The organism is Acinetobacter sp. V89_4, assembly GCF_029967875.1.
In the GTDB taxonomy this organism is placed as follows: Bacteria; Pseudomonadota; Gammaproteobacteria; order Pseudomonadales; family Moraxellaceae; genus Acinetobacter; species Acinetobacter oleivorans.
Window position 1 is genome coordinate 173,014 of sequence record NZ_JASCAI010000030.1, and the last position, 57,671, is coordinate 230,684.

59 protein-coding genes (2 of these 59 only partly in view) are annotated in these 57,671 nt (G+C 36.7%); 25 read left to right on the top strand and 34 right to left on the bottom strand.

Annotation, left to right across the window (positions count from 1 at the left end; all coding sequences use genetic code 11):
- The 12 genes from QLG01_RS18200 to QLG01_RS18255 form a co-directional block, all read right to left on the bottom strand.
- On the bottom strand, positions 1 to 252 hold the 5' end (the start) of the coding sequence (locus tag QLG01_RS18200) for an SDR family oxidoreductase (RefSeq protein WP_151987569.1). 546 nt of this gene lie to the left of the window's left edge; only the first 252 of its 798 coding nucleotides appear in the window; the start codon lies at positions 250 to 252; the stop codon falls past the left edge of the window.
- Between the two features lie 92 nt (positions 253 to 344).
- Complete coding sequence (locus tag QLG01_RS18205; RefSeq protein ID WP_282497110.1) at positions 345 to 1,289, bottom strand: DUF4424 family protein; 945 nt, start codon at positions 1,287 to 1,289, stop codon at positions 345 to 347.
- Between the two features lie 124 nt (positions 1,290 to 1,413).
- A complete protein-coding gene (locus QLG01_RS18210; RefSeq protein WP_282497111.1) occupies positions 1,414 to 1,758 on the bottom strand; it encodes a hypothetical protein in 345 nt (114 codons plus the stop codon).
- A gap of 313 nt (positions 1,759 to 2,071) precedes the next feature.
- On the bottom strand, positions 2,072 to 2,530 hold the full coding sequence (locus tag QLG01_RS18215; protein WP_013198339.1) for a hypothetical protein: 459 nt from the start codon (positions 2,528 to 2,530) through the stop codon (positions 2,072 to 2,074).
- A gap of 250 nt (positions 2,531 to 2,780) precedes the next feature.
- A complete protein-coding gene (locus tag QLG01_RS18220) occupies positions 2,781 to 2,975 on the bottom strand; it encodes a hypothetical protein (protein ID WP_013198340.1) in 195 nt (64 codons plus the stop codon).
- Between the two features lie 169 nt (positions 2,976 to 3,144).
- Complete coding sequence (locus QLG01_RS18225) at positions 3,145 to 3,462, bottom strand: hypothetical protein (RefSeq protein WP_005303895.1); 318 nt, start codon at positions 3,460 to 3,462, stop codon at positions 3,145 to 3,147.
- 160 nt (positions 3,463 to 3,622) lie between these two features.
- Entirely contained in the window at positions 3,623 to 4,315 is a 693-nt protein-coding gene (locus QLG01_RS18230) for a hypothetical protein (RefSeq protein ID WP_282497112.1), read from the bottom strand.
- Between the two features lie 2 nt (positions 4,316 to 4,317).
- Positions 4,318 to 4,875: a hypothetical protein gene (locus QLG01_RS18235; RefSeq protein WP_005303892.1), complete on the bottom strand. Its 558-nt coding sequence runs from the start codon at positions 4,873 to 4,875 to the stop codon at positions 4,318 to 4,320.
- A 176-nt stretch (positions 4,876 to 5,051) separates the two neighbouring features.
- Entirely contained in the window at positions 5,052 to 5,756 is a 705-nt protein-coding gene (locus QLG01_RS18240; RefSeq protein ID WP_034591021.1) for a hypothetical protein, read from the bottom strand.
- Between the two features lie 284 nt (positions 5,757 to 6,040).
- The gene (locus tag QLG01_RS18245) at positions 6,041 to 7,336 is read right to left on the bottom strand and encodes a serine hydrolase (protein ID WP_282497113.1); all 1,296 of its coding nucleotides are present in this window, start codon (positions 7,334 to 7,336) and stop codon (positions 6,041 to 6,043) included.
- Between the two features lie 11 nt (positions 7,337 to 7,347).
- Complete coding sequence (locus QLG01_RS18250; protein WP_282497114.1) at positions 7,348 to 8,514, bottom strand: carbohydrate porin; 1,167 nt, start codon at positions 8,512 to 8,514, stop codon at positions 7,348 to 7,350.
- Positions 8,515 to 8,831: 317 nt separating this feature from the next.
- A complete protein-coding gene (locus QLG01_RS18255) occupies positions 8,832 to 9,386 on the bottom strand; it encodes a TetR/AcrR family transcriptional regulator (protein WP_282497115.1) in 555 nt (184 codons plus the stop codon).
- 716 nt (positions 9,387 to 10,102) lie between these two features.
- Between QLG01_RS18255 and QLG01_RS18260 the strand changes: the two genes are divergently transcribed.
- Complete coding sequence (locus tag QLG01_RS18260) at positions 10,103 to 10,861, top strand: HD domain-containing protein (protein ID WP_282497116.1); 759 nt, start codon at positions 10,103 to 10,105, stop codon at positions 10,859 to 10,861.
- Between the two features lie 60 nt (positions 10,862 to 10,921).
- Here the strand turns inward: QLG01_RS18260 and QLG01_RS18265 are convergent, their stop codons facing one another.
- Positions 10,922 to 11,521 carry a TetR/AcrR family transcriptional regulator gene (locus QLG01_RS18265; RefSeq protein WP_282497117.1) on the bottom strand — a complete coding sequence of 200 codons (600 nt, stop codon included), beginning with the start codon at positions 11,519 to 11,521 and terminating at the stop codon, positions 10,922 to 10,924.
- A 180-nt stretch (positions 11,522 to 11,701) separates the two neighbouring features.
- Between QLG01_RS18265 and QLG01_RS18270 the strand changes: the two genes are divergently transcribed.
- Genes QLG01_RS18270 through QLG01_RS18280 form a run of 3 tightly spaced genes read left to right on the top strand, consistent with a single transcriptional unit; the run spans position 11,702 to position 14,571 of the window.
- Positions 11,702 to 12,754, top strand: a complete 1,053-nt coding sequence (locus QLG01_RS18270) for a sugar phosphate isomerase/epimerase family protein (protein WP_282497118.1) — start codon at positions 11,702 to 11,704, stop codon at positions 12,752 to 12,754.
- 19 nt (positions 12,755 to 12,773) lie between these two features.
- Entirely contained in the window at positions 12,774 to 13,673 is a 900-nt protein-coding gene (locus tag QLG01_RS18275) for an alpha/beta hydrolase (protein WP_282497119.1), read from the top strand.
- Positions 13,657 to 14,571, top strand: coding sequence for an alpha/beta hydrolase (locus QLG01_RS18280; RefSeq protein ID WP_282497120.1), 915 nt, complete (start codon positions 13,657 to 13,659; stop codon positions 14,569 to 14,571). Before QLG01_RS18275 ends, QLG01_RS18280 begins: the two co-directional genes overlap by 17 nt.
- 122 nt (positions 14,572 to 14,693) lie before the next feature.
- Here QLG01_RS18280 and QLG01_RS18285 read toward each other — a convergent pair whose 3' ends face one another.
- Entirely contained in the window at positions 14,694 to 16,640 is a 1,947-nt protein-coding gene (locus QLG01_RS18285) for a phosphatase PAP2 family protein (protein WP_282497121.1), read from the bottom strand.
- 363 nt (positions 16,641 to 17,003) lie between these two features.
- Between QLG01_RS18285 and QLG01_RS18290 the strand changes: the two genes are divergently transcribed.
- A complete protein-coding gene (locus QLG01_RS18290) occupies positions 17,004 to 17,426 on the top strand; it encodes a DoxX family protein (protein WP_209733215.1) in 423 nt (140 codons plus the stop codon).
- A gap of 147 nt (positions 17,427 to 17,573) precedes the next feature.
- Here QLG01_RS18290 and QLG01_RS18295 read toward each other — a convergent pair whose 3' ends face one another.
- Complete coding sequence (locus QLG01_RS18295) at positions 17,574 to 18,953, bottom strand: EAL domain-containing protein (protein ID WP_282497122.1); 1,380 nt, start codon at positions 18,951 to 18,953, stop codon at positions 17,574 to 17,576.
- Between the two features lie 366 nt (positions 18,954 to 19,319).
- On the opposite strand from QLG01_RS18295, the gene QLG01_RS18300 reads away from it, so the two are divergent.
- From QLG01_RS18300 to QLG01_RS18315, 4 genes are all read left to right on the top strand, one after another.
- A complete protein-coding gene (locus QLG01_RS18300) occupies positions 19,320 to 19,826 on the top strand; it encodes a sigma-70 family RNA polymerase sigma factor (protein WP_282497123.1) in 507 nt (168 codons plus the stop codon).
- 30 nt (positions 19,827 to 19,856) lie between these two features.
- Positions 19,857 to 20,813, top strand: coding sequence for a FecR family protein (locus tag QLG01_RS18305; protein WP_282497124.1), 957 nt, complete (start codon positions 19,857 to 19,859; stop codon positions 20,811 to 20,813).
- A 68-nt stretch (positions 20,814 to 20,881) separates the two neighbouring features.
- Entirely contained in the window at positions 20,882 to 23,413 is a 2,532-nt protein-coding gene (locus QLG01_RS18310; protein ID WP_282497125.1) for a TonB-dependent receptor, read from the top strand.
- Positions 23,414 to 23,566: 153 nt separating this feature from the next.
- A complete protein-coding gene (locus QLG01_RS18315) occupies positions 23,567 to 24,265 on the top strand; it encodes a DUF1826 domain-containing protein (RefSeq protein ID WP_199942349.1) in 699 nt (232 codons plus the stop codon).
- Between the two features lie 132 nt (positions 24,266 to 24,397).
- Here QLG01_RS18315 and QLG01_RS18320 read toward each other — a convergent pair whose 3' ends face one another.
- A complete protein-coding gene (locus tag QLG01_RS18320) occupies positions 24,398 to 25,102 on the bottom strand; it encodes an SDR family oxidoreductase (protein WP_282497126.1) in 705 nt (234 codons plus the stop codon).
- Between the two features lie 313 nt (positions 25,103 to 25,415).
- On the opposite strand from QLG01_RS18320, the gene QLG01_RS18325 reads away from it, so the two are divergent.
- The gene (locus QLG01_RS18325) at positions 25,416 to 26,234 is read left to right on the top strand and encodes an isocitrate lyase/phosphoenolpyruvate mutase family protein (RefSeq protein ID WP_282497127.1); all 819 of its coding nucleotides are present in this window, start codon (positions 25,416 to 25,418) and stop codon (positions 26,232 to 26,234) included.
- Between the two features lie 48 nt (positions 26,235 to 26,282).
- Complete coding sequence (locus tag QLG01_RS18330; protein WP_282497128.1) at positions 26,283 to 26,864, top strand: GNAT family protein; 582 nt, start codon at positions 26,283 to 26,285, stop codon at positions 26,862 to 26,864.
- A 145-nt stretch (positions 26,865 to 27,009) separates the two neighbouring features.
- On the opposite strand, the gene QLG01_RS18335 is transcribed toward QLG01_RS18330, so the two are convergent.
- The gene (locus QLG01_RS18335) at positions 27,010 to 27,480 is read right to left on the bottom strand and encodes a spore coat U domain-containing protein (RefSeq protein WP_151823205.1); all 471 of its coding nucleotides are present in this window, start codon (positions 27,478 to 27,480) and stop codon (positions 27,010 to 27,012) included.
- 508 nt (positions 27,481 to 27,988) lie between these two features.
- On the opposite strand from QLG01_RS18335, the gene QLG01_RS18340 reads away from it, so the two are divergent.
- From QLG01_RS18340 to QLG01_RS18365, 6 genes are all read left to right on the top strand, one after another.
- A complete protein-coding gene (locus QLG01_RS18340) occupies positions 27,989 to 28,426 on the top strand; it encodes a DUF2147 domain-containing protein (protein ID WP_049837319.1) in 438 nt (145 codons plus the stop codon).
- A gap of 332 nt (positions 28,427 to 28,758) precedes the next feature.
- Positions 28,759 to 29,838 carry an ABC transporter substrate-binding protein gene (locus tag QLG01_RS18345; RefSeq protein ID WP_144731108.1) on the top strand — a complete coding sequence of 360 codons (1,080 nt, stop codon included), beginning with the start codon at positions 28,759 to 28,761 and terminating at the stop codon, positions 29,836 to 29,838.
- Positions 29,839 to 29,847: 9 nt separating this feature from the next.
- On the top strand, positions 29,848 to 30,627 hold the full coding sequence (locus QLG01_RS18350) for an ABC transporter permease (protein WP_282497129.1): 780 nt from the start codon (positions 29,848 to 29,850) through the stop codon (positions 30,625 to 30,627).
- Positions 30,627 to 31,418 (top strand): ABC transporter ATP-binding protein, encoded by a 792-nt coding sequence (locus QLG01_RS18355; RefSeq protein ID WP_262770723.1) that lies wholly within the window; start codon positions 30,627 to 30,629, stop codon positions 31,416 to 31,418. The genes QLG01_RS18350 and QLG01_RS18355 overlap by 1 nt, the downstream gene beginning before the upstream one ends.
- Before the next feature lie 16 nt (positions 31,419 to 31,434).
- Positions 31,435 to 32,457, top strand: a complete 1,023-nt coding sequence (locus QLG01_RS18360; RefSeq protein ID WP_192454859.1) for a D-cysteine desulfhydrase — start codon at positions 31,435 to 31,437, stop codon at positions 32,455 to 32,457.
- A 1-nt stretch (position 32,458) separates the two neighbouring features.
- Positions 32,459 to 33,184, top strand: a complete 726-nt coding sequence (locus QLG01_RS18365; RefSeq protein ID WP_199944805.1) for an amino acid racemase — start codon at positions 32,459 to 32,461, stop codon at positions 33,182 to 33,184.
- 141 nt (positions 33,185 to 33,325) lie between these two features.
- Here QLG01_RS18365 and QLG01_RS18370 read toward each other — a convergent pair whose 3' ends face one another.
- The 12 genes from QLG01_RS18370 to QLG01_RS18425 all read right to left on the bottom strand — a co-directional run bounded on the left by QLG01_RS18370 (position 33,326) and on the right by QLG01_RS18425 (position 43,418).
- Positions 33,326 to 34,642: an MFS transporter gene (locus QLG01_RS18370; RefSeq protein ID WP_140947400.1), complete on the bottom strand. Its 1,317-nt coding sequence runs from the start codon at positions 34,640 to 34,642 to the stop codon at positions 33,326 to 33,328.
- 113 nt (positions 34,643 to 34,755) lie between these two features.
- Positions 34,756 to 35,694 (bottom strand): hydroxymethylglutaryl-CoA lyase, encoded by a 939-nt coding sequence (locus QLG01_RS18375; protein WP_151987517.1) that lies wholly within the window; start codon positions 35,692 to 35,694, stop codon positions 34,756 to 34,758.
- Positions 35,691 to 36,884, bottom strand: coding sequence for a CaiB/BaiF CoA-transferase family protein (locus QLG01_RS18380; protein ID WP_151987515.1), 1,194 nt, complete (start codon positions 36,882 to 36,884; stop codon positions 35,691 to 35,693). The genes QLG01_RS18375 and QLG01_RS18380 overlap by 4 nt, the downstream gene beginning before the upstream one ends.
- Positions 36,885 to 36,996: 112 nt before the next feature.
- Positions 36,997 to 37,923 carry a LysR family transcriptional regulator gene (locus QLG01_RS18385; RefSeq protein WP_262770720.1) on the bottom strand — a complete coding sequence of 309 codons (927 nt, stop codon included), beginning with the start codon at positions 37,921 to 37,923 and terminating at the stop codon, positions 36,997 to 36,999.
- A 276-nt stretch (positions 37,924 to 38,199) separates the two neighbouring features.
- The gene (locus QLG01_RS18390; protein WP_262770718.1) at positions 38,200 to 38,790 is read right to left on the bottom strand and encodes a cytochrome b; all 591 of its coding nucleotides are present in this window, start codon (positions 38,788 to 38,790) and stop codon (positions 38,200 to 38,202) included.
- A 12-nt stretch (positions 38,791 to 38,802) separates the two neighbouring features.
- Positions 38,803 to 39,867 carry a catalase family peroxidase gene (locus QLG01_RS18395; RefSeq protein WP_262770717.1) on the bottom strand — a complete coding sequence of 355 codons (1,065 nt, stop codon included), beginning with the start codon at positions 39,865 to 39,867 and terminating at the stop codon, positions 38,803 to 38,805.
- A gap of 317 nt (positions 39,868 to 40,184) precedes the next feature.
- Complete coding sequence (locus QLG01_RS18400; RefSeq protein WP_282497130.1) at positions 40,185 to 40,748, bottom strand: TetR/AcrR family transcriptional regulator; 564 nt, start codon at positions 40,746 to 40,748, stop codon at positions 40,185 to 40,187.
- Between the two features lie 630 nt (positions 40,749 to 41,378).
- Positions 41,379 to 41,567, bottom strand: a complete 189-nt coding sequence (locus QLG01_RS18405; protein WP_081309099.1) for a hypothetical protein — start codon at positions 41,565 to 41,567, stop codon at positions 41,379 to 41,381.
- Between the two features lie 147 nt (positions 41,568 to 41,714).
- A complete protein-coding gene (locus QLG01_RS18410; protein WP_140947396.1) occupies positions 41,715 to 42,185 on the bottom strand; it encodes a hypothetical protein in 471 nt (156 codons plus the stop codon).
- A gap of 96 nt (positions 42,186 to 42,281) precedes the next feature.
- Positions 42,282 to 42,431 carry a hypothetical protein gene (locus QLG01_RS18415; RefSeq protein WP_013198381.1) on the bottom strand — a complete coding sequence of 50 codons (150 nt, stop codon included), beginning with the start codon at positions 42,429 to 42,431 and terminating at the stop codon, positions 42,282 to 42,284.
- Positions 42,432 to 42,652: 221 nt separating this feature from the next.
- Positions 42,653 to 42,862 (bottom strand): cold-shock protein, encoded by a 210-nt coding sequence (locus QLG01_RS18420; RefSeq protein ID WP_013198382.1) that lies wholly within the window; start codon positions 42,860 to 42,862, stop codon positions 42,653 to 42,655.
- 235 nt (positions 42,863 to 43,097) lie between these two features.
- A complete protein-coding gene (locus QLG01_RS18425; RefSeq protein WP_013198383.1) occupies positions 43,098 to 43,418 on the bottom strand; it encodes a hypothetical protein in 321 nt (106 codons plus the stop codon).
- Positions 43,419 to 43,801: 383 nt separating this feature from the next.
- On the opposite strand from QLG01_RS18425, the gene QLG01_RS18430 reads away from it, so the two are divergent.
- The 3 genes from QLG01_RS18430 (at position 43,802) to QLG01_RS18440 (ending at position 44,815) form a co-directional block, all read left to right on the top strand.
- Complete coding sequence (locus QLG01_RS18430) at positions 43,802 to 43,954, top strand: hypothetical protein (protein ID WP_151987509.1); 153 nt, start codon at positions 43,802 to 43,804, stop codon at positions 43,952 to 43,954.
- A gap of 154 nt (positions 43,955 to 44,108) precedes the next feature.
- Complete coding sequence (locus QLG01_RS18435; RefSeq protein WP_227502001.1) at positions 44,109 to 44,240, top strand: hypothetical protein; 132 nt, start codon at positions 44,109 to 44,111, stop codon at positions 44,238 to 44,240.
- 341 nt (positions 44,241 to 44,581) lie between these two features.
- Positions 44,582 to 44,815: a hypothetical protein gene (locus QLG01_RS18440; RefSeq protein ID WP_140947354.1), complete on the top strand. Its 234-nt coding sequence runs from the start codon at positions 44,582 to 44,584 to the stop codon at positions 44,813 to 44,815.
- Positions 44,816 to 45,064: 249 nt separating this feature from the next.
- Here QLG01_RS18440 and QLG01_RS18445 read toward each other — a convergent pair whose 3' ends face one another.
- Both QLG01_RS18445 and QLG01_RS18450 read right to left on the bottom strand, forming a co-directional pair.
- Positions 45,065 to 45,691, bottom strand: coding sequence for a hypothetical protein (locus tag QLG01_RS18445; protein ID WP_282497131.1), 627 nt, complete (start codon positions 45,689 to 45,691; stop codon positions 45,065 to 45,067).
- Between the two features lie 194 nt (positions 45,692 to 45,885).
- Positions 45,886 to 46,746 (bottom strand): EamA family transporter, encoded by an 861-nt coding sequence (locus tag QLG01_RS18450; RefSeq protein WP_023274282.1) that lies wholly within the window; start codon positions 46,744 to 46,746, stop codon positions 45,886 to 45,888.
- A 118-nt stretch (positions 46,747 to 46,864) separates the two neighbouring features.
- Between QLG01_RS18450 and QLG01_RS18455 the strand changes: the two genes are divergently transcribed.
- Positions 46,865 to 47,332 carry an Lrp/AsnC family transcriptional regulator gene (locus tag QLG01_RS18455; protein ID WP_004642213.1) on the top strand — a complete coding sequence of 156 codons (468 nt, stop codon included), beginning with the start codon at positions 46,865 to 46,867 and terminating at the stop codon, positions 47,330 to 47,332.
- Between the two features lie 88 nt (positions 47,333 to 47,420).
- On the opposite strand, the gene eat is transcribed toward QLG01_RS18455, so the two are convergent.
- Complete coding sequence (gene eat, locus QLG01_RS18460; RefSeq protein WP_282497132.1) at positions 47,421 to 48,836, bottom strand: ethanolamine permease; 1,416 nt, start codon at positions 48,834 to 48,836, stop codon at positions 47,421 to 47,423.
- 180 nt (positions 48,837 to 49,016) lie between these two features.
- On the opposite strand from eat, the gene QLG01_RS18465 reads away from it, so the two are divergent.
- The 3 genes from QLG01_RS18465 (at position 49,017) to QLG01_RS18475 (ending at position 52,803) form a co-directional block, all read left to right on the top strand.
- Positions 49,017 to 50,018, top strand: a complete 1,002-nt coding sequence (locus QLG01_RS18465) for a phosphotransferase (RefSeq protein WP_282497133.1) — start codon at positions 49,017 to 49,019, stop codon at positions 50,016 to 50,018.
- A gap of 116 nt (positions 50,019 to 50,134) precedes the next feature.
- The gene (locus QLG01_RS18470; protein ID WP_282497134.1) at positions 50,135 to 51,460 is read left to right on the top strand and encodes a haloacid dehalogenase-like hydrolase; all 1,326 of its coding nucleotides are present in this window, start codon (positions 50,135 to 50,137) and stop codon (positions 51,458 to 51,460) included.
- Positions 51,461 to 51,768: 308 nt separating this feature from the next.
- Positions 51,769 to 52,803, top strand: coding sequence for an AraC family transcriptional regulator (locus tag QLG01_RS18475; protein ID WP_282497181.1), 1,035 nt, complete (start codon positions 51,769 to 51,771; stop codon positions 52,801 to 52,803).
- Between the two features lie 155 nt (positions 52,804 to 52,958).
- On the opposite strand, the gene QLG01_RS18480 is transcribed toward QLG01_RS18475, so the two are convergent.
- Positions 52,959 to 54,299 carry an aspartate aminotransferase family protein gene (locus tag QLG01_RS18480; RefSeq protein WP_002157177.1) on the bottom strand — a complete coding sequence of 447 codons (1,341 nt, stop codon included), beginning with the start codon at positions 54,297 to 54,299 and terminating at the stop codon, positions 52,959 to 52,961.
- A 245-nt stretch (positions 54,300 to 54,544) separates the two neighbouring features.
- Positions 54,545 to 55,099 (bottom strand): TetR/AcrR family transcriptional regulator, encoded by a 555-nt coding sequence (locus tag QLG01_RS18485; protein ID WP_282497135.1) that lies wholly within the window; start codon positions 55,097 to 55,099, stop codon positions 54,545 to 54,547.
- A gap of 822 nt (positions 55,100 to 55,921) precedes the next feature.
- Here QLG01_RS18485 and QLG01_RS18490 point away from each other — a divergent pair.
- A protein-coding gene (locus QLG01_RS18490) for an ATP-dependent endonuclease (RefSeq protein ID WP_282497136.1) crosses the window boundary here: on the top strand, positions 55,922 to 57,671 show its 5' portion. Its footprint extends 359 nt past the window's final position; only the first 1,750 of its 2,109 coding nucleotides appear in the window; it begins with the start codon at positions 55,922 to 55,924; its stop codon lies beyond the right edge, outside the window.

Genomic DNA, 57,671 nt, shown 5'->3' on the forward strand with positions numbered 1-57,671 from the left:
ATCTAGCCCACCTGTATCTTGAGCAATTTGAGCAACGGTATTATTTATTGACTGACTGTCTAACACATCAACGCTGGCCGTATGAACCGCACTTCCAAGTTCATGTAGTTGTGTCGCAATGTTTTGCAGTTTATTTAAATCTCTTGCACACAAATAGACATGTGCACCTTCACGAATAAAAACCTTCGCAATTGCAGTGCCAATTGCTCCACTGCCTCCAAAAATGACAGCCACTTTTCCCTTAAGCAACATTGCGGCATCCTCTTGTTATTATGTGCCATCATTAAGTTATGTCACACAATCAAGAGTGATGCAATTTTATACAGTTTAGAGTTTGTATGAGCTTATCTAACTTTGACAAAAATAATATCTAAATCTCGCTTTGGTACAAACTTGGTTTTAGTCATTTGAAATTGAGTTGGGCTAATCTTTTTAACTGGCCCATCCCAACAAAATGAAACCAGTTCGTCTTTATCCCGCTCAATGGTTAACTTAAAGTTTTCAATCGGCTTTGCCCAATTTGCACCCGTCGTCAAAATATAGCCCAAAGCACTAAACGGCGAATTTTCTGAACTGGCTTTTTTTAAGCCCTGCTTAAATTGTTTATCCATACAAAATTGCTGGTTATATTCATCTGGATAGAGAGCAACTGAACCACCCACCAAAGGTTTATATTCATGCTGAATTTTAGTCAGACTATTGGCTTTGAAGGTCTGCTTCCAACTATAGATCACTTGAGATGACCACGGAATCACATCATCTTTTTTAAAATTGGCTAAAATTTTCTGTATTTGTGGCTTATTACACTTCTTTAACTTATCTACATAATACTCATAATCATCGTTATTACGTAGCCACGGATTAAGCATGTCTTTTTCACTAAAATCGCACTGCTTAAACTCATCCGTTGCATCAATCAGAGGGGATTTCTCATCTTTTTGAATAAACGTTCGCACGTGCATTTCTGGATTAATATTTTTACCATCCACCACAATCTTAAAACTTTTTAAAAGCTCTTCAGTGTGAGCAAAGTCAGACTCAAAGAAATTATCAATGCGTGGTAGCGGAAATAAAATCGTTTCAGTGACGTCTTTATTGCCTAGGTTTTTATAGAGGTAGTCGACTTTAATTCGTTTTTTACTAATAAATAGATCTTCGCTTTGCATGGCAATCTGCGAATTTTTAAGATATTGAATTCCACCTGTACCGACGTAGCCCGTAGAATCATTGGCTACGCTATAGGTCGATAATTGAATTAATACAGCAAAAGTCATTACAAGCTTTTTCATTTTAAAGCGCTCTATGTCATTTTCTAATTATGGAGTGTCAATCTGTGGTAAATCATATTATATATTTCACCCACAAAAAACCGTCTAAAGACGGTTCGTTCATGCATTTAAAATCTAATTCATTTTAATGATAATTTAGTTTCTGCCTTATCATCCTTTTTTGCACACTAATTTTTCCTATAAAGTTCGTTAACCATAAAATGCATTCATCACGGTGTTCAAAGTGAGGAATCAAACTAAGGTCAATTTTAATATCTCGATCTGCCAAAGGTAAGCTCAAGCAATATTCAAAATCGATCGATTTATATTTCAACTTTAGGTCTTTTTCTTCGGCCTGCTTTTTGATTTCCGCCATAATGCGGTTAAGGTTAACAATCAAATTATTAGAAACTTGGTTATTTTCATAGACCCGTTCATAGACGTTTTCAGCAACGTCTATATATTTTATAAGCTCTGCATTTTCATTCATATCATTCATCTCTCTTTTTTTAAAGATTATGAACAGCTAAATGTTTAATTGCGTTACTTGGCACGTTGGTTGTGTGAAAAGTGTATATTTCTCTTTATTAAAGAATACAGCCAATATATTGTTATTTATAAAAATTAGTTAATCTTGAGTATATTTATATACATTTAATATTCTCGAAAATATGCCTTTACTCAAAAATAAAAGTTAACTCAGTCTTTATTTTTGAGTAAAAAAAACCGCCCCAGAAGGCGGTCGCTGAACTTAAAAACCAGCAGTATATAGAAGCAAGGTGGACGTTCACTTCTATATTCTTTTATGAAGGAGTTTTATTAGTTTTAATAAAATCCTCAGATTTAAAATAATTGATGATCATATCAGCATGCTCTTCTTTTGCAGGAGCAACAGTCATTGGAAACGCATCTTTCGACATCTTAAAACCTGGTGGCAAAAAATGCGAAATTGGTGGTAATTTAGGTTTTCCCCCTTCTGTGATTCGCTCGATAAAACCAGCTAACCAAAGAAGATACTCACCTTCATTTGCGAACTTCGGCATAACACTCAAATCAATCTGGACCTTGCACTCACTTAACGGTTTCGTTAAGTTTTCTTCAAAGTCTATATAGTTGAACTTGAGCTTAAACTCCGTTCCTTTAATGGCTTTTCGAATCTGACTAATTAAACAGTTAAGGTTCTGAGTAATGTCATCAGTGAATAAGCTATCTTTTTTAATATTTTTATAAACCTTTTCGGCTACAGCTAGATACTTTGGCATTAACCTCTCTCCGTACTATTGTTATAAAGTGCTGATCTATGAATGTTTTCTGTCTTTGATTATGCTTAAAGTAGTGTAATTAAAGGTATCCTTATTGGAGTGCTTTGTAAGTAATTAGAACTTTATGTAAAGTGCACCATAAAAATACCTAAAAAAATTATGGTTTTGATAACTCATCCGCAAAAATGAATGGTTGAATAGAGATAATTAGAAACATTTATTTTCATATTATTTTGACCGTTTGGTAAAATTAATATGTTTTCATCTGTTTATCTCGTCTCACTAAACCTAAAACGGCTCTACGTACTCGTATTTCTTCTTCAGAAAAAGGTAACTGTTCAATGAGTTCCTGAATTGAAAGAAAGTTATTTTCGATCAAGAAGCAGTCTTGCTCTGTTGTCCAATTAGTCGTAGCCGATTCAGTTTGTTTTAAATAGCGTTTCATATTTCCTAGCAGACTTATTTACACATATAAAAAGCCTGCCTTTAGAGCAAGCTTAGATTTTACTTTGATCATTATTATAGCAGTTTATAGATCATATGTTCAGTTGATCTTGTAGACACCCCAAATAGGCTTACATAAAAAAGCCCACAGTTTGTGGGCTTACTCTAGGTTATTTTGCGGCATTTACCCCAACAATAAACTGGCTACAATTAGAACCTTCAGATGCGTTACCTAATTGCTTTTCAGAGAATTTAAATTTGGATGCAACTGACTCATAATCTTTTTTAAGGCTTTGACCTGTTAGCTCACCTAGCTCTTTCACTTGTTCTGGTTTCAAGATGCTATGTTCAACCGCTTGATTTACCATGACACAGGCTGTAGTCATTGCGTCATAACGTGCAGCAGTTTTAGAGTAACCAAGAGCGCCTATTACACCACCAACAATTAAACCAATAATGACCGCTAAAGTTACGTGCATTTTATTCATTTTTTAAATACCTAAAAACCTAACGAAAAAACGAACACTTCAAAAGGATGTGCTCAAGTTCAATTAGGATAGTCGTATTTACATGATATAAAAAGTTAGATTCTGTCACATTTATTGATAGGTTGAGTGAAATGTGTTTAATCAGTTCAAAAGGAAAATATCACACCTTCCTAGTTCTCTTTCTTTTTTTGCTTGGCACTTCTAAAGGAATAGCTACCTTACCTGTACCTAACCCGCGAAAAAAATAATTAATGATATATAGAAATAAAAGACCAAAATAAAAAATAGGAAAAATACTAAAGGCTGTGCTTACTATTTCCCAAAACATAATCCCGACTCTATAGTTATAACTAAATGATATGAGTCCCCCCCTACGTCTAGGCCTTTGGTGAGTAATATCATCCTCAATAAAATGAATAATTCCCATGACAAAACACCCAGCAAATGTACTTGAGACTAAAATCTTTTTGATTAAAGGTTTCTCTAACCAAGGGTATTTTTTTGAAGACTCAAATTCGGCTTTGAAAAAGAATTTATAAATTTCTTCTTGATAATATTTATTAACCCCATATTTTTTAATAAAAAAATAGCAGATAACACAACCAACAAAGAACATGACTATGGTTATATAAAGGCTATAAAGAATCGTAAAAAACGGTAATGGGCCTTTCGTACCAACAGTCACATGCATAGTTTGTGTGATGTATTGATATAGCTCATACTGCCATTCATTTTTAGGATAAGCAGGAAATACAAATAAAGGAATAATAAAAAGAATAGAACATATAGCTATATTTCCTTTGTTCTCCTTACTTTTCAGTGCAATAGTAGACAGAAAGTTTTTAGAGGCCATATCTATATCTTACAATTTGGAATCATGTGTTTAGCTTTATAAAACTCATCAAAAGCCTTCATATCATTTAACCATGGAGAGATAGTTTCCAGATTACGTTTATTAATATTTTTTGATGCTAATAGCCTTGGTGAAGAATAATTTTTCTGCTGAATTTTTTGATTATATTGTTGTACAAACATAAGCTTTAAGCATAATCCTCGAATGCCCTTATTACCAAAATATGAATACTCAGAATATTTATTTAAGACATCTTTCATTTCTTTATGTTCACCATTCCAAACATAAAATGAGCTTAAACCATTCAAATCGTTAATATATATCTCATCATTAATTTGGTTTAACGCTAGGCCCTCTTTTAAAATAATACTGTTTATTTCCACTTCATCAGATAAGTCCATCCAAAAAAAAGAAGCCATGACTTCTTCTGAAAATCTTATTCTGGCTTGCTCTGTATCCTTAGGATATACAATAAAAAAATAATACAATCCTAGAAAAATAATAAAACCTAATATAATAGAAAGTAATCTCCAAAAATTAGTACCTTTTATAATATTCATAACAAGCCATTCATTTTATTTAATATCTTGTGAACGAACTTTACTCTATGTTTTAGATGAAATCAAAAGAAGTGAGAGAAAGTTTCCTTATATGAAATATATACTTATTTTTACTGTGCTCTTTTATGTTTTAAAAGAGCACTTTCTGAAGGGAACTTTGAGATATTTCTAAGTTATTAAGGTAAAAATGGCTTTGTTAGAAATACAAATCCGACAGAGAAAAAAGCATTATTGTGATGAGACATTTGGTTGCCATAACTTGCGTTTAATTGCACAAGGTCTTTATAGACCATGTATCGAAAACCTGTTTGGTAAAAGGCATCATTTCGGTCATTACCATATACTTCGGCAGTGAGCGTTAATGGATGAGTAAGTTGTGTTTCGGTTCCAATTCCCCACGTAGTTTGGTTTTTATGCGTAGTATTTTCACGTAACCAACCAAGGTTGGCATGGATTAAAAACTTATCATCCAATGTAGAAACACTTAAAGGAACATTAACCGTCCAATCTTTTTTTGAAGAATCTTTAGCATTTATTAGTGTGCCAAAAGAAAAGCCGATTCCCCAATCATTCGTTTCTAAGGGTTTTAATAAGGTTTTACCTTGTAAAGTTGCATAACTGACGTGCTCAGTATCATCGTTTACTCTTCCCATCCCTACCGCAAATTCAAAATTTCCACCAAAATTACAGGCTGGTGTTGCCCAATATTCTTTGTTGTCAGGGTTATGCTGCGCCCAAGTTTCTAGTTGGCAAGTTTTTGGCGAAACAAGAGCAGCATCGTCCACAACCATAGGTCGTCCACTATGGCTAGCGTTAGATAATGCAAATAAACAGAAACCAGAAATAAGTGAGCGTTTCTTTAAAGTAAATAACACTGGCATCACTCCCATAAGTCATGGAGCACATGCAAGTACTGCAACCCGTCATGAATAAATCATGGGTTAATAATAGAAATGAAAAGATGAAAATAAAAAACCTCTTCTTGTATCCACAAAAAGAGGTCTGTCAGGACTTCAGTGGATACTTAGACTATTACCGATCGACTACCGTCACTCGAGCAAGTACTCACATTGAAGCTCCTAAAAATTTGTTGGGCGGATTCTAAAATTACCTTAGTTAAATATCAAGTTAAAATTTAATGACAATCTAAGCTATAGAAAATCACTTATTTTTGCTGGGTAAGATGCTGAGTTACCGCATTAAAAAATAAACTTTTTTCATTATCAAGCTCAGCGGATGGCATTGCAGTTTCCCATGTACTCCACTGCATCATGACAATCTTGTCTTTAGGGTTAATGGCTAACATCTGCCCAAAAATACCCAGTCCCCAGAAAGTTTCATCAGAATTTTGTGTGCTTAATGGCGAACCTTTTTTGGCATGTGAATTCCACCATTGAAAACCATATATGCCTTTTGGGTAGTTTTCTGAGACAGAGCCTTTCGCTTGATTCCATTTGGTCGCTTGGGCTGTCCAACCATCGGGTAACATCTTGTCGCCATTAGAAACATGTCCTTCATTCAATATAAATTGTCCGAAACGCGCATAATCACGTAACGTTGCATTAAACCCATGTCCACCCATGTCAACTTGATTGCGGGTATAAGATTGCCAAACACCTTCTCGCTCCATACCTACCCGTTTCCAGACGTTATCTTCCAGGTATTTAGCAATATTTTCATGTGTAGCAGCTTCTAACACTTTACCCACCAGATATGCCCCACCTGTGCTATATGACCATACCGTTCCTGGTTCATATTTCGCTTTCTGGTTTTTTACATTTTTATAGACACAAGCATCTGGATCGTTAGCTGCCTCACAGTAGGTCATTTTTGCAAAATCTGAATTTGGATCTTTATAGTTTTCATTCCACTCAACACCCGAAGTGTGCTGCAAAAGCTGTTTTAAGGATACTTTTTCCCAAGCAGTTCCTTTTAAATCTGGTAAGTATTGAATGATTGGATCATCTACCGATTTGATTTTACCTTGTTGAATAGCAACTCCAATTAATGTTGCTACAATAGACTTTGCAACTGAACGAGAAGTCCATAAAGTCGTTTCATTGTTCCCTTGTCCGTAATATTCATAAGCAATTTTGCCATCTTTTAATACAATCAGACCTGCAACACTTTGATTTTTTAAGTAGTCATTTAAATTATAATTTTTACCATCTACTGAGTAATGGATATCTTTATTTTTAATACTGTTCTTTAGTTTTGGGAGTGCAAGCACGTTTTTCTTATCAGGGTGAAAAATGCTGCCATCATAACTACGGAATGTATTTCGAAAACCAATCACCCTTTGTTGTTGTGTCCATGTCAACATATCATGTGGGTCAGGTAATTTTTTATCCACGGTCGTTGGACAGTCCTTTAGTTCCAACTGCTGACAGCTATATTCAGCACAAGCGACACTACTGACGAATAGACCAGTGAACAGTAGGCTCATTTTTGTAATCTTCATCTTTTTTTCCCTTAGTAGAGCTTAATTTGCGTGACTAAACCGACAATCACATTGCTATTGAAGGTTTTTCCTGTAGAGCGGTAGTAGTTATCTGGATTCCAGATGTATTGTACGAATGGGCTTAGAGTTAGGCGTTTGTAATTAATATCGGTATCTAAAGAAAGAAAAGAGGTTGTTTTATTATTATTACCATTAATTTTCTCTGTCATTAAAACATAATCATCATTGAGTTGAGACTGACCGAACTTAACGCCTAAATGATTTTTACCTTGATTGATTTTGTAGCTTAATCCGAGTTCCCAATAATTTTTATAAGGCTGGTTTTTTTCATCAATATATGAGTAAGCACCAAATACAGTTGGAATATTCTGATTATTAAAATCATGATTAAATCTAAAATTTAATCCATCCGTACCATCATATTTTTCTTGAGTATATGCATTACGATATTCAGAATTATTATAAAAATATAATAACTCTGCTTTAGTATTTTTATCTTTATATCCCATACCATATACTTGGGTGTAACCTAGCTGATGATGAAAGGAAAAATCTAATCCTTTTTTCTTATAGACATAATCATCTGTGTTAACCTCAAAAACCCCTGCATGCATATAGATATGGTCTGATAAATTATATTTGGCATAACCACCCCAATACGCATAGTTAGTCGGCAATGAACCCATTGCGCCTTTAATCGGGTCAGTACATAACAGGATATTTTGACAATTGTTATAGAGGAAATACCGTCTTAGGTTAGTGCGCCCAACGGAAGTATAGAGTTTCTTATCACTCCAATACTTATCCCAAGTCAGCAAACTAAGTTGGGATGAAGCCAAATCATTGGCAGCAATTGCTCCACCAACATAACTTCCTACTCCGCCAAACCAATTGTTTGAGGTATTTAGCTGTGCATCATCATTTAAACCATTAAACACATATTGTGCTTTTAAAACCCCAAAATCCTGACTTTCATTCGCTAATTTAATTTCAGTATTTAAAAACAAACCTGCTGAATTAGTAAAATTGTCATCTACATTACTTTCTTGGCTATACATCGCTAAATCAATAAAATTAGCTGTGAACTTAAAATTATCTTTTAGGTTCACTTCTGCATTTGCACTCATAGTATATAAAAGCACGAGTGTACCTATACATCCTTGTTTAGATATATACATAGAATTCTTTCCTTTAAATATAATTAATCACCTTCCTAGTTTTATATTTTTATAATTAAAAACTTGGCTTAATGATTTTTCTAGCTCAATATAATATTTATTAACTCTGATAGTTTTTGAATCTCCTCCACCACAAATTAATAAATTATATTTAATAAATATCGATAACTTTAGGCTTACTCATTTATTTCAGTCCCATTTGATAAATCTGATTTCAACATATTTATATTGGCTTGACTTGTGTGCTAATGACATCAATTTTGTCTAAAAATGACATATAACCCTTAAACACTTAGGCTATTAAATAATCAAAAAAATTACCCGAACCCCAGTAAAAAATACTCAAGCAACCGTTTTCTTTCATCTGGTTTGTTAGGGTCTAAAAGCTGAACCATTGCCCCATCAATCACAAACAAAAACATGTGTGCATCTTGCTTTGAAGTATTTTCATTCGTTGTTAAAAGCAGTTTATAGGTTTCATTAATAAACCAGTTTCGATAGTCAACTACGGTCTGATAGCCCTTTGGATGCGTTTTCGCAATTTCAAAAATAGCTTTAAACGGCAAATGATAAAGCCCGTCTAAGTCGGCATGTAAAAAGTAAAGCTTGCGCAGTTTTTCAACTAGGGTTAATTCTTTTTGAATATGAATGATTGAAATCACTTCTTGTTTAAGACCATCTGTTTGAAAGGTTAAGCTCATTTGAATTAGCCTTTCTTTTGAATGAAAGTAGTTATAAAAAGTCGCTTTTGGGATTTTTGCTGACTCAACAATTCGGTCTACCCCAACATTGTGAAACCCGTATTTATTAAAAAGATAGCGGGAAGTGTGCAATACGCTTAAAGCACGAAATGGGAGATCTGAATGTGGCATAGTTTTACCGTTATAAAAAATTATTGTTGTATATAAATGAGATATAAAACCACTGCCGTTTTTTTTGGGAGAAAAAAGGCATAGCAAAGCCGTAAAGACTGTGCTTGGCACATCTCAAGTTTTATTGTTGATTAAGTTTTTTGGTTAAGACGAATTAAAGCCTGAAAACCTTACGGCGATCAAACTGCTTTACATGTTTAAGTTGTGTCGTTATAGCTTTTGGCAAAGGCTGCCAAGAAATAATGGATGTGCAAAGCCAACTCCTTTTTTATTGGGAGTTCTGCCAGACATTAAAATTATGGTGGCAGAACGGAAGAGGGTTAGCAGACTGGTGAAAGATCTAACCAGCACACCCGAAGGTGTCCCTCTCCCGTCCTACCGCTACGGGAGGAGACTAGGAGTTTACACATAAGAGTATCCCTCAGACGGAATAACTCTGATGCGATCTTTCATCACGGTCTGCTAAAACCGACTGGCAATGTGGCCAGCAGGCAAAGGATAGTGCCCAACCTTTTTACAGTCAAGCACACAAAATTACATTTGTTTTAAAAATAGATCATTAAAAAGTAAGGGTAAATAATGAGGAAGTTATTGTTAAATTGGGGTTTATAAAATGCTTGTCAATCAAAGCTCTATCGATGTCTTAAAAGATACGACTTGCAAAAAATTATCTATGATAATATTTTAGAGTAATTACTCTAAAATGAGAGCTAATCATGAAAACTAAAAGAATTGGTTCATATCACTGGATGCAAGCTACAAATGGTCAGTTCAGCTTCAAAGAGAAAGTTAAGTTAATTCAAAAAATTATGCTGCCAAGTGTTATGGCCTCTATAAAAATAAATTATTTTCGGTTTAAAACTTCCGACGATTTTGATATGGATCAGATCGTAATACCAGATACTCAAATGGTTAAAGTCGCGCTTGATGAACTAGAGGCTAAAGCAGATATATCTATCTACAATCATTCATGGCGCACCTATTTCTGGGGCGCTGCTCTAGGCAATATACAAAAACAGCAATTTGACCATGAATCACTTTTAATAGCCTCACTTTTTCATGATATTGGCTTAACTGAGCAACATATTCATAGTAAAGGTTGTAATTGTTTTACCTATGAAAGTGCCAAACAATTTGAGCTAAAGGCTAAAGAACATAGCTTTGATGAGAAGAAAAGTGGAGTTATTAAAGATGCTATCTGCTTACATATGAACGGCTATATAGATCACTCTGACCCAGCAGAAATTACGCTATTACAGCAAGGTGCATCATGCGATGTGATTAGTGACGGTCTATATAGACTCCCCCTCTCTTTTAGAAATAAAATTTTAGAAAAATATCCTAGAAAACAATTTAATAAAGAATTTATTGAGCTTATTGATTTAGAAAGTAAGAATGTACCAAATTCTCGAACTAGTTTATTAAATAGTCTTGGTTTACCACTCATGATTAAGTCAAATTTATATGAAGAGTAATTTAACTAGAGCTATTAATCGTAAAAAATCTCAAAAGACTTCGCTTGAAATTTCAACTCACTAAACACTCACAACATATTGATCTAGATTTTTTAATGCAAAATGAATCACCTGAGAAAGCTCTTCTTGAGAATATCCATCTCTTGCTTGAACAGATAATCCATGCAGAACGAGCGCGTAATATTGCCCTAAGGTTTTAGGGTCAGCATCTGCGACCAATTGACCATCTGATTTTGCCTGAACAAATCGATCAACCAGACTCTGGCCCCGCGCAATACGCTGTGCTTTCATCCAGTCTAAAACAGCTTGGTTTTCTTCGCCTAGCACACTCGCTGCGGACACAACCATGCACCCATACGAGTGATTGGCTTGCGTGTAAAGTGCTAGCGCATCTTGGAATAATTGGCTGATGGCATCTTTAATATTTTTTTGCTTTAAAGCATTTAACGCGAAATTACCTTCGTTCTTTTCATAGTGATTTACGGCCTCTCTAAACAAGGCCTCTTTTGAGCCAAACGCTTTATAAATTCGAGCTGAGGCAATCCCTAAAACTTCAACTAAATCTGACATGGATGTGCCTTCATAGCCATGAAGCCAGAAAAAATCTCTCGCTTTTACGAGGGCTTCTTCTCGATCAAACTCTCTTGGTCTGCCAGCCATAATGACCCTTTATCAAATTCAGTACGTGTTTTCATTATTATTCGAAAAAAATATTTTCACAAATAAATCAAAGAGATTTATTCAAAATAGTCCAGTTTTGTTTTGATTTTCAAATAAAAAGTTGTTTTTATCCAAAATTCAGCCTATTGTTTGTCGATCGACAACTAATTAGGTTTTATTATGAAAACCATCAAAGGCCCTAGTATTCATCTTGCTCAATTCAGTGATGATGTTTTTCCTTTTAACCGCCTAGAAGATATTGCTGCTTGGGTATCAGGCCAAGGCTTTGAAGCGGTACAACTTCCTGCTTGGGATAAGCGTTTATTTGATGTCAATTTGGCAGCAGAAAGCCAAGATTATTGCGATGAAATCTTAGGTACTTTAAGTAATCATGGCTTAAAAATTAGTGAGTTAACGACTCATATCTTTGGGCAGTTAATGGCTGTGCATCCTGCTTATGACTCAATGTGCGATAACTTTGCCCCATCTCATTTGCATGGCAATTCAGCGGCTAGAACCGAGTGGGCAAAACAACAAATGCTCGCTTCAATTCAAGCATCTGCCCGTTTAGGTCTTAAAGACATGGGGACATTTTCAGGCTCTTTGGCGTGGCCTTATGTATTTCCATTTCCTCAAAGACCGTCAGGACTCATCGAAACGGCGTTTGATGAATTAGCGCGTCGCTGGCTTCCTATTTTGAATGCTTGTGATGAACAAGACGTCAACCTTTGCTACGAAATTCACCCCGGTGAAGATTTGCATGACGGCATTACATTTGAAATGTTTTTAGAGCGAACTCATAACCACCCACGTTGCAATATTCTTTTTGACCCAAGCCATTTTGTTTTGCAGCAACTGAACTATGTGGAATATATCGATATCTATAAAGATTTCATTCGCATGTTTCATGTTAAAGATGCCGAATTTAATCCAACAGGCCGCCAAGGGATGTACAGCGGCTATCAAAGCTGGGGAAATCGAGCGGGTCGATTCCGTTCTACGGGTGATGGTCAAGTTGACTTTAAAGCGATTTTTTCCAAGTTAGCACATTACGACTACGAAGGTTGGGCAACATTAGAGTGGGAATGCTGCCTCAAAAATAAAGACGATGGCGCACGCGAAGGTGCCGAGTTTATTAAGCAAAATATTATTCATGTCACCAATAAAGTGTTTGATGACTTTGCTGCTGCCCCTGTGAATCAGACTCAAATTAATCAGTTATTAGGTATTTAAGGAGTCGTAAGAGATCAACATGAAAACTCAATTATTCAATGAAAACTCACATAACGAATTCCAACATCATTACATTCACATCGAAAGTAAAAAATTACACTACGTGACCTTAGGGGAAGGTCCAGCTGTATTGCTTATTCCGGGCTGGCCGCAGACATGGTACGCGTGGCACAAAGTCATGGTTGAACTGGCGAAACAGGGCTATCAAGCCATCGCTGTTGATTTACCCGGAACAGGAAATTCAGCTCCACTGGATGGAAGTTACGATACGGGGCGTATCGCTAAAATTTTATCAATGCTGATGACTGAAGTTGAGTATCCAACTTATTCGGTTGTTGGTCATGATATTGGGATGTGGGTTGCCTATGCGCTTGCATCTGACTTTCCTGAGTCAGTGACTCGTCTTGCGGTAACAGAAGCAGTGATTCCCGGTTTAGCGCCCGCACCTCCTATTTTTGTTGAGCCGAGTGAAAATATCTTTCTTTGGCACTTCATGTTTAACCAAACCTTAGATTTACCCGAAGCCTTAATCGCGGGCCGCGAAGATACTTATTTAAATTATATGTTTGATAAATGGTCGTGGCACAAAGATAAAGTGGCAACTGAAACTTATATTGAAGCCTATAAAATTCCAGGTCGTTTAACGGCGGGTTTTAATTATTACCGCTCTATTCCAGAGACTATACGTCAAAATAAAATCAGAGAAACTAAAAGTTTAGACATGCCAGTTTTAGCCATAGGCGCTGAACATGCCACAAACAATGCACCTTATGAAACCATGAAAAAGGTTTCACCCCATTTAACCAGTGCGATTGTAAAAGACTGCGGTCATTTCATTATGGAAGAACAGTCAGAAATATTCAGCTCACTCATTTTAGATTTCTTGCAGCAGGAAAAAAGCCATGCCTCTACTTGCTGAAATTGAAAGCTGGCTTAAATCCAGACCAACCACACAAGAAGTAAACTCGTTACAAGAACTTAGGGAGCAAGTAAATAAAGACATCATTGATCAGCAAGGCATTCAACATGATGCAAGTTATCAACAAAGTTTTTATGTTGCTGTTTCAGATGGTACCGAAATTGAGGTTCGTGTTTATGTTCCCCATTCATTAGAAAACATTGAGCAACGACCTGCTTTGGTTTTTGCTCATGGTGGAGGCTGGTGTCTGGGAAGTTTAGACGCATGGAACCGCTCGTGTCGGTTATTAGCAGAAACTACTCAACAAGTTGTATTTTCTGTGGATTATCGATTAGCTCCAGAGTTTAAGTTTCCAACTCCTTTAAATGATTTTTTTACGGCATTCCGTTATATCAGCGAAAATGCTTCACTATTTGGAATTGACTCAAACTGTATAGCTGTAGGCGGAGATAGTGCAGGCGCAAATATAGCTGCCGCCGCATGTTTAATGGCAAAACAACACCCAGAAATTAAGGTGAGCCATCAACTTCTTTTCTATCCTGCTTTAGATGCCACGATGAGTAGCAAATCTTATGACCAATACGCCGAAGGCTATGGTTTGAAGTCTTCTACAATGGTTTATTGCTGGGATCAATATGTGCAAGATGAAAATGAAAAACAAAATGAACTTGTAAGTCCGTTACTCGCTCAGTCTTTAGATGGACTGCCAGATGCAACCATTTTTGTTTGTGAATATGACCCTGTTCGAGATGATGGCGAAAGATATGCTCAAAAACTGTGGGATGCTGGTATTCAGGTGAACTTTCATTTGTTAGACGGAATGATTCACGGTGCAATTCACATGCTGGCCATTAGTCCTGAAAAGGTAAAATCGATCTATAGTAAAATTCACATGTAGATAGATTCGTTTTTATTATTCAGACATATTACGTAGTTGAGCCACTCTCAAAATTGTTTAATTAAACTTTTGGTGTGGCCCAACTTACTTTTAACTATGGATATGGGTTATCCAAGTTCCGCTTATGACACCGTAAACTTAACACTATTATTTTGATAAATTGGCGTAATATCCTTGCCATTGAGTGTCACTTTTTTGTAGGTGCCTTGGACTTTTTTAGCCGATAACACCGTATACGTTCCTGCCGCTAAATTGTCTTTTGTGACGAGCTGCAATGTTCCATTTAAGGTAAGGGTATTTGCCACCTGAACTGCTGGAAGTACATTCGATTTGAAAGTGATGTTGAATGTGGTTCCTGCAAGCTGAGTTAAATTACCCGCAATGGTAACTGTTTTAGCTGAGTTGGTTTTTAATAGGCTATTTTCATGCATATAAATATCGCCTTGACCTGCACCATGCTCAGACAATATTTCTAAACCACCCTGTTTTAAATCAATACCACCAGTAAATGCGTTATTTCCTGTCAGTGCTAAAGTTCCTGTGCCTGATTTGGTCAGTTTACCTGCACCCGTAATATCATTACTCCATTGGTCATATTGGCTAAAGCCACCTAAACTCGCATCCATGATCAGATTAACATCGCCATCAAAACTGCCATAACCTGCACCCGCTCTAAACAGGTTTAAGCGACCATAGCCTTCAATGTCATCCATAACTGGATAACCCGAGGCAAGCACAGTTGATTTCAAAACCACACGGCGCTGATCGGCAGTTAAATAAGGCAGTCGAGTTTCCAATAAAACTTCTGCGCCTTTAGGCACCGTGGCTATTTTTGTTTTATCGCCAATTTGATTAAAACCATAGGTCATCCAGTGACTAACTTGCTGTTTTAATTTTTCAAGATCGGCAAAACGATCATTAGCGTCATACGGTGTTTTAGACAAACTATAAAACGATTCAAATGTTGAGCTATTGGTCTCTTTCATGAGCTGTGTTTGAGCTTGTAAATAAGCTTCTTTTCGTTGCTCTACAGTCATCGCATTTAAGTTTGCAACATCTGCGGCAATGGACTGAAGTCGTCCGCCAATCACGTCCATGGCTGAATGCATTCCCGCAATAATACGTGAATCACCAAGATCTAAACCACGCGCAATCAGTTCCTGATAACGCTGAGGTACTAAATAAGCCATTGAAATTGCATTTCGGCCAGCTTCGGCGGTGTGTCCGCTTGGGAATCCACCGTCAGTTGCAGGCGTACTACTTTTTGCAGACTCTAAACTAGGCACTACAATAACTTCAGAACTCCAACGCCACGGGCGAGCATATTTATAAAAGCGTTTTGCAGACTCTGTTGATGAGTTATTCCCCATCGCTTGAACAAACTCAACGACTTTTCCAAAGTTGGCGTTTCCATCAGCCGTCGTCAGCCCACTATTATTTCCTTTGTCATCATATTTTACTTGTGCGGCATCGGCTGGCACTGAATTGATTGTGGTGGTCTGCCCAGTGAGTTTTCGCCACGGATCAGTCAATGCTCCCATCCCTGTCGTTACGCTATAACTTTTCCCACGTCTATCATCTAAATAGGCACGAATAGCTTCTTCTTCTGTACGCTTATGCGTGGTCTGAATTGAATAATTAATGTTGTAGTTCAATACATCCGCATTCTTTTTTGTACCGTCCGTACTGTCACCCGGTAGACCTGTCCAGTTTGATGCGACTACTGCTGGAAAACCATCTCTTGCCTCAGCAGATTGGCCTGCATCTACAAATAAACTTGAGGGCGTCCATACATCCAAAAAGCCACTCAGCACACGTACCCCAGCATTTGTTTCAACCGTGGCATAACGTGCATCGCCACGTTGATTGGTCATCCACGAATCTACAATGGTGGTGATATTTGATGGGACTGGAGCAGTATCCTCAAAGCCTACGCCCTTTGGCGCTGCAGGTATTTCTTGATTTGCTGCCGAATTATCATCAGAAGAATTGCTGTCATTACACCCTGTAAAAAAGACCGAACAAGAGATAAGAGAAAGTAAAAGTGTATTTATTTTAAAGCTTGACATGATGTGACCCGTTTAATAAATATCCGTATCTTTCATCATTAATGTTTAGTTGTTATTACATATCACTAGTTAATTTAAATTTATTCTAAATAATATCTTTGCAGTTTTATAGGTCGGAACTGCTCATAAGCAAATGGATAAGGAAATTCTTTAAAGACAAGAATATCTAGGTTCAAAGGGTGCAATTGTGAAACATTCTAGGTGATACTATACTCATACTCAGGAACACCATGTTTGGTATGGGCTGATTCGGCTATCGATATAGAATTATAAGAGTACAACCACTCTAATTAGAACTATCAAAAATGATTAAAGGTGCTCTCTATCACACTATCAACAATATACATATAAGGTGTATTTCATATGAATAACTTACAATATTTTGAGCTAAAAAGTGCCAGATCAATTTTATTATTACTTGCGCGTGTACTGCTAGTTGCTCTTTTTCTCATCTCTGGTATACCCAAATTGATGGGGTTTGAGGGCACTGTGGGTTACATGCAATCATTACATACCCCTCTTCCTGTTCTTGCAGCCGCTATTGCTGTAGCAATGGAAGTAGGTGGTTCTCTTCTTATTGTGCTTGGCTTCTTTACCCGTCCAGTTGCTTTAATTTTTGCTTTATACACATTAGGAACTGCAATCATCGGCCATGCTTATTGGAATATGACAGGTGATGCCGTTCATCCTAATATGATTAATTTTTACAAAAATATAAGCATTATTGGGGGATTCATTTTATTAGCGTTCACTGGTCCTGGAACTATCTCTTTGGATAAAAAGTAATATCCTTGAGTTTCTAGTTAATTTAAAAAGCATTGGGCTATACGCAATAAACAAACATAACGAAGTTAATAAAAAAGAGAGCTTTAGCTCTCTTTTTTATTTTAAAAACTCATAAAAAACAAGAAGAACATCCAATGGAATCAAAAACTAATCCGAACTATTCAGATGCGGTAATTGTTCAAGGAAATCATTTAAAGGCACTGGGACTCCCCATAAATAGCCTTGAAACTCAGTGCATCCATTATTTTTAAAAGCACTAAATTGTTCAGTCGTCTCGATGCCTTCTACTAATACTCGAAGGTTCAAATCTAGTCCAATTTTAATAATGCCAGTTACGAGTTTATTGCTACGTTTATCATCCAAAGCTGCCTGTACAAAGCTACGATCAATTTTGATTTGGCTGATGGGCATTTTTTGCAAATAACTTAAAGATGAATAACCTGTACCAAAATCATCAAGGGAAAGCTGAATTCCATTTTTTGACAGGAAATGCATTTTTTCGATCATGCTTACACAATTATTTAAAGCAATATTTTCAGTGATTTCTAAAATGAGCCGCGATGGATTTATCTCATACTGCTGAATCAGCCCGATCACACTCTGCTCAAAGGTAGCTTGCATAAAATGATCAGCACTAATATTGATTGAAAGCGTAAGATCTTTGGTCTCGGCTTTTTTGCTCCAGTCTTGTAAAACTTTGCAGCCTTGAGCTAACACCCACTCCCCAATCTCTGGCATTAATCCAAATGTTTCAGCCGCTGGAATGAAATCTTTTGTAGGCACATAACCTAAAGTAGGATGATGCCATCTTAATAAAGCTTCTGCGCCAATCAACGTTTCAGATGAATTGATTTGTGGCTGATAAAAAAGCTCAAATTGTTGTTTAGCAAGAGCTAAGCGTAAGTCTTTCACCATGCTGTTTTCTATTTGTATCTCTAATTGCATGGTATAAATTGAAATACAAATCATTAATGTGGCAGCACAAGTTGCAATCCATCCGCCATGATTACGAATATCTTCAGATAGCGGTATAGCACTCTCAAGATTAAAAGAGCTTCCACTAAAAAATATAAAACACCCAATCGACAATAAAATTAAAATGAATTGTAAATAGCTTGGCTCTCTGCGGTAATTCAAATACCCCAATATCGCTCCAGCGGGTAAAAATAAATGAGCTACTTGCGGACGATCAACGGTAGCTATATCAAAAAATAGGCAGAACACCACTGGAAAAACCAGTAGTACGACTTGTGAAAGAAGAATACCGGCTGAAATTCGATTTATATAAATAAGAAAAAGGCTAAATATGGAGATCAATGTAAAAAAGATATCCATGTAAACAATCAACCACATTTGTGCAAATGCAAAATAGATGGTCCAGAACAAGCAAAAAATAATGCAAATAAAGATATTTGCTTTGGCTGCAATTGTAAGCTGCTGGTCCTTTACACTGCGGTAATTTTTCTTGTGTTTCTTAAAAAAAGACGAAGCGAACATAAATAAATCAACCATAAAATATTTCTTCATAGACCCCCATCTGGATCATTGATACCCCACTTCAAGATTCACCAATAAAACAAAATGTTTTATTCCTTGTTATTTATACGACTCATCTTGAGAACGTTGTTGTTTTATCGTGGTGGTATAGTTTGGTTGTTTAATTGAACGATGTTGCTTATCAAACACCTTATAATTTTAAAGGATCATCCCCTAACGATACATGTGTCTGCGACTAAGGTACAGGCTCTAAATAGCGAAAAATTAGAACATTATTGTTTCTAGAATATATCGTTCCAATGATTGATATTAATAATAATTATCATTACTATTTAAGAATAATTTAAATGTGTGTTTAATTGCGCTACTCAGTGCCAATTTGTGGACTTCACTGCTATGAACCTCGATGTAGACAAACAGGTATGGTTTAGCCAAATTTACCGTTCTCAGCAAACTACGCTTTTATCATGGTTTAAACACAAACTTCAGCACCATCATCAATCTGAAGACCTGAGTCAGGAAGTGTTTTATCGTGCTTTAAAAAGCGAATATTGTTTTCAAAAAATTAAGGAACCACAGGCATGGCTTATGGGGATCGCCAAACATGTCATTATTGACCATTGGCGCCGTCAGCATATTGAAAATCTCTACCTAGATGCTCTACAGCATCTTCCAGAAGAATATTATCCTTCTGCTGAACATGAAGTTTATATTCAAGAAACCTTATATCAGGTTCATTTAATATTAGAAAAACTACCCACCCGCACGGCTCAGGTCTTTTTGATGTCTCAACTAGACGGCATGACTTATCGAGAAATTAGTGAAAAAATGAATATTTCTGAAGCCACTGTAAAAAGAGATATGAAACAAGCTTTTTTAGCTTGTATAGACCTTTATAATTAACCTTGTTAGCTGCGCTTAATTTGTTACCTTATGTCAGATATTACTAAAATCCCTCCTCATGTTTTAGATGCAGCCGCAGACTGGTTGGTAATCTTACATTCGGGTGAAATGACCGCATTACAACAACAACAATTTGAGCAATGGAAGGCCGAAAAAAAAGAGCACCAGCTAGCACTCCAGCAAATGGAAAAATTCAGCCACGGTTTATCAAACCTTGCAGGCAACTTCCCTTCCGAAGCTTTAGTTCAGTCTAATCAAAAATTTAATCTCGCTGCAAAACGCAATATGCTGTTAAGCCTTTCAGGTTTAATGTTCGTTGGTTTGTCTGCCTATTTCATACCTTGGGAAAAATGGCAGTCGGACTACCACACCAAAGTGGGTGAAATTAAAAAAGTATCACTAAAAGATGGCTCACAACTGATTATGGCAAGTGATTGCTATGTCGATGTAAATTTCACGCAAGAGAAACGTCAGATAAAACTGATTGATGGGGAAATTTATGTTGAAACAGCAAAGGATGCTCAACATCGACCATTTATTGTCGAAACCAAGAATGGTTCAGTAGAAGCCTTAGGTACTCAATTTACGGTTCGCCAAGAAAATAGCGAACAGACCAAAGTCAAAGTCTATAAACATGCGGTCGCAATTGAACCCGAGAACTCATCTAAACAGCAAATATTAAAACAAGGTCAACGTGCTTTTTTTGATGAAAAATATATTTCAAAATCTCTGCCTCTTGATAACGATCAGCCCTATTGGACCCAACAACTTTTGGTTGTAGATCAATGGCCACTTCAAAAGGTGCTGGATGAGCTATTTCGTTATAAAAAAGGAAGCTACCATCTCGACCCAGAATTAAAAAATATAAAAATTTCGGGCGTATTTTCTCTAAAGAATCCTGAGCAAAGCTTAGAAACTTTGGCCTATAGCCATCAACTTGAACTGAACTATTACAGTCCCTATTTGTTAAATATTAAAAAAAGATAAAAAAATGTGACCCTTTTTTTGATCTGGTTCGACTTATAGAGAAATACACTCCCTGTCGAGAAGACCACATGAAGGATTATCAAGCAAAAAGTAAATTGGCTTTGGCTATACGTGCAGTGCTATGGAGTACGCCATTGGTGGTCACGGCGCTTACCTCAACTTCTATTTACGCTGCGCAAACTTATAGTATTTCAATTCGCCAGAGCACGCTTGATCAGGCCATTAAACAACTGGCTATTCAAACAGGTACCACCATTAGCTACGATAATGCCAATCTTTCAAAAACAAAAAGCAAAGTGCTTCAAGGCAATTACGCTGTTGAAGAGGCTTTAAGTCTGTTATTAAAAAACCATCCATTTGAAGCCGTTAAAGTAAACAACGGTGGTTACAGCATCCGAGTAAAGGCTCCACCCGCTCCAATTGAACCCAAAGTTTTCCAGTTAGAAGCAATTAAAACAAAAGCAAATAACAACAATGAACTTGATACGGCAGGCAGTGAAACAGGTACGGCGCATTTAGCAACAATTCATGTTAATGCTGATCATGGTGAAAATTTAACAACCGAAGGTTCAGGTTTATATACGGCGAAGGCGACCACCGCTTCTAATGGCTTAGCTTTAAGTTTGCGAGAAACACCTCAGCTGGTCAGTGTCATCACCAATCAACAAATGAAAGATCAGAATCTCACCCAATTAACCGATGTTGTCAGTCAAGCAGCAGGACTCTCTATTAAACAAGGCGGCAATATTGGTAGTGATAATTCACCTATTTACGCTCGCGGCAAAGAAGTAGATAGTTATTTACTCGATGGCGTGAAGCTCATGAGTTCATATGCAAGTATTTTCCAAAGTCAGGACATGGCATTATTTGACCGAGTCGAAGTCGTGCGCGGTGCAAATGGATTAATGACAGGCGCTGGCAGTGCAAGCGCAAGTATTAATCTGGTCCGAAAAAAACCATTACAAGACTTTAAGGCTTCGGTGAGTGCTGACATTGGTTCTTGGGATTCTTACCGTACCGATATTGATGTTTCTACACCCCTTAATGAGTCTGGAAGTATTCGTGGTCGTACCCTTTTTGCCTACCAAAAATCAGACTCTTATATCGACCGCTACAATGAAGAACGTAAAGTTGCTTATGCAGTCGTAGAAGCTGATTTAACAGACCAAACCAAAGCAAGTTTAGGTGCAAGTTACCAGCAAATTGATTTGACTGGTGTGGCTAGAGGTGGTTTACCAAGCTTTTATACAGATGGCACACTCATTAATTGGTCCCGTTCAGATTCAGCGGCAGCAAGTTGGACGGGTTCAGATCGCTCAACGACATCTTACTTTGCCGACATTGAGCACCAGTTTAATGACCGCTGGAAATTAAAAGGTGTAGTATCTAGAACCATTACCGATTCAGATGAAATTGTAGGCTATACCTACTCAAGTAAAGGGATCGATAAAGCTACTGGTAGCGGGGCGATGTTATATGCAACCCGTTGGGATTATCGTCCTACTCAAGACTTGTTCAATTTAACTTTGAATGGTTCATTTGATTTGTTTAATCAAACTCATGACGTGGTGTTAGGCACGACTTACACAAAAAGTAAAAATAAACGTCCCACCTATTCTGGCTGGAATAATGGGATGACATGGGATGGAACTCTAAAAAATATTTTTGCTTGGGATGGCAGTACACCTAACCGCCCTGAAACAAAAATAGATGGTTGGTACAGTGGAGATGATCGTAGCCAATCTATTTTTGGTGCTGTTCGCCTTAAAGCCACCGACAATCTTGCAGTCATTTTAGGCACTCGAATTGAAGACTGGGAACGCGTAACGGGCGATCATTCAGATGCTAAGAATACGACTACCTACACAACACAAGAAGAAAGTGGCAAGGTAATTCCATATGTGGGCATTACCTATGATTTCACTGACAACTGGACTGCGTATGCAAGCTACACCAATATTTTTTCACCACAAGATAAGAAAGCCGTTACAGGCGAATACATAGACCCATTAATAGGTAATAGTACCGAGCTGGGTATTAAGGGTGAGTTTTTTGATAATCAGTTAAATGTTGGTGCTGCTATTTATCAAACTAAAGAGGACAATACAGCGATTGCATTAGCAGATGTATTTGCCCCAGATGGTTCTCAAGCCTATCGCACAGAATCTGGTACAAAAAACCGCGGGTTTGAAATTGAAGCGACAGGTAAGTTGACTGATTTATGGCAAGTTTCCACAAGCTTTAGCCGTAACCTATCAAAAGATAGTCAAGACAACCGATTAAATACCGGTGTGCCCAATAATACAGCCAAACTGTTTACCACCTATACCCTACCTTATCTTGATGAAGCCCTCACCATTGGTGGCGGTGTTCGTTGGCAAAGCGAAATTTATGAAAAAAATGCGGTCTCTACAACGGGTAGATTCACTCAAGAAAGTTATGCTTTGGTCGACTTAATGGCACGTTATAAGGTCAACAATAATCTAATGCTCAATTTTAATGTTAATAACTTATTTAATGAAAAATACCATTTAGCCACCACAAATAGCTATTACGGCGCTCCGACTAATTTCCGAGTGGGTGTGAAATATGAATGGTAAATAAATTACTCGACGTTTAAAAACCTTACTTCAGAGGCAAATAATGTTCTTCTGAAGTAAGATTAAACTGGCTTAATCAATTGGAATGAAATATTTTTGGCTAAGCTCAGGCTATAATATTAGACATGCTCTATTATTTTATTTAACTCTCATATGAAGAATGTGTTTTCTGACAGCAAACAAATTAGACAAGTATCTAGTTTCTCTGAACTTGTAAATACAAAGTTCAAAGGAGAAACAAATGCGATTTGCTGGCACAGAAATTTGGTTGGCGACTTTAAAGAAATTGTGAATAAACTTCATTTAAAAGAAAATATTACAGAAGTTTCTATTGAAGACTTGTTAGCACTACAACTTTCAGAAAAAGGCAATTTGGCGAGAGAAATCATTTTAGAAGATATCGAGCTGTTAACTGAATTTGGCGCATCACCTGTACTTAATTTGCTTAAAAACTATGAACGTGATGAAGAACTAGATTACATTTCAACAGATGTATATTCATTTCACGTTGACCGCTCTCCCATTGAAACTGATACTTTCTTATGTACCTATCACGGCGCTACCAGTGATATTGTTTCCAATGATCAGGTTGAACAAAAAGTTTTAATTTCCGAAATTAGAGAAAAGCTCAAAGAATTACATGACGGTCCAGAGACTAAATTTGAAGCTTTCTTGGCAGAGTATTTCTTTGATTTGCATTATCAGCCTAAACCCAATGCTCAACCTGTAAATTTAGGCATGGGACATATTTGGCGTTTGGCCGTAGATCATCCAACTCAAAAGGTTTTGCCTTGTGTTCATCGAGCCCCTGTTGAAAAAGATGGCGAGTATCGGTTGCTGTTGATTTGTTAGGGATTGTCACCTAAACACTTACAGAGTTTTTAAAAGAAGAAAATCATCACAGTGTTACCAGAGTAGTGCCTCCACCCGTTCAAGTGACTTTACTTTATCCACAGCAGCATTTCACTTGGCACAATAACCGATCTATAAGCTTCCCCCACCATCAACATTTAGAACTTGACCAGTAATAAAGCCTGCATGATCTGAGAGTAAAAAAGATACCGCATGTGCAACATCTTTAGGCGTTCCAATCCTTCCTAATGGAATACTATCCAATATTGCTTTCTCGGCTAAACTACCGATTGGTCTGGTTTTCCTAAAAAGTTCCGTTTCAATTGGTCCTGGTGAAACACAGTTGACTGTTATTCCAAATTCAGCCAGCTCAATTGCCCAAGTTTTTGTACAACCCACCAATGCACTTTTTGCTGCTGAATAAGCTGTTCTATCTTTTGCCCCGTAAATCGCCCTACTACCAATATTAATAATTCGACCAAATCGTTGTTCTTTAAGTTGTTCAATAAAGTGTTGAGTCACTTGTATAGCAGCTCTTACATTTAAGCTCCAAACTTCGTCTAAGGCAGGAAATGTAATCTTGCCTAAAGGTTGAGGTAGACTAATTCCTGAGTTATTCACTATTCCGTGTATAACATGAGATTTAGAGATTAAAGCTAAGGTTTCTTCAGTTTGTTCTATATTTGATAGATCACAACTAAAAAGCTCTCCAGAAAAGTTTATATCCTTAATATTTCTAGCAATTCCAATTACGTGATGCCCCTGTAAAGACAATTCATCGCTAATTGCTTTTCCAATACCTTTTGTAGCGCCTGTAACTAAATAAGTGTTTTTCATAGCTAATCCTAAATAATAAAATAGTTTCTGGTTCGCTCTCCCCCGTTAACTACAAAAATAATAAAACGCTAACTATGATTTTTTATGACGATAAACAGATTTATATAAATTAAAGAAAACTATAATCAATATCCCCAAAATGGACATGACTTAATTTTGATTTACTTATTTCAAATTAAGAAGTAGCTATATTTCTATGAGTTGAAAAATTGTTATAGTCATTCAGCTTTAACTTGCCTTCTAAAAGATTATTTTAAACAGCTAGATGGAATTGTTTAAGTTTCAGTAAATGCATTAAAAAGAGTACCGAATAATGAAAACCTCTGTAGATGAGAAAAGAAAAATTTTCCGTGATCTCCATAAAGACGGATGTTTTATTTTACCCAATCCTTGGGATGCAGGCAGCGCAAAGGTACTCGAACAACTTGGCTATAAAGCACTTGCAACAACAAGCTCGGGCTATGCATGGTCTTGTGGAAAAGCAGATGGTCAACTAGACAGAGATGAAACATTAGCACATTTACGTTACATAGTTCAGTCGACCAATCTTCCTATTAATGCTGATTTTGAAAGTGGGTTTTCAGATACTACTCAAGGCGTTATTGAGAATGTTCTGATGGCAATTGATACAGGTATAGCGGGTATTTCTATTGAAGATTCGACTGGAAATAGTGAAAAGCCGCTTCGTGATATTCCTGATGCTGTTGAAAGAATACGAGCAGCTCGCTTAGCAATCGATCAAAGCGGAACGAATACAATGCTTATCGGCCGTGCTGAAAACTTTTTTGTTGGTGTGCCAGATTTAGAAGATACGATTAACAGATTAAAAGCATATTCAGAAGCTGGTGCTGACTGCCTGTATGCACCCGGTATCAAAACACGTGAACAAATCATTGCTGTCGTTAATGCTGTTGCACCAAAACCCGTGAACGTTTTAATCGGCTGGGATAGTGATTTAACAGCAGCAGAGCTTGCAGATTTGGGTGTAAGACGTATTAGCTTGGGTGGAGCATTAGCTCGTACAGCTTGGGATGGTTTTATTAAAACAGCGAGTGCTATTGCCGAATCAGGTAACTTCCATTCACTCAATACTTCAGTTTCAAGTAGTGATCTAAATAGTCGATTTAAATAAGATTTGGGTAAAACTCTTTTTTGATAACTTTCAGACAGGACATCTGTTATGGCCCCAAACATCATGCTTTCAAGTAAACATATTCGGTTACGCCTTTTAAAGATTGAAGACTCAAGAGATTTAGTCGCCGCTGCATCAGACGGAGAACTATGGAACCTCCCTTTCACTGTCGTACCTTCAGCAGGGACAATAGAGGACTATATTCACCACGCACTAGAAGGTTATCAAGCGGGTACAGTTCTTCCTTTTGTTGTTGAAGATATCGCTACAGGAAAAATTATTGGGTCTACCAGATTTTGGAAAATAGATAGAAAAAATTTAAAGTTAGAAATTGGAAGTACTTGGTACTCAAAATCTTGGCAGCGAACATATGCCAATACAGAGGCAAAATATTTGCTTCTTAAATATGCCTTTGAGGAATTAAATTGTGTGAGGGTTCAGCTTACAACAGATGTACTCAATGAAAAATCACAGAATGCGATTTTAAGACTTGGTGCTCAAAAGGAAGGTGTTGTAAGAAATGAGAGAATTATGCCCGATGGAAGAAAAAGGAATTCTGTCAGATTTAGTATCATTGATGAAGAGTGGCCAAACATAAAAGAGAATCTTATTAAAAAGTTAAATTATTAAAAGTCTTATCGTACAATAGTTTAAAGCATTTATAGGCGTGTAAACTCACCCATTAAACTTTGGTTTACTGGTAGTCGATTTAGTATGTTCAATTTGCTATTCCTAACCCATAAAACTGAGTTTCCCAACAATATTTTTTCTTTTATTAATATATAACGTTCACACGTACCCAATCTTCATATTTGGTAGCTTGAACATTGGTACTTGATGTAATTGCCCCATGAATAGGAATATTTTCTTTCATCCCTGTGGCAACTCCTGAATATATTTTACTTCCCTGGCCTCCCCAAATTTGAGTATGACCAGCATCTTGATACAGTACATATGCAACAGATGCTGGGCTGGCAGCAGATTTAAGTTCAAAGTTATTGTCTGAAGTTACCGCCAATTGATACGGCGTATTTTGACTACATTGCACGGATACATCGGTTCTTGCAGCAGCAACTGGCTGAGAACGAACCACTGAACCAAAATCTAAATTCCCTTGTGTAGAAACTTCACACGTTTCAATAATCGTTAAACTGACCCTCAATGATGTAGATGCATTTCCAGCATCTGCACTATTTATTGTCAGCATACTCATAAGAGAAAATAAAGTGTATTTAAGGACTTTCATTTCTTCTCCTTAACTTTTTGTTCTAATGTCTATTCATCTTTATATTGTGTTTTTTCTGTTCTGGTTAAAGAAACAGCTTCAGGATCTTTTAGTTATAAAACTTAATATTGCACACTGTCAATAAATACTAAACGCATGATTTGAATGTTATTTTATAAACCGTGACGTATTACACGCAATCTAACTAATTTAAAAATTAGTTGATGTTTTTAGTCCTCTTCAGCATAAGTTCCATCATTCCTTATCAAACTGTATATCTACTTAATCTATCTCTCATTCTAAAAATTATTAATAATTTATTATCAGCTTTTAAAACCTTATTTAATCATTCTGTCCATTCTCGCAATTGCATAAATAAATTGATCAAAATAATATCCATGCAAATAGATTATAACTTCACATATTGTTTAGCTTAAAGATTCAATACCAAGAAAACTGTGAAGTTAAATTTAAAATGAATAATTCAGACCTTTAAAACCATCCATTTTTAATTTGAGAAATGCTTGATATGAAAAAATATTTACTCTTACTTTTACTTAGCTTTTATTCGATTCATTCATTTGCTTCGGACAAATTACATGGCAGTGTTTGGAAAACAATTGATGATGCAACCAATCAACCAAGAGCACTGGTAAGATTCAGCGAAGATAAAAATGGCAATCTATCTGCGAACATCGAAAAAATACTTGTTCCAAATGAGGCCAACAAATGTACGATGTGTGAAGGTACCTACAAAAACAAATCTTTGATTGGCCTAACCATTGTCAAAAACTTAAAAAGTGTTGGTCAAAATAAATATGACAAGGGATCTATCCTCGACCCGCAGTCAGATAAAACTTATAAATTTAGTGTAACCGTATCACCAGATGGTGAAAAACTTACCGCGCGTGGCTACATTGGTATTTCTGCAATTGGCCGAAACCAAACGTGGTATCGAATTAAATAAGCTCCTAAATCGTTAAAAGCCCTATTTATAAATTGCATGGTTTTTTGAAGTCATTATTTACCTCAAAAGCCATGTAATTTTTTGAATATTCTTAAGTTAATTAATAATTTTAATCATGTACTAAACCTATAAATAATTTTTTAAAAGCTCTTATTTTTTTCATGCATCGATTTTAACTCAAAATATAACTACCAATTTTAAGTGATAAATAATTCTTTTTTAATGATAAATATAAACTCATCTTTGCATATATCCATTCCACTTTTTCATATTTTTATTAATCATAAATTTTCACTAAGATCGAATAAATTTCGAAAATTACTGGAAATATAATGTTGTTTGCAACACGTTTTCACTTAAAAAACGCTGTCTTATCAGTAGGGGTTCTCAGCTTTGCACTTTTAACCGGTTGTGGAAATAATTCTCAGCAAAATAATGAAACTAAGGCAGAAGCTTCTCAAACTGCGCCTGCCGCTGAACTGCCTAAAGAAGTACGTTTTGCTTGGGGTGGTGGTCCACGAGTTTGGGTTCTTGGTAAAGCTGATGGAGATTTTGAAAAAGCTTTAGGTACAAAAATTAAGTGGGTTGAATTTGCTTCGGGTGCTGATGTAATTAATTACTTTGCCGCAAATGAAATTGATATTGCTCGTTTTGGCTCAAGCCCAGCTGTTGCAGGTATTACGCGCGGATTACCAATTGAAATCATTGGTTTGGAAGGTCTAATTTCTGGTGCAGAACGTTTAATCGTTCGTCCTGATATTAAAAATCTGCAAGGTCTGGTTGGTAAAAAAGTTGCCTTCCCTGCCAACTCCACCGCTCAATATGCTTTGGAACAAGCGCTTGCATTAAATAAAATCGATAAATCAAAAATCAAATTAATTCCACTTAAGCCTGCTGAAATTGTTTCTGCATGGACACGTGGTGATATTGATGCAGCCTATGTTTGGGGACCATTTACTCAACAGCTAGAGAAAGAAGGCGGTAAAGAAATTTATCGTACAACGACACTGAATGAAAAAGGTATTTTGGTTTATAACAACTTCGCTGTCCGTAAAGAGTTTGCAGAAAAACACCCTGACCTTGTCATTAAATTCTTGAAGGCTTACCAAGATCAAGTTGATGAATATAAACGTGATCCTAAAGCTGCTTCTGAAAAAATCTCTAAATACTTAAGTCTTCCATATGACCAAGTCGAAACTACACTTGCTGGTATCGAATATATTCCATTGAAAGATCAAGCCTCTGAAAAATATTTAGGTGCAACATCAAACGATGAGAACTCTGGCTTGGCTAAAGCAACTCAAGATATTGCTAAATTTTTAGTCAGTATTGGGGAGTTGAAACAATCTGATGTTCCAAAGAGTTATGCGCCTAATATCGACAGTAAATACCTTATTGAAGCGACAAAATAAGGTTATGAAATGATTCAGTTGAACCCGTTTAAAGTAAAAGTGATTAGTACATTATCGCTAATCACTTTTGTGATTATTTGGCAGCTTGTGTGTACATTTAAACTTGTCTCACCCATTTTGTTGCCCTCTCCTCTACAGATTTTAGATACAGTTTTAGATTTATTTAAAAACGGTTACCGAGATGCTCCTTTTTATCAACACATTTTAGTCAGCACGGCGCGTGCCTTCTTTGCATTCTTCGTTGCAATCGCTATTGGTGTGCCTTTGGGATTATTAATGGGCCGTAGTCCTGTACTTAATGCCATTTTAGATCCATTTGTACAATTCTTACGTCCAATTCCCAAAATTGCCCTCATTCCATTGGTGGTTGTGTGGCTAGGGATTGGTGAGGAATCTAAATTTTTCCTTATTTTTATTGCGACTTTACTGAGCGTTATTGTGGGTGCAACCGCAGCAAGCCAAAACGTTCCATATGGTTTGATTCAAGCAGCACAAACCATGGGCTTAGGAAAAGCAGCAATCTTATTCCGTGTCATTTTACCTTCTTCACTTCCTGAAATTTTCACCACCATTCGTTTATCTATTGGTATTGGTTGGACATCATTAATTGCAGCGGAAATGGTTGCAGCGACTTCTGGTTTAGGCTGGATGATTATTAATGCGGGTTCTTATTTACGTACAGATGTGGTGATTGTCGGGATTATTTTACTTGGAACAATTGGCTTTATTTTAGATTGGCTCATTGTGAAAGCACAGCAAAAATGGGCCCCTTGGACAGGAAAAGCATAATGACTCAACCCTTTATTGAGCTAAATAATGTTCAGAAAATATTTAAACAAAACAAAACGGAAAATACGGTCTTAGAAGATATTAATCTAAAAATTCCTGAAGGTCAGTTTGTTTGCTTACTTGGGCCTTCTGGTTGTGGTAAATCAACTATTTTGAACTTGCTTGCTGGTTTTGAAAAACCAACTTTAGGTGAGATTTATGTAGATGGTCAAACCATCTCAGCACCGGGCATTGACCGAGCTGTTGTATTTCAACAAGCTCAGTTATTTCCATGGCTCACAGTAAAAGAAAATATTCAATTTCCACTTAAGCAATCAAAAGCTGAGCCTAAATATATTGCTGAGCAAACTGAATATTACTTAGAAAAAACGGGTTTAAAGAAGTTTGAACATCATCGAATTTGGCAAATCTCAGGTGGTATGAAGCAACGGGTTGCCCTTGCCCGTGCGTGGGTTATGAAGCCAAAGATTTTATTAATGGATGAGCCTTTCGGGGCTTTAGATGCTCAAACACGTATTTTGATGCAGGAAACACTGACTCAGCTTTGGCAAGATAATAAAACTACCGTTTTATTTGTTACTCACGATATTGATGAATCTCTACTTTTAGCAGATCGCATTATTTTAATGGCAGGCCATCCCGGGCGTATTGCCGAAGATATTCAAGTGAATTTACCTCGTGCGCGTAGTATTGAAAATATTGCGCCACAGCAAGAATTTATTGAAACCAAAAAACATATTTTAGAAATTATGCGCAAAGAAGTAAGCCGCATGATTGATTACATACATTAAATTTTAGGACATTATTATGTTATTAAGTCATTTACCGCGCGTTCAACTGGTTCATGCGCCTACTCCACTAGAGTTTTTACCTAACCTAACTAAAGCGTTAAATGGTCCCCAGATTTACATCAAACGAGACGATGCTACAGGGCTGGCTACAGGCGGTAATAAAACCCGCAAATTAGAGTTTTTAATTGGTGATGCACTTGCAAAAGGTGCAACCCATGTACTTACTCAAGGTGCAACTCAATCTAACCATGTTCGCCAAACAATTGCAGCAGCAAATAAATTTGGTTTAAAGGCATCTGTTTTACTCGAACAACGCGTTAGTGATGGTACAGATGAATATTACAACAATGGAAACTTATTGCTCGACGAGATTTTAGGTGCAACATCAATTGAGGTTGTTCCGAGTGGCACCGATATGGTGGCGGCTTTAGAAACTAAAGCAAAAGAATTAGAACTACAAGGTGAACGTCCGTACATTATTCCGGGCGGTGGCTCAAACGCTATTGGTGCTTTAGGTTATGTCTCAACAGCAATTGAATTAATTAACCAACTTAACCAGATTCAACTGGCTCCGACTCATCTTGTACATGCAACAGGTAGCACGGGTACTCAAGCTGGCCTTTTAGCAGGTATTGCGGTAACTCACTCAAACTTACCAGTACTCGGTATTAGCGTTCGTGCCGAAAAATCCAAACAAGAAGAAAATGTTTATAAACTTACTCGTGCAACTTTAGAACATCTGGGTTTAAGTGCAGATCTTATTGCTCGTGAAAAAGTGATTGCGAATAGTGACTATGTTGGCGATGGCTACGGTATTCCAACTGATAGCATGGTTGAGGCTGTTGAATTGCTGGCTCGAACTGAAGGTATTTTGCTTGACCCTGTTTACTCAGGTAAAGGTTTTGCAGGCTTAGTCGACCTCATCCGTCAGAGTCATTTCACTAAAGATGACAAAGTGATCTTCCTTCATACAGGCGGTGCCGTAGGTCTATTCGGTTATCGTAAAACCTTTTCTAACAAAGATGCATACCGTTTGTAAGATGACAGAATTTTCACAACTCCCCACCCTTGGAATTTTGGGTGGCATGGGACCGGGCGCTGCTGTTGATTTTCAACAGCGTCTGCTCGATGCAAGCCCTGCCACTAAAGATCAGGAACATATTCCAACAATTGCTTGGAATCACGGCGGTATTCCTGACCGACAACTTGCACTTAAAAACCTAGGTGAAAGTCCTTTAAATGCCATGTTACATGGACTAAAAATTTTAGAGCGTAGCGGTGTCTCTAAAATCGCCATTCCATGTAATACCGCACACTTCTGGCATTCTGACTTACAGCAACACACCCCTATTGAAATCTTAAATATGGTTGAAATTACGGTGCAACAGATTTTAAAGAATTATCAATCGGGTGATAAAGTCGGAATATTGGCAACCAAAGGTGCCCTTTCTACTCAGTTGTATCAACATGAGTTAAGCAAGCATGACATTCCTTTTGTCATTAATTCAGATGAAGAAATTGAACAGGAATTTATGCCCGCTGTTTATGCTGTAAAACGTAATGAATCGGCAAAAGCGGGTATCGTTTTTCAAGAGTTAAGCCAAAGACTCATAGATCAAGGTGCTGGTTCGATTATTTTAGCTTGTACAGAAATTCCAATTGGGTTACATGCAATCCAGTCTCCAATTTTAGATGTGAGCTTTGATACCACACAAATTTTGGCAGATGCTTGTGTACATTGGTTTTATCGGAATACACAACTCTAAAATAATGTTCTTCGAATCTAAAAACTGAATAATTAGCCGAAACCAAACGTGGTATCGAATTAAGTAAGCTTCTAGATCACTTTCATATTAACTACACTCATGCTACAGCCAACAAAGTGGCTTTGAGCATGAGTGAATCATTTAACCTTTCTCTTGTAATCGTTTTGGCGTAGCCCATATCAATAGTGCAATACACACAACACATAAGCTTGCAATAATATATAGAGCGGGCGTTGTACTACCTGTTATGTCTTTAATATGGCCAACCATAATAGGACTAACAATCCCGCCCATTTGCCCTAATGTATTAATGAGTGCTGTACCACCAGCAGCCCCCGCCCCAGCTCCGACCAAGACTTTAGGTGGTAAATTCCAAAAAGAAGGAATTGCAGCAACAATACCCGCCCCTAATAACGCAAGCGAAATGACGACTACAACTGGGTTTGCATCAAAGAAACCGGCGGTGAAGAAACCGATAGCACCTAAAGAGAGTAAACCAGCAGTAAATTTTAAACGCTCCCCAGATTTGTCCGCTAAACGCCCAACAATTACCATCGTAATTGCTCCCATGAGATATGGAATGGCACTAAGAAAACCAATCACTTGAGTATCATCAATACCTGAGCTTTTTATTAATTGTGGTCCCCAGAAGTTTAGACCATAAGATGCAATCTGAATCAGAAAATAGATAACACCTAAAATTAATAATCCCGGCGTTTTAATGGCAGCCCATAATGAGTGAGAAGCTTTTTCTGGTTGTTTAGGTTCAACCAAGCGTTTCAAATGAGCTTTTTCTGAGGATGATAACCACTGCGCATCATCAATACGATCTTTTAAGTAAGTTAAAACACAGAGCCCCAACAGAACACACGGAATACCTCCCAATAGAAATAACCAGTGCCACCCACGCATGTTCATCACACCATCAAGTGATGACAACAACACCCCTGAAATTGGTCCTCCAAAGATGCCTGAAAAAGCAGAAGCAAGGAAGAATAAGGAAATAATTCGGCCACGATAGGTTTGAGGAAACCAAAGGGTCATGTAATACAGTACACCCGGAGCAAAGCCAGCCTCCATTGCACCAATCAAGAAACGTAATACATAAAATTGCCATTCGGTAGTCACAAACACCATTAAGGCTGTTGCAACCCCCCAAGAAACCATGATGCGTGCAATCCATTTTCTCGCACCAAATTTATGTAGCAATAAATTACTGGGTACTTCAAATATGACATACCCTATTACAAACAAACTGGCACCGAGGCCATAAGCTGTATTACTTAGAGATAAATCAGCTTGTAACTGAAACTTGGCAAAACTAATATTAATACGATCAAAAAAGGCAAATAAGTAACACACCATAATTAATGGCATGATTTTCCATGCTACTTTTTTTATTAATTGCTTTTCGGCAATTGCTTCAGCCGATAATTCCATGCTTTGCTTTAAACTCATTTATTTTCTCCTGAAAATGAGCCTCAAGACATGTCCTCTCAAGATTTTAAAGACGAGTTGACCGAAGACGATACGAATATCGTCTTATTTCCAACTATCTTGAATGACGTATCTTAATTAAGTGATTTGATGTAATCCGGTATCGGATGCAAGTCAGTATTTCGCCCCGCCTTGGCTAATTGGCTTGGCGTGTCATGCCCTAAAAGTGCAGGGAGCGTTCTTGAAAGTTGAATGAGAGCATCTAAATCAATAGTGGTCGGTATTCCCATTTCTTCGCACATATTGACCAAATCTTCAGTACAGATATTTCCTGAAGCACCTGGTGCAAATGGGCACCCACCTAAACCTCCCAATGCAGCATCAAACCGTCTTGCTCCTGCTTCATAAGCTGCAAGAACATTAGTTAGCCCCAAGCCACGTGTATTATGAAAGTGTAAGGTCAGTTGCTCAGACGAAATTAACGATAAAACGTGAGAGACAATTCTTTTCACTTGCACTGGGTTCGCCATGCCAGTGGTATCTGCCAGTGTAATATTATGAATACCCAGCTCTAAATAATGTTCAACTAAGCTAAACACTTCCCTTTCACTAATCTTGCCTTCAAATGGACAGCCAAAAGTTGTTGCAACAGTTCCGTTAAACTGTGTTTTACCCTGTAGTTGCTCCACAATTTCGGTAAATCCTGCAAACGATTGAGCTTTTGTCATACGCATATTGGCAAGGTTATGGGTTTGGCTAGCAGAGAGCACAAGATTCAACTCATTTGCATTGGCTTCAATTGCCCGAAGCGCGCCTTTTAAATTTGGAATTAACCCAACATAAATAATATCTTTATGGCGTGTAATTCCAGTAAAAACCTCACCACCATCTCTCAGATTCGGAATCGCTTTTGGAGAGACAAAAGACCCTGCTTCAATTCGAGAGAAACCCATTGTCGACAACTGATTAATTAAATCAATTTTCTTATCGGTGGGCACCCAAGTCGGCTCAATTTGCAAACCATCTCGTGGAGAGACTTCTTGTACGACAAGTAAGTCGGTAAATGCTGTCATTGTACTACTCCCGATACACGCAGGCTTTCAATATCTTCAGCTTGATAACCATATTGTTTTAAAACAGATTCTGTATGCTCGCCTAACTCAGGACCACGCCATTTGACCTGCCCCGGTGTTTCGGAAAGCTTCGGAACAATACCCGGCATTTTTACCACCTGACCATCAGGCAACTCGGTTGAAAGCAACATATCACGTGCATTAAAGTGCGGATCATTAACCATATCGGCTACAGAATAAATTCGCCCTGATGGAACCTCGGCTTGTTCAAGCTGCTGCAAGACCGCATCAATTGAATGCTGCCGACTCCATGATTCAATTGCGGCATCTAGCAAATCACTTTGTTGCGCACGCCCATCGTTGTGTTCAAACTCAGGGCGATTTGCCAAATCTTCACGACCAATCACATGCATCAAGCGCTTAAAAATTGGATCACTATTTCCTGCAATTACAACAAAAGCGTTGTCCTTGGTTCGATAGGTATTTGAAGGTGCAATGCCCGGTAACGAACCTCCAGAACGCTCCCGAATAAAACCATGCAAGTCGTATTCTGGGACAACACTTTCCATAATATTGAAGACACTCTCTGCAAGAGAGACATCAACAATCTGTCCGTTACCGTTATTTGTTTTGATATTTACAATCGACATTAAAGCGCCAATCACCGCATGTAAGGAGGCAAGTGAGTCACCCAAACTCACCCCAACTCGTGCAGGCGCAGAATCTTGGGAACCCGTGGTATAACGAATTCCACCCATTGCCTCCCCAATTGCTCCAAAGCCGGGTTTGTCTTTATAAGGGCCAGATTGCCCATAACCAGATATGCGAACAAAAGTCAGTTTAGGATTAATTAATTTTAAGGTTTCCCAATCTAGACCTAATTTTTCAAGTGCACCAGGACGCATGTTTTCGACCAGAATGTCGGTATCGACAATCATCTTTTTGATTAAAGCAATTGCTTCCGGTGACTTGAGATTAAGCGCTAAAGATTTCTTATTACGTGACTGTAAATACCACCACAAAGATGTTCCGTGATGTAACTTACGCCATTTACGAAGTGGATCGCCTTTGCCAATAGGCTCAATTTTTATGACTTCTGCACCGAACTCAGCAAGAATGCGTGTTGCAAAAGGAGCAGCAATTAGAGTTCCTATTTCTAGGACTTTTATTTTCTCAAGGGCTAGACTCATAACAATCCATATTATATCTACTTCCGATAGAATTAAATTTATGGCGTAATGAGCAGTAATACAATTCTTAAAAGATCAACAAGTCTTCGTGTTTTGCGAAACCTATTAAAAGTCATTTAGATATAATTTCTTTATGTGGATGCATAAAGTATTGTTTTAAAAGCAAAGTTACTGGATTTAAAAACTCATCACGCTTGGACACAAGATATAAGTCTCTTTTTGCCCAACTATCGGTTAACTCTACACTTGCCAGCCCCAAGGGTTTACCAAAAATTTCAAAAACCTTATGAGGCAAAATTCCAATCCCCATACCAGCCTGTACCATACGGCAAACGGCATCAAAACTCGTCACCAATATTCTGAGTTTGAGCTGCTTTCCTAGCGCTTCAGACTTTTGCTGCAAAATCCGATTAATCGCACTTTGAGTATGCAGACCAATAAAGTCATAATCTAATGCATCTTCAAAGGAAATGATTTTCTGGTCACTTAAATATTGCTGGTTTTGTATGACCGCAACCAGCCGATCGCTACGATAATGATAATAATCCAGATCTTCTGACAAATTCTCAGCAATGCAGATGCCTAAGTCGGCAATTTTATTACTTACATTTTGGATAATTTCTATACTTGGACGTTCTTCAAGCTCAATCTTAATTTGAGGATTTTCAATAATAAAAGGATGCAGACTTTCGGGTAAAAACTGAATGATTGTTGATAAATTTGCCTGTAATCGTACAAAACCTTTAATACCTATTTTGTATTCTTCTAACTCAACCGAAGCTTTATAAACCGAGTCTAAAATGGTTCTGCAATGGTAAAGCAGGCTTTCACCAGCAGGTGTAATTTGCATGCCCTTACCATCACGAATAAACAATTTGGTTCCAATCAAATGCTCCAAATCAGTCAAACGCTTACTTGCAGCAGACAGCGCAATCATATTTTTTTCAGCGGCCTTGCTCAGAGATTTTTCATCACAGACCGTCTGAAATATCTTTAAAGTCACTAAATCTAGTTTTCGAATAATATTTTCAATATGCATTACACATTACCAATCTTATAACTTGAAGCTTATGAGGCTATGACAAATATTTAGAATTATAGGAAATTTATATTTTCCCATTGTTAGACAGATAAAATATATTAAATTTAAATATTATCAATCATTTAAAACCTTAAACCAAAATCGAATGTAACTTAAATAGAACATCATTCATTCCAAATTTATTTGTTTTAAGTCCATCAAAATAAGCCACCATTTCCGCTGGCTTATTCCTTTTATCCGCCTGATCTGAGCTTAAGAGCTAAATCACTCCCCTCAATCAGCACTCTCCTTTTCATTATCTCTATTTGACCCAGCAGAAGAACCCAAAGCCATACTTGAGAATACGCCATCTCGATAAACCCATGCATGTAATAATGCAGCAGACAGATGACCAATAACGACAGCAAATAACAGCCAAGCCAAAATTCCGTGTAGAGTGCGAAACCAAGCATAGAGCGTAGAATTGGTTGGAGCGATTGGTGGAAGGTCCCAACCCGGAAATAACGTTACAGGCCAATTACCTGCCGAAAGCGTTGCCCATCCGAGCAATGGCAAACTAAACATCAAAATATAAAGTAACCAATGTGATGCATGGGCAATAAACGCCTGCCAGCGCGGTACAGTCAGCGGCAAAGGTGGAATTGGATAATAGAGTCGATTTATTAATCTTAAGATGACCAGTAATAAGATTGCGATTCCTAAAGGACGATGGATATCGATTAACCACGGACGCCAAGTGATTGAGGTTGTCATTCCTACACCAATAAATAGCATCGCCAAAATCGCTACCGCCATAAGCCAATGTAGTATTCGAGCAGTCAAATTAAAATGACGTGGAGCATTATCGTTATATTTGTTTTGCATGGCTGATCTCTCCTATTTACCCACGGCATCCGTTGCTTTGCCAAATCCAATTTCACGTAAGCGAGCATTGTAAGACTGTGCATAGATACCCGCTCGTGCGGCGAGTACTGGATCATCTGATAACTCAATTCCGGGTGGAACCAATGTTGGGTCAAAGTTAATATCACGGCAAACGCCATTTACCTGTTCAGTTACATTTTTAACTTCCAATGTTCCTGCTATCACTTCTTTACGTTCTTTTGGCCAAGGTTGAGATGGGTCATTCACTGGGTCTCCTGGCTCGGCAAGTTGCAAAACTAAATCCCAATATAGCGGCCCTTCAGCCAAACGTTTTTTTATGTCTTTAAATAAGAAATCATGGCCAGCTTGATCACGTTGTTCTTTCGTCAGACTAATAAATTTTGAATGAGGACGCATAGACCAACGGACTGGCTGTTGTTGTCCATTGGCAGCCCGCAATATAAAAGCATTTACGACATAAAATTCTGCGCCGCTGAAACTACCGGTTAATGGCATCTTTGCCTTTTGCTCAATAGACTTACGAGCTTCGGGATATTCTTTTAGAAAAGCCTCAACAAGGGCTGGATCAGGTTTGCCAGTAGATGGAACTGGTTTAAATGCTTTTTGCTGCGCTAAAAAACCTTCAGCATTTCGCGTAGGGAAATAAGGAAAGTTGTTTAATTTCATGCGCCATTGTGAATGATCAGCTGCGGAAAGTAATAAAGCCATACTCACTGTTGCTGTAGAATTATCTGCCGCATGCGGGTTACCACTTCCAATAGAAAATCGACCAATTGCTGGTATATCAGACTTGGCAAATACAGTCGCTTTAGAGAGTGCAGCCGCCGCACCATTACTGTGGTAAGTGCCATCAAAACAAATACCCTTACCGTGTGCACGTCGATAACCGGGATCAAATTTACTTAATGAGTCGCCCAAAAATGTTTTACTTGTGGTGCGATGTCCCAATAGACCAGCAACCCAAGCAAATGCCAATACTAAGGAGCCCGCGATTACAGCAATACCCAAGAATCGCAACCAATACTTCTTTAGAGTTTTAAAATTCAAATTATTCATTCTTCATCCTGTGTAAATTGTATGGCTGCATCCCTAAAGAAGATTTTGATCATGTGAAAAGAGTTTTTCTTAGATTGATGGAACCAAATTCAACCTTAGCTGAGTAAATAAAATCCTGAAATATTCTGGATCCAATAGAGATTAGCCTTAATATAATATTTATTTCCCGATCATATAAGGTACGCACCTCGGGGTTAGTATTAATCTTATTAACATTTGAATGGAGATAAATAAAGCATGGGAACAAAGAATCTAGAAGCTCCCACATTGACCGAAAGAGTCCGAAGAGGTGATCTTTTTAAAAGCGAGCTCGTTAACTAGTGATGATTGATCATAGAGATGAGAAAACAATCCAACACTCTTTCTCTCTCATCTGCCTGACCCGAACTTAAAAACTGAATAATTGCGCCTTCAATCATATATAAAAATAGCTTGGCATCCTGAAAAGTCGCATCCGTTTTGAATACTCTAAGCTGACTATAGATTTCATTGATTAGCCATGTACGGTATTTAATTGCGACTTGATAAGCTTTTGAATAGGTCAGTTTTATTTCAAAAATAGCTTTAAACAATAAATAGTACAGTCCCTCTAAATCGGTATGTAAGAAATAAAGTTTCTTAAGTTTATCGGTGGCACTTTTGCTGTGGTCGTACTCAACAATTGAAACCACTTTTTCTTTTAAACGTTCTTTCTGCATAGTCAAACAGATTTCAACAAATCGTTCTTTAGAGTGAAAGTAATTATAAAAAGTCGCTTTTGGAATTTTGGACTCTTTTACGATTCTGTCGATTCCAACCGTATGAAAGCCATGATGGTGAAATAAATCAATCGACCTATTAATGACTTGAATGGCACGTGTAGGGAGAACTAACTTTGGCATAGATTTACCGTTATAAATTCTTGTTGTTTCTAAATGAGATACTTTTTTGGGAGAAAAAAAGGCACAGCAAAGCCTATAAAGACTGTGCGTGGCACATCTCAAGTTTTGTTGTTCAAATAAGTTTTTTGAGCCGTAATGACTTAAAGCCTGAGAACCTTAGGGCGATCAAGCTGCTTTAAATTTTTAAGCTGTGTTGTTATAGCTTTTGGCATTGAGAGCCAAGAAATAATGGATGTGCAAAGCCAACTCCTTTTTATTGGGAGTTCTGCCGAAACATTAAAATTATGGTGGCAGAACGAAAGAGGGTTGACGAACTGGTCACACGAGGCCAGCACACCCGAAGGTGTCCCCCTTCCGTCCTACCGCTACGAGAGGGAGACGAAGAGCTGCACAAAACTATCCCTCAGAAGGAATAATTCTGATACTCGTGTGAGAACGGTTCGTCAAAACCGACTGGCAATGTGGCCAGCAGGCAAAGGATAGTGCTCTGCCCTTTAGCAGTCAAGCACACAAAATGACATTTGTTTTAAAATAGATCATTAAAAAGTAAGGATAAATAATCAGCAAATTATTGTTAAATTGGGATTTATAAAGAGGCTTTTATCTGCTTAAAGTAGGAGGCAAAATCCATTAACGACTATATAGCGGATCTTCCTCAACAAAAAACACCTCACCCGATGAGGGTAAAACCCATTGATAAGTTCCTTCTATTTTCTGCATCTTTTCTTTAAAAATATCATATATCGCTATAAGGTTATGTTTTTCATCATATTCCCCTACATAGCCAAGTTCCTTTTCTTCATGAAAATCTCTAAACATTTTATGCATTTTTACAGCTCTAAGTTCCATGTCTTTTGTCCTTTTTATTATCAATATAATTATTATGATCTCTTTTTATTTTCAATACTAAAAAAAATGTACCAAAATATATCTTATAGAAATATCAATTAAATAGTTATCGTAAATTTAATATTTATCAAACCTAAACTTTTCCATATCGTATGGTATGTCTAATTTCACACTCCATTGGTTTATTTTTTCACTCATTATAACGGCATCAACTTCAAAAGCATCTCGCTCACTAAAACCTTTTGTTTTTAAAAAATTAACAAAACTGGAAGAATTTATTTTATTAAGATATCCAACTCTTAAAGTATCTATATACACTGCAATTTTATTTGTTTCTTTTTCAAGGCATATTACAGCATTTTTAAAGACATTAGTTCTATCACTATTTTGATTGCCGACTAAAGTTATCAATTCTTCTTGGTATAAAGTTACAATTATTTCATGTTCGAAAAAGTTCTTATTCTCTGTAAATATTTTTCCAGCTATTTTTAGAGTACTTTCGGGGAGTTCCAGTTTAACTGTAGAAAAAACCTTAAATAAAATATAAGCAAAAACAAACAAAATTAAAATTATTATAATAAAAGACATATTAAAAACATTCCTCTTAATTTTATAAATTGGCAAAAAGAATCATTATTCTTTCTACCAACCCATCATTTAAGAAAAAACAAATTTATTATATTATTATTTTTTCTCAATTTTATCATTTTGATCAACTTTTTCTACAGCATTCTGATCAGGACTTTTAGGCTCAAACTCTTTACCGTCTTGCTGTTGCTGTTGTTGCTCTTTTGATTTGTCTTGATCGTTTTTAACTTGGTTTTGTTGAGACATTAGAGTCTCTCCTATTTAATGTTGTGTAGATGATTATCTAGCACTTAGTTAACATAGTCCTTTTACCTTTATATAGATACAATGCAAGTGTATCTGAATGTGATACCCTTGTTTAACATCATAATTATTAATATTTTAATTAATTTATAAATTATCTAGAAATTAATATACTTAAAAAACAAAAAAAGCACCTAAGGTGCTTTTTTTGTTTTTTAAGTATATTATTGAACAACAATATTAATAGCAGAAGGACCTTTTTGTCCTTGAGCTATATTAAAACTAACACGTTGACCTTCATATAAGGTTTTAAACCCTGAACTACTGATTTCTTTAAAATGTGCAAAAACATCTGGACCTGCATCTTGTTGAATAAAACCAAAACCTTTAGTTTCATTAAACCATTTCACTGTACCAATTGCTGTATTAGACATAATATATCCTTTGATTTTTAATAATATAAAGCCATATTTATGACTCATTGAACTTTGAAAATAATAACAAATTGAGTTTAAGATCTTAAAAAACGAAGGATTATGAATAAAACTACGATACTAAAAGAGGATTTACTAATAAGTCTTTTTTTCTAGTTAAATTGAGTATACGCTAAATAAATATTTATACAACAAATTTAAAAAATATTTATTTTATTTGCTATCAAACAACAATTTAAAAATAATAACTTCTAGATACAGAAATACTTTTTATAAAACTTACCAACCAAAGAATAAATTCATATTGATTCTCAAAATTAGGGAGAAGGCTTAAATCAATTTTAACAATACGCTCTTTCATTGGCCTGTTTAAACAGCTTTCAAAATCAATAACAGAATATTTTAATTGTAAGTTGTTTGTAGCTGCTTCTTTTTTAATTTCAACTAACAGTCTATTGAGACAATCAACTAAATCTTTAGAAGACTGATTTTTAAAGTGAATATTATTATAAACACTTTCAGCCACATCAAAATATTTTTTCATTTCAGCATCCATATTTTTCTCATTTTTTAATTAATTTGATTGAGTATGCATGTAAAACTGTATCTTTATGTTGTATAAATATATTTATAGATCGACCCCCCACTTTAATTAAAAACACCCCTCCAATTAAGAACTTAAAATAATATATTTAAATAAATTGTAATTATTAAAAAAACATTAAATACAATAGCTATTTAACTATATGTTAACTCTTGTATTTGATTAAAATTTCCTTCCACTTATATATCAACACTCTATTTGACTCAAAGAAATATTATGTCGATAATTGAAAACTTTTAGGCACATATCTCTACATAGAGTTCTCACAATCACCGCAATGTAACTGAATTAAAAGCCTACGATAAAGCTTCCTTACTATTATTAAGAAGTTTAAAATGTCTGATTTCAAAGAATTTTCAAAAAAAACCACACAAAATCAAAATGACTCTAATGCTCAACCTACTGAGGATAAAACTGAAAACCCCGAACAAACCCCTGAAACAGAAAAAAATCCTACCGAAAATAATAATCAAGAAAAAAAGGAATAAATAACTTATTAACTCAAAAGCTCTATATTAAATAGAGCTTTTGTTTCACATCATATTAATTATAAAATATTTAATTTAAAATTGTTATATTAAAATTTATCCAAAATGGTACATATATTTTTTTAAACAAGCCCAAATCTTGCACTTAATATTAATTCAACTCTTTTTTGCGCGGCAAAAAAATCAATATCTTCACTTATCCAAAATGTATGAAGCTGCCCATGTAAATGAAAATGCTCTTTATTATATTCAGAACCATGATCAGAATAATGACTATCTACTCTGAAATGATTTTGATCATCCTTTCTTTTCTTCCCATCAAGTATACCGCCAATACAGATATCCATTTTAATACCAATAATTAATCGAAATTGACTATAACACATAGGCCACTGTGGCTTTAAAAAGAGTTGTTACTAATATTTTTTACAGCATAATAAAATATTGCCATTTGGAGTGTATCTACTTAAATTTACAAGGAATAAATATATATTTTGCATATCTAAAATACTTTGATATTTAATATGAATATTGATTTATCTAAAATTTATAACATTTTCAAAATAATTCTTCTTAGCGGAGTTAAATCTCTATATGCTGTATGTACCTCTTAGAGAAATTATTCCAATGTCCCAGCAGCCCCTGCTACAAGAATTAAACTCCAGAATCGACTATTACTCTACAAGAACAGACTACCCACTACGAAGAATTTTGATAGGTTACAGAACATACGCAAAATTGATGCTATGTTCATCTTTCGCAGATGAGGTTATAAATTCTGCAATTGATCCAAACAAACGGAAATATAAAAAGTTAAAAATCAAAGTCACTAAAGATGACAATCAACTTGATCTTGAATAAATTAATTCGTTCATTAGTTTTATAGACAACTGATTTAATTATATAAAAAATTAAAATCCTTTTTGAAATATCACCGTTTTTAACTCTCAAAATGATTAGAAAATAACAAATGGGCATTTTTTTTGCTAATTTACAATTTCAATGACCCTAAGATGATAATGACCAATACTAGCAATATTGTCGTAAACATCCAGATAGTGATGCCCTGCTGCTACCGATTTGAACCAAGAAAATAATTTGCTCTTAAACTTATTTTTTCACAGGCAGTAGTAAAACGGGGTCTTCAATGTCATAACCAGTTTCTTCTGGAACCCCCAGATATTTAACGACAACTAGTCTCTTATTGTGTTTAGGCACACTATAATTTTGGGAAATTTTTATTACTTTGGTGTAATGAACCGCAACATGGGTCTTACTTTGTAAAGACGGCGATTTTACAACATATTCGGTTTTATATTGCGTGATCTTTCCTGAAGGATCAAACCAAGCCGATACCTGATTCTGATGAGTTTTTAAGGTCTGAATTTTTACAGTCTTACTGTTACTTACGATCAAAGGAGTTAAATTCTTTTTAATTTTTTTAAGCGCTTTATCAAACGCTCTACTATCTTGATCATAATCAATCTTATGTGTTTTTGGATTGATATAGAGAGATTTAACTTCAATAAGTTTGTCAGGCGATTTACTATTTAATAGATAATAATATAGTTGTGGTAAACGTCCTCGACCATCTTCGTAGTGTCTTAATATATAAAGTTTCTTCTCTTTTTCCTGATAACCCAATACTTCAATTTTTTGTCCACCACCCACTGTCGCATAACTATGCGCGGACAACGTAAGAATGGTACTAAAAGTTAGAAATTTTAGAAATTTCATCAGTTCATATCCTTGTGATCTGGTAACTATATTGTATAAATATCAATCAGATTAAAATGATACTTGAGTAAGTGATACTTGCTGTTTTTATATTCTTTTTGTATAGAGGCAGCCTTTTTATGGGGGCTTATTATTTATCCCCCTTCAAAACGACTCATCCAGCTTTAGATATATGCCATCATAGACAAATGGGCTTATGCAGTATTACGTTTATAGGAAAAATAAGAACACCCTGCACACGATGCCATAATAATTGTTATTCCAATGATCTGAAAATGATTTAATCGTTCATCTAAAATCAGCCATCCGGCCAAAGCACTCACCGCTGGTGATGCGCTCACTAATATTCCAAAAACTCGCGGATGCAACTTTTTCATAGCAACCATATCTAATATAAATGGAATTGCACTTGCTAGCATCGCCATGAGTAAACAGGTAAGAAGAATCTTATAACTATCAAAAATATGGATAATGTGAGATGCACCTAAAGGCGTTGCAAACAAAGCCGCCAAGAACATTCCAGTTGCAACAGAGCTTCCGCCACCTTGTGCAACTTTAGAGCCAAAAATAACATACAGTCCCCAACCCACGGCAGCCACAAGCGCATACGCCATACCAATAAAGCTAAAGTTATTATTTGAATTGCCCATGGGTAAAAAAAGCAAACCAATAAGAGATAATGCTCCCCAAAAATAATCTAATTTATTTTTAGACATTAAAATAGCGACCGTAAGCGGGCCTAACACTTCGATGGAAATAGCGATCCCCACAGACATATAAGAAAATGCTTTATAAATTAAAGTATTCATTAAAGTGAGGATGGCCCCATAAATAATGAGATTTTTCCAATTAGTCTGTTTATTCCAATCTCTCCAAGGTTTATAAACAATCCATAAGAAACATGCTGCTAAAGCAAGTCGAGTTAAGGTCACTCCTTCTGCACTCAGAATTGGAAAAAGGGCTTTTCCTATTGATGCTCCTATTTGCACAGAAACTAAAGATAGAAATGCGGCTGCAAATGCCATGCCTTGCTTGGAGTTTGTCTCAATCATCATATTTACCACTCTGGGAATGATTGAAATTTTAATTCTATGTAATCAATATATTTCTTCTATTTGCCTCAATAAAACGATTAAATAACTCTATATTTAAAGCTTAATGAGAGATTTACTCATGTCAGATATTTCTTTAGATAATTTTGATTATGCAATCTTAAGAATACTTCAAAAAGACAATAAAACTTCGCATCGAGAAATTTCTGAAAAAATTGGCCTATCCTCAGCTTCTGTTCAAAGACGTATATCTCGTATGGAAGAAAAGGAAATTATTTTAAGAAATTGCGCTATTTTAAATCCGCTAAAATTTGGAGAAAAAATTACTTCTATTATTGAAGTCCGACTTAGCGAAGACCGCTCTGTCGTGATGGATAGAGCGAAGCAATACTTTGCTTCTGTTGAAGAAATTCAACAGTGCTACTTTGTGAATGGAGGAGTCTCTTTTATCATTATTATGCTGAGCAACAACTTATCTCATTTTGAAAGTTTAGTTAGAAAACATTTTGCGGATAATGAAGATGTAAAAACATATCGAACCTTAATTGTTTTAGACCGTGTAAAAGTAAACTTTGAGTTAAATATTTAAACTTTTCTATTTTGGCTTCTAAACTTTTTAGTCGTTTTATAAAACTTAAAAAGAGGCCGAAGCCTCTTTATTTTTACTGCAATGAAAATCAGTCATCAATCATGGCAAACTCTTGTTCAGGCGTGCCTTTCACCAAATGATGACGGCTATATAACAAGTAATAAAGTATAAATCCGACATAAATCAGCGCAGCCAATAACCAAACTTTTGGATTTACCATTAACCCTGCCACTACAGCAACAGCAGCAAGAGTCAAGGCAATGCAAGATGTCCATATTCCTCCAGGCGTTTTATAAGGGCGTGGTAATTCAGGGCGAGATAAACGTAATTTGATATGTGAGAGCATCATCAACACATAAGAAATGGTTGCACCGAATACCGCCATTAAAATGAGTAAGTCACCCTCACCTGTTAAAGAAAGTAAGAAGCCAATAATGCCCGGAATGATAATGGCCCAATATGGCGCTTTATTTTCATTGGTAAGCGATAAGTTTTTTGGTAAATATCCAGCACGTGACAATGCAAAGATCTGACGTGAATATGCATAAATAATTGAGAAGAAACTTGCGACAAGACCCGCAAGACCTACAAAGTTAACAAAACTTGCCAACCATGTGTGCTGACCATATACCGCAATGAGTGCATCAACTAAAGGTGCTCCTGAATTTTTTAAAGCATTTGAACCCGCTGCGCCTGCTCCCAAAAATAAAATTAAAAGTGCAAACGATGCCAATATCAACATTGAACCAATCAAGCCACGTGGCAATGAACGTACTGGATCTTTTGCTTCTTCGGCTGCCAGTGGTACCCCTTCAACTGCAAGAAAAAACCAGATGGCATAAGGTACTGCGGCCCATATTCCCATATAGCCAAACGGTAAAAAGCTACTCGCACCTGCATGAGAACTGACTGGAATATCAAACAAACGTGCGCTGTCAAAATGGGGAAGCATCGCGACAATGAATACGACCAGTGCAATACAAGCAACGGCGGTAATTCCAAACATGATTTTAAGAGCTTCACCTGCACCTTTGAGATGAATACCCATAAAAACTAAATAGCAAATTAAATAAACAGCCCAGCCGCCAACTCCAAAGAGTGATTGGCAATATGACCCAATAAATACGGCAATCGCAGCAGGTGCAATTGCATATTCAATTAAAATTGCAGTCCCTGTGAGGTATCCTCCAAAAGGACCAAATGCAACACGGGCAAAACTATAGCCACCGCCAGCAGTGGGCAACATCGTCGACATCTCAGACATCACAAAGCTCATGCAAAGATACATAAACGCGACGATGACTGTTGCAATAAAGAGTCCTCCCCAACCGCCTTGTGCCAGTCCAAAATTCCAACCTGCAAAGTCACCCGAAATGACGTAAGAGACACCTAGCCCCACTAAAAGTAACCAACCTACTGCCCCCTTTTTTAACTGACGTTTTGCAAAATACTCTGCGTCCTGTTGTAAAGCACCAACATCTACGCTTAATTCAGATTCTTTCATTGTCGTATGCCTTATCGACTAAATTTACACCACCAATAGTTGCGCAAAAGATATTCATAAAACTTGACAGCAAAACATCTCCCCGACCACTTGAAGTCAAGTTGATTCATTTTTTCTTTTATAAGATCGACGGCATCTCAACACGAAACGTGTTTAAAAATTAAATTGAGGAGATGGGTTATGTCTGTAGAACAAAATGAATTTTTAAGCCAAGTTCAATTACAAATACTGGCAGAACAAGCAATTAAGCAATATCCATCAGACTATCAAGGACAGGTCAAACTACTGTGTCAGTCTGAAAATGCAACCTATCAAGTTTCGACTGGGTCTGCCCGATATGCACTTCGAATTCACCGCCCCAATTATCACAGCAAACTCAATATACAAAGTGAGCTTGAATGGTTAGATGCTTTAAATGCCAGCGGTATTCAAGTTCCTGTTGCGATTGCAGATCAATCGGGTGAGCGCGTAATCACCTTGAAACTATCGAATGATATTTATCGTTATGCAGTTCTTTTTAACTGGGTTGAGGGCGACATGCCAACTGTTGAAGTTGACCCCACTGCATTTGAACAATTAGGACAAATTACCGCAAAGTTGCACGTACATAGTAAGACATGGCAAGCCCCTGAAAACTTTCAACGTATTGTGTGGAACCATGAAACCATGGTCGGTGCAGATGGACACTGGGGAAACTGGAAAAATGCACCTCATTTAAGACCACAAGATCACGGCGTAATTGAAGAAGCGATTGCACAGATTTCGAAAGATTTAAATTTCTTTGGCAAAACCCAAGAACGCTATGGCCTGATTCATGCCGATTTGCGTTTAACCAATTTATTACTACAACAAGAACGTATCGGTGTGATCGACTTTGATGACTGCGGCATGAGCTGGTTTATGCATGATCTCGCCGCTGCAATTAGCTTCAATGAACATTATGCAAATGCGCCTCATTGGGTTGATTACTGGTTAAAAGGCTACGAGCGCGTAGGTCATATTCAGTCTGAAGAATATGAAATGATCCCGACTTTTATCATGCAACGCCGCATTCAAATGATGGCTTGGAATGGTTCGCATGCACAAACAGAAATGGCTCAAAGTCTTGGAGATCAATGGTCCAATGAAACTGTGCGTCTCTGTAAAAAATATTTAAACGGACAAATGCCTGTAGGAATTTGAAAAGTGATTTAGATCGCTTTTCTTCATTTTCAATTTTTAGTTTTTAGTTTTTAGTTTTTAGTTTTTAGTTTTTAGTTTTTAGTTTTTAAATTTTATAGAATTTAAAGGAAGGGTTTATGCAAGCTACCCATCAACTGAGCAAAGTTGCCAAAGCACTATTACTCACCAGTAGTCTGGCAAGTATGATTGCTCTAAGCGCATGTAATTACAACCCTATACAAAATACATCTCCCGCGGTCGCTATTCCAAAAAAGGAATATATCCAAAAAGGTCAATGGGACGCTTTTAACTTTGACCAGCTTAACCAATTGATTGCTAGCTATGGAAAAGATAGCCCAAACTACAATCCTAACAAACGCCCATATATTGTCACTGACTTTGACAATACCTCGGTATTTTTAGACATCGAAGAAGCAACTTTAATTTATCAGCTTGAACACTTAGCATTTAATGTCACGCCAGAGCAGCTTAATCAGATTATTCGTAAAGGGATTAGCTCACAAAACTTTGAAGCGGCCTACAATAACCAGCAAGGCCAAGCCGTCAATATTAATAAAATTGCCCCAGATATTATTGCCAGCTACTCATGGCTTTATCACCACTATAACGGTCTAAAAGGTAAGCAAAGTCTCGATCAAATTAAACAAGATCCGCATTATCTCAATTTCATTACTAAAATGAGATATCTATATGCAGCGATTGGAGACACCTTTGATCATGAAGTTGCATATCCGTGGGTCACTTATTTATTTACTGGGCTTACCGAACAAGAAGTCCGTAATCTGGTAAAAGCAACGGTGGCTTGGCAAATGCAGCAACCGATTGGACCTGTAACATGGACTTCTCCCGTAGCACTTTCGGGCCAAGCAGGCGTTGTGAAAACCACTTGGGAAAATGGTTTAAGACCATACCGTGAAATGCAAAATCTATTTAAGGCCTTTCAGGATAATGGAATTGATGTCTATGTCTGCTCGGCATCTTTTATTGATGTGATTAAGGAAATTATTTCTAATCCAGAGATCGGCTATAACATTAATGAAAAAAATGCCTACGCGATGGAGTTGGAACGAGATGCACAAAATCGAATTTTACCTGAGTTTCGTCATGGCTATGCGCAAACTCAAGGTAAAGGCAAAACTGCCACCATCCAGCGTTTTTTAGTCTCTAAATATGGTTACGGACCAATTTTTATCGCAGGTGACAGTGAAGGCGATCAAAATATGATGCAAGATTTTGCGGCGACTCAGAAAGTTCTGATTATCAACCGATTGCGCAGCCCAAGCTCTGATATTGGAAAGTTTTCTCAGCAGGCTGTGCAGGGCTATGGTCAAGCCAATACTAAGTTCTTACTACAGGGCCGCGATGCCAATACAGGTCAATTTAGACCCTCAATGGCCAGTTTAAGTTATGGCGCGCAAACGGCAAAAACTACAAAAAATTAATATTTCACTTATTTTCTCATGCCTACAATAGATGTTGTATGCATGAGAAACCGATTAATTTCTTGTTTTAGTTCTGCCCTGTTTGCCTATCTCTAATGCATTTTCTGCCTTCTTTTAGTTCGCTACCCAACCTTAAATACAACTCTTGATCTCTTCTTAAAGAATCAAATCTGAAACTTAAAACAGCAACACATAAGTCATTATTTTATAAAAGTTTTTAACAACACAAAATCATGGACGTAAGCAAAAACTGGTATGGCTTTTGCTTAATATAAGAATAGTTAGGAATAAATATCATGAGACTTGACATGTTACATCTCAACCCAGCTCATCTTGTCGATTCAAATATGTGTAATCAAGGTGTATTGTCTGCAGCTGCCTCTGGATTAAGCGAGTTTATTCGTCAAAAAGGTGCAGATGTTGATCGCGTTTTAGGTATTAGTGGTATTAATCCTGAACTTTTAATTAGCCCAACGTTGAGCTTACAACTCCCCAATTATTGCAAGGTGCTAGAACAGGCGGCGCTGGTTTCTGGTTGTGATAATTTTGGCCTGCATTATGGTCAACAGTTTCAACCGAAATCATTAGGGCTCATTGGGTACATTGGTCTTTGTTCAAATACATTAGAGTCTGCACTCATGAACATGACCAATAACTTTTATTTGCATCAGAAAGATACGCTTAATCGAATGGTCGATTTAGGAGATAGCTGGCGCATAGATTATCAGGTTCAACACGGCGCGATTTTAACTCGCCGCCAAGATGCAGAACTGACCATGGGCATGTTTATGAACGTGATTCGTGAAGTAATGGGCCCTCATTATTCACCACGCGCGATTCACTTTGAGCATACTCGACCTGAATTTTGGCAAGAACACAGCAAACTATTTAACGCGCCTGTTTATTTTGATCAACCTTTTAACTCCATCATCATTTCAAAAAAAGACGTCCAGCATACTATGCCGGGGCGTGATTCTATTTTATTAACAGTGATTTTAGATACGCTGCTGTTACTCAATCGCTCTTCTCAAAGTCAAAGTCTTGCAGATCAAGTTCGCTCTCACATCCAACTTGAACTGAATGAAGGTGAACCAAACCTTGAAAAAATCGCTCATGATATTGGTTTAACGAGTTGCACCCTTACCCGCCGTTTAAAAAATGAAGGACTCACCTTTACCCATTTAGTCGATCAGGTTCGTTGTGAATTGGCCGAGCACTATATTAAGCAGAAAAATATTCCAATTTCAGAAATGGCATTCCTGCTAGGTTACTCAGAAGTAAGTGCTCTATCTCGTGCATTTAAACGCTGGTTTGGTGTTACACCACGTCAATTAAGACACTAAAACATTGCAAATACAGGCCTTGAATAAAGGCCTTTTTATTATTTAAGCAATTTGAGATAACGTCTAAAGACACATAAAATAATTGAACAACAAAATACCCCTCAAATTAGATTTAACATCCAACTTGAAGGGTATTTTTTTATATTTAAAGTGACTTACTTTAATTTTGTTAATGCTTGATCCAAAGCACCAACTAACCAATCGATATCTTTTATTTGGAAAGCCAAAGGTGGGCGCAGTTTTAATACATTGCCATAAGGACCTGCAACTGAGGTTAAAACTCGATGAGTGTTTCTGAGTTCTTCAATAAGGTTCAAAGCCAATGCTTTATTTGGTTCTTTTGTCGCTCTATCTTTAACTAGTTCAAACCCTATGAACAGACCAGCGCCACGGACATCGCCAACCATCTCATGTTTGTCCATAAGTTTAGTGAGTTCTTTGAGAAGTAGCCCTCCCACATATTTACTATGGGTTTGCAATTCTTCTTCCTGAATGACTTTAAGTACAGCCTGTGCCGCCGCCATAGAAACAGGATTACCACCAAAGGTATTAAAATATGGAATTTTATCGCTAAAAGCAGCGAGGACTTCACTCTTGGCTAAAAGCCCTGACACTGGGACTCCGTTACCCATTGGCTTACCTGTGGTAATGATATCAGGCACAACATTGTGACGACCAAAGCCCCAGAAAGAATCGCCAGTGCGCGCAAAACCTGGTTGTACTTCGTCAGCAATAAAGATACCGCCATTTGCATGGACGACATCAACCGCTTTTTGTAAGAACCCAACAGGATTAGGCATCACACCATCAGAAGAAAATATTGAGTCCGCTAAAAAACCTGCAAACTTAATACCTTTTGCATTCATATCATCAATTTGCTGTTGAATTTGCTGCGCGAACCATGTGCCCAAATCATCAGTTTGAATTCGATAATAATCAGGTGCCGGAACTAGACGAGTTGTCGCATCTAAAGGCTGCTCAGTTCCAAGCGCTGGAGAGCATCCTGAGGTTAAACTACTGGTTCCATGATACGACTCTTGAGACACAATAATTCCTGTACCGCCGCTATATTCACGGGCAATACGAATCGCTAAATCATTCGCTTCTGAGCCAGTACACATATACATGGCACGGTCAATTTCATCGGGAGTGGTTTGTAAGAGTTCTTCGGTATAATCCAAAATATTTTCATGTAAATAACGGGTATGCGTATTGAGCATTTTCATTTGCTCATTTACCGCTTCAATCACCGCAGGATGACAATGACCAATACTGGCAACATTGTTGTAAACATCTAGATATTGATGACCTGCTGCATCCCATAAATATTGTCCCTGTCCTTTTACCAGATGCACGGGATTACGATAAAACAAGCGATAGGATTCACCTAAAATTTTATTTCTTTTATCGGTCAGTTTGCGGGTAGCATGGTCCAGCTCAGCAGCATGTTCTGGACGAAAGCTATTGGTATCCATAATGGTTGAACGCGTACCCATGAATGACTCCTCTATTTATATTCAGCATACTTTTGTGCGAGACGATGACTGACGTAGGCAACTCATACGCTGATTCGAAATATTTCAGTATTTGATTGAAGTTACGCAAACCATATTGCTTAAGTATCTTTAAAAAAACTTGACCTCAGACCACTTAAGCCACGATTTGAAGTCAACTCTCAAAACTCATCCAATAGCTATTTTAGAATTAAGGCTTATGCTTTCCCCCAAATAAGCCGAAATGTCTAAAGGAAGACATTAGAAATCATATTCCAGTAGCTTTCTCTGTCGTCTGCTCCATCTGAGCTTAAATACTGAATAATTGCGCCTTCAATCATATATAAAAATAGTTTTGCATCCTGAAAAGTCGCATCGGTTTTTAGTTTTATAAGCTGGCTATAAATTTCATTGATGAGCCAAGTTCTATATTTAATTGCGACTTGATAGGCTTTTGCATAAGTCAGTTTTATTTCAAAAATGGCTTTAAATAGTAAATAGTACAGCCCCTCTAAGTCGGTGTGTAAAAGATAAAGCTCCTTGAGTTTATCTTTCATGCTTGTGCCTTGGTCGTATTCAGCAATTGAAACCACTTTTTCTTTCAAACGCTCTTTTTGCACGATTAAACAGATTTCAATAAACCGCTCTTTCGAGTGAAAGTAGTTATAAAAAGTCGCTTTTGGAATTTGGCACTCTTTCACAATTTTGTCGACCCCAACGGTATGAAACCCGTAATGGTGAAACAAATAAATAGACGTATTAATGACTTGTATGGCACGTGTTGGGAGAACTAACTTTGGCATCGTTTTACCGTTATAAAAATTCTTGTTGTTTCTAAATGAGATAAAAAGCCTGTGCCCTTTCTGGGAGAAAAAAAGGCACAGCGAAGCCGTAAAGACTGTGCTTGGCACATCTCAAGTTTTGTTGTTGCTAAGTTTTAAGTAAAAAAGACTTTAAGCCTGAAAACCTTAGGGCGTTCAAGCTGCTTTAATTTTTAAGCTGTGTCGTTATAGCTTTTGGCATCGAAAGCCAAGAAATAATGGATGTGCAAAGCCAACTCCTTTTTATTGGGAGTTCTGCCGACATGAATAGAATTATGGTGGCAGAACGAGCAAGGGTTAGCAGACTGATAGTAAGAATCAGCACACCCGAAGGTGTCCCTCACTCGCCCTACCGCAACGAGCGAGGGACGATTGATATACATGAGACTACTCCTCAGAAGGAATAATCTGATGCTCTTACTATGCGGTCTGCTAAAACCGACTGGCAATGTAGGCCAGCAGGCAAAGAATAGTGCTCTGTCCTATTGCAGTCAAGCACACAAAATGCCATTTGCTTTAAATTAAATCATTAAAAAAGTAAGGCTAAATAATGAGGGAGTTATTGTTAAGTGGGGGTTGTAGAGAGAGGATTTTCTAGGCTTAATGCGATGCTAATTATGTAAGCCAATATTACAATTAAATGTATTCTTAACTACCCAAACAATTAAAAATAAAATAAACCTATATTTTTATAAGTATTTTCTTTTTTTTATTTTTAAGATTTAGTAAATTAATAAAAATAAAATTACTTTTATTTAATTGATTAATACAAATTTTAATAGTTGAAAATTTACAGGAAGTGCCATGAAATTAAAAAAGATTACTATCCAAAATTTTAGAAGATTAGAAAATGTAACAATAGATATTGAAGATAAAGAAACTATTTTTGTTGGTCCAAACAATAGTGGAAAAACATCTGCAACTGCAATTTTTAAGTGTTTTCTAGGAGGTACTGATTTCAAAATTTATGATATTTCAGCTAGTAGAGTTGCTGATTTCGAATCTTTTTTACACAGTAATGATCCTTCTTTATTACCAGAAATTATACTTGACCTTTGGTTTTCAATAGACCCCAACACAATTGCTTTTGGGCGAGTTTTTACCCTACTACCCCATCTTTCTGACTTTTCTGAAGTTGGATTAAGGATGTCTTATACAATTGAAAACCCCATTAAATTAAGAGAGGACTATGAAGCAGCCTACCCTATTGAACAAACTGGTAATCGGGCGAAATCATTGTTTCAATTTTTAGCAATTGATAAAAAATTAAATCATTATTTTTCTACAAACTATTATTCATTAGAAAAAGACGAAAATGAGAATAGTGAAACTGCTACACTTTTAGATCGTAATGATGCAAAAAAATTAGTTAGTCAGTTAATAAAAGTTGAATTTGTAGATGCTCAAAGGAATATCAATGATGATGACAGCAACCGCAGCAATCGTCTTTCAACTGCATTTGCATCTTTTTATAAGAAAAATCTTGAACAATCAAATTATGCTGCTGAAGCACATGAGGTTATCAATAATAATAATAAACAATTAACTGCTCATTATGAAACTCAATTTTCGCCTTTAATGACCTTAATTAAAGGCTTAGGTATTCCATCAGTTAATGATAGAGAACTTCGAATTATCTCTTCATTAAGCCCCGAATCTGCTCTACGAGGTAATACAGAACTTATATATGTTGATCCAAACCAAGGCCATGATTTACCTGAACTTTATAATGGATTAGGTTTTAAGAATCTAATATATATGGCGATTCAAGCAAGACATTTCCACTCCCAATGGTTAATAACACCTGTAAATCGGCCTTTATGTTTACTTATTTTTATTGAAGAACCAGAAGTACACCTTCATGCTCAAGTTCAGCAATCATTTATAGCTAACATATGGAACGTAATTAATGAATCTATTGAATCACCAGATCAAGCACATTTAGTGCCTCAAATAGTTGTAACCACTCATTCATCGCATATTATTGATGCAATTGATTTTGAAAAAGTCCGGTACTTCCAACGATCTTATACAACGAGACAAACAAACCAAACAGGCATTCAAAATGTTTCTAATGTGATGAGTTTAAGATCATTCCAACCTCAAATTATTACACCAGAAGAAGGAGTCCAAATTTCTCCAGAGGAATCTATAGCGTTCCTTAAAAAATATTTGCGACTAACCCATTGCGATTTATTCTTTTCAGATGCTGCAATTTTAATAGAAGGTGCGGCTGAAAAGCTTCTTTTACCATCGATTATTGAGTCTTCTGCCCATAGATTAAAATCCACATATTTAACAATACTTGAAGTCGGAGGCGCTTATGCTCATCGATTTGAAGGACTACTAGGTTTTTTAAAGATACCTTATCTCGTCATAACTGATATTGATTCTATAAAACCAGATGGACGCTCAGCCTGTCGTGCCAATATCGAAGGTGCTAGAACATCAAATGCATCTTTAAAACATTTTTATGGAATTAAAACAATTGCAGAGTTAATGGCAATTTTACCTGATAACAAGATACATAAAGAAAGAGATAGATGTGTAACTT

Excerpts from the sequence above, each read along its gene's own strand:
- QLG01_RS18205 (WP_282497110.1), bottom strand. The coding sequence starts at position 1,289 with ATGAAAAAGCTTGTAATGACTTTTGCTGTATTAATTCAATTATCGACC.
- QLG01_RS18210 (WP_282497111.1), bottom strand. The coding sequence starts at position 1,758 with ATGAATGAAAATGCAGAGCTTATAAAATATATAGACGTTGCTGAAAAC.
- QLG01_RS18215 (WP_013198339.1), bottom strand. The coding sequence starts at position 2,530 with ATGCCAAAGTATCTAGCTGTAGCCGAAAAGGTTTATAAAAATATTAAA.
- QLG01_RS18220 (WP_013198340.1), bottom strand. The coding sequence starts at position 2,975 with ATGAAACGCTATTTAAAACAAACTGAATCGGCTACGACTAATTGGACA.
- QLG01_RS18225 (WP_005303895.1), bottom strand. The coding sequence starts at position 3,462 with ATGAATAAAATGCACGTAACTTTAGCGGTCATTATTGGTTTAATTGTT.
- QLG01_RS18230 (WP_282497112.1), bottom strand. The coding sequence starts at position 4,315 with ATGGCCTCTAAAAACTTTCTGTCTACTATTGCACTGAAAAGTAAGGAG.
- QLG01_RS18235 (WP_005303892.1), bottom strand. The coding sequence starts at position 4,875 with ATGAATATTATAAAAGGTACTAATTTTTGGAGATTACTTTCTATTATA.
- QLG01_RS18240 (WP_034591021.1), bottom strand. The coding sequence starts at position 5,756 with ATGCCAGTGTTATTTACTTTAAAGAAACGCTCACTTATTTCTGGTTTC.
- QLG01_RS18245 (WP_282497113.1), bottom strand. The coding sequence starts at position 7,336 with ATGAAGATTACAAAAATGAGCCTACTGTTCACTGGTCTATTCGTCAGT.
- QLG01_RS18250 (WP_282497114.1), bottom strand. The coding sequence starts at position 8,514 with ATGTATATATCTAAACAAGGATGTATAGGTACACTCGTGCTTTTATAT.
- QLG01_RS18255 (WP_282497115.1), bottom strand. The coding sequence starts at position 9,386 with ATGCCACATTCAGATCTCCCATTTCGTGCTTTAAGCGTATTGCACACT.
- QLG01_RS18260 (WP_282497116.1), top strand. The coding sequence starts at position 10,103 with ATGAAAACTAAAAGAATTGGTTCATATCACTGGATGCAAGCTACAAAT.
- QLG01_RS18265 (WP_282497117.1), bottom strand. The coding sequence starts at position 11,521 with ATGGCTGGCAGACCAAGAGAGTTTGATCGAGAAGAAGCCCTCGTAAAA.
- QLG01_RS18270 (WP_282497118.1), top strand. The coding sequence starts at position 11,702 with ATGAAAACCATCAAAGGCCCTAGTATTCATCTTGCTCAATTCAGTGAT.
- QLG01_RS18275 (WP_282497119.1), top strand. The coding sequence starts at position 12,774 with ATGAAAACTCAATTATTCAATGAAAACTCACATAACGAATTCCAACAT.
- QLG01_RS18280 (WP_282497120.1), top strand. The coding sequence starts at position 13,657 with ATGCCTCTACTTGCTGAAATTGAAAGCTGGCTTAAATCCAGACCAACC.
- QLG01_RS18285 (WP_282497121.1), bottom strand. The coding sequence starts at position 16,640 with ATGTCAAGCTTTAAAATAAATACACTTTTACTTTCTCTTATCTCTTGT.
- QLG01_RS18290 (WP_209733215.1), top strand. The coding sequence starts at position 17,004 with ATGAATAACTTACAATATTTTGAGCTAAAAAGTGCCAGATCAATTTTA.
- QLG01_RS18295 (WP_282497122.1), bottom strand. The coding sequence starts at position 18,953 with ATGAAGAAATATTTTATGGTTGATTTATTTATGTTCGCTTCGTCTTTT.
- QLG01_RS18300 (WP_282497123.1), top strand. The coding sequence starts at position 19,320 with ATGAACCTCGATGTAGACAAACAGGTATGGTTTAGCCAAATTTACCGT.
- QLG01_RS18305 (WP_282497124.1), top strand. The coding sequence starts at position 19,857 with ATGTCAGATATTACTAAAATCCCTCCTCATGTTTTAGATGCAGCCGCA.
- QLG01_RS18310 (WP_282497125.1), top strand. The coding sequence starts at position 20,882 with ATGAAGGATTATCAAGCAAAAAGTAAATTGGCTTTGGCTATACGTGCA.
- QLG01_RS18315 (WP_199942349.1), top strand. The coding sequence starts at position 23,567 with ATGAAGAATGTGTTTTCTGACAGCAAACAAATTAGACAAGTATCTAGT.
- QLG01_RS18320 (WP_282497126.1), bottom strand. The coding sequence starts at position 25,102 with ATGAAAAACACTTATTTAGTTACAGGCGCTACAAAAGGTATTGGAAAA.
- QLG01_RS18325 (WP_282497127.1), top strand. The coding sequence starts at position 25,416 with ATGAAAACCTCTGTAGATGAGAAAAGAAAAATTTTCCGTGATCTCCAT.
- QLG01_RS18330 (WP_282497128.1), top strand. The coding sequence starts at position 26,283 with ATGGCCCCAAACATCATGCTTTCAAGTAAACATATTCGGTTACGCCTT.
- QLG01_RS18335 (WP_151823205.1), bottom strand. The coding sequence starts at position 27,480 with ATGAAAGTCCTTAAATACACTTTATTTTCTCTTATGAGTATGCTGACA.
- QLG01_RS18340 (WP_049837319.1), top strand. The coding sequence starts at position 27,989 with ATGAAAAAATATTTACTCTTACTTTTACTTAGCTTTTATTCGATTCAT.
- QLG01_RS18345 (WP_144731108.1), top strand. The coding sequence starts at position 28,759 with ATGTTGTTTGCAACACGTTTTCACTTAAAAAACGCTGTCTTATCAGTA.
- QLG01_RS18350 (WP_282497129.1), top strand. The coding sequence starts at position 29,848 with ATGATTCAGTTGAACCCGTTTAAAGTAAAAGTGATTAGTACATTATCG.
- QLG01_RS18355 (WP_262770723.1), top strand. The coding sequence starts at position 30,627 with ATGACTCAACCCTTTATTGAGCTAAATAATGTTCAGAAAATATTTAAA.
- QLG01_RS18360 (WP_192454859.1), top strand. The coding sequence starts at position 31,435 with ATGTTATTAAGTCATTTACCGCGCGTTCAACTGGTTCATGCGCCTACT.
- QLG01_RS18365 (WP_199944805.1), top strand. The coding sequence starts at position 32,459 with ATGACAGAATTTTCACAACTCCCCACCCTTGGAATTTTGGGTGGCATG.
- QLG01_RS18370 (WP_140947400.1), bottom strand. The coding sequence starts at position 34,642 with ATGAGTTTAAAGCAAAGCATGGAATTATCGGCTGAAGCAATTGCCGAA.
- QLG01_RS18375 (WP_151987517.1), bottom strand. The coding sequence starts at position 35,694 with ATGACAGCATTTACCGACTTACTTGTCGTACAAGAAGTCTCTCCACGA.
- QLG01_RS18380 (WP_151987515.1), bottom strand. The coding sequence starts at position 36,884 with ATGAGTCTAGCCCTTGAGAAAATAAAAGTCCTAGAAATAGGAACTCTA.
- QLG01_RS18385 (WP_262770720.1), bottom strand. The coding sequence starts at position 37,923 with ATGCATATTGAAAATATTATTCGAAAACTAGATTTAGTGACTTTAAAG.
- QLG01_RS18390 (WP_262770718.1), bottom strand. The coding sequence starts at position 38,790 with ATGCAAAACAAATATAACGATAATGCTCCACGTCATTTTAATTTGACT.
- QLG01_RS18395 (WP_262770717.1), bottom strand. The coding sequence starts at position 39,867 with ATGAATAATTTGAATTTTAAAACTCTAAAGAAGTATTGGTTGCGATTC.
- QLG01_RS18400 (WP_282497130.1), bottom strand. The coding sequence starts at position 40,748 with ATGCCAAAGTTAGTTCTCCCTACACGTGCCATTCAAGTCATTAATAGG.
- QLG01_RS18405 (WP_081309099.1), bottom strand. The coding sequence starts at position 41,567 with ATGTTTAGAGATTTTCATGAAGAAAAGGAACTTGGCTATGTAGGGGAA.
- QLG01_RS18410 (WP_140947396.1), bottom strand. The coding sequence starts at position 42,185 with ATGTCTTTTATTATAATAATTTTAATTTTGTTTGTTTTTGCTTATATT.
- QLG01_RS18415 (WP_013198381.1), bottom strand. The coding sequence starts at position 42,431 with ATGTCTCAACAAAACCAAGTTAAAAACGATCAAGACAAATCAAAAGAG.
- QLG01_RS18420 (WP_013198382.1), bottom strand. The coding sequence starts at position 42,862 with ATGTCTAATACAGCAATTGGTACAGTGAAATGGTTTAATGAAACTAAA.
- QLG01_RS18425 (WP_013198383.1), bottom strand. The coding sequence starts at position 43,418 with ATGGATGCTGAAATGAAAAAATATTTTGATGTGGCTGAAAGTGTTTAT.
- QLG01_RS18430 (WP_151987509.1), top strand. The coding sequence starts at position 43,802 with ATGTCTGATTTCAAAGAATTTTCAAAAAAAACCACACAAAATCAAAAT.
- QLG01_RS18440 (WP_140947354.1), top strand. The coding sequence starts at position 44,582 with ATGTCCCAGCAGCCCCTGCTACAAGAATTAAACTCCAGAATCGACTAT.
- QLG01_RS18445 (WP_282497131.1), bottom strand. The coding sequence starts at position 45,691 with ATGAAATTTCTAAAATTTCTAACTTTTAGTACCATTCTTACGTTGTCC.
- QLG01_RS18450 (WP_023274282.1), bottom strand. The coding sequence starts at position 46,746 with ATGATGATTGAGACAAACTCCAAGCAAGGCATGGCATTTGCAGCCGCA.
- QLG01_RS18455 (WP_004642213.1), top strand. The coding sequence starts at position 46,865 with ATGTCAGATATTTCTTTAGATAATTTTGATTATGCAATCTTAAGAATA.
- eat (WP_282497132.1), bottom strand. The coding sequence starts at position 48,836 with ATGAAAGAATCTGAATTAAGCGTAGATGTTGGTGCTTTACAACAGGAC.
- QLG01_RS18465 (WP_282497133.1), top strand. The coding sequence starts at position 49,017 with ATGTCTGTAGAACAAAATGAATTTTTAAGCCAAGTTCAATTACAAATA.
- QLG01_RS18470 (WP_282497134.1), top strand. The coding sequence starts at position 50,135 with ATGCAAGCTACCCATCAACTGAGCAAAGTTGCCAAAGCACTATTACTC.
- QLG01_RS18475 (WP_282497181.1), top strand. The coding sequence starts at position 51,769 with ATGTTACATCTCAACCCAGCTCATCTTGTCGATTCAAATATGTGTAAT.
- QLG01_RS18480 (WP_002157177.1), bottom strand. The coding sequence starts at position 54,299 with ATGGGTACGCGTTCAACCATTATGGATACCAATAGCTTTCGTCCAGAA.
- QLG01_RS18485 (WP_282497135.1), bottom strand. The coding sequence starts at position 55,099 with ATGCCAAAGTTAGTTCTCCCAACACGTGCCATACAAGTCATTAATACG.